Raw genomic sequence first — 54,426 nt, forward strand, 5'->3', positions numbered from 1 at the left:
CCACCGGGCCACCCCCGGCCACCGGACAGCCAGGCCGGAACCGGACACACCACGCCCAACCAGACCCCAACCAGACAGCCCATCCCGCACAGGCCGGGACCGAACGGGCGTCGACGGACCTCCGGGGCGAACAGCCGACCTTCTGGCGCTCTGAGGGGCCACTTTCCCCGAAAGTGTCGCCTCGTGGTCGCGCAGGGGCACGGTGATCGACTTCATGTGCGGTATGTGGCGGGTGTCGTAGGTGATGGATACCGCCGTTTGCGGCATCTGGAGTGGATCAACGCAGAGCGCCAGCCACTTGGCCGGGGGTCGTGGTGCGGGTGGTGTCCGTATTGCGGGTGGCGGCACGCGCACGGTCAACCCTCACCCACCGTCACATCCCGTGGCGGACCAGACCATCCGCACCCCGCTCTGCTCTGCAGCCACATACGCAACACCACAGAACGTGAGCTGCGTATCCGGCTGCAGAGCAAAGCGAGGACGGGGACAGACCTCGCCGGTGAGCGCAGGCAAGACGGCGTCCTCGGATGCTGGGCCGACTGTCGATGCCGGCCCGCTGGTACAGGCACGGCACTCAGTGGAATAGGGCGGATCTCGGTCGGGATGTGGCCGGACACGTCGGTCACCGTGGATGCCGGTTGGTGGCGTGCCATCATGTCGGGTCATGGAGATCTGGCACAACCCGTCCTGCTCGAAGTGCGCCACCGCCCGGGCGACCCTCGACGAGGCGCGGGTGCCCTACCGGCTGCGGGCGTACCTGGCGGAGCCGCCGAGCGCGGGGGAGTTGACCGAGGTGCTGCGCAGGCTGGACGCCCGGGCGTGGGACATCTGCCGCACCGGCGAGCCGGCCGCGGCGGCCCTCGGCATGGCCGACTGGCCCCGCGACGACGACGCCGAGCCGCGCTGGATCGCCGCGATGGTCGCGCACCCGGAGCTGATCCAGCGCCCGATCCTGCTGCTCGAGGACGGCAGCGCACTGGTCGGTCGTACCCCGGAGGCGCTGGACGAAGCGGTGCGCCGCGCGGACCAGTGAGCCGGCGGGTCAGTCAGGGGGATGGCCGCGTCGCCTGCGCGTGCCGCTCGCGCAGTCGGTCCCGGATCTCCTCTGGGGTGTACGCCCGGCGCCGTCGTTCCGCCCGGGCCACGACCACGCCGGTCGCCGCGACGCCGGCGAGGCCGGCCAGTCCGAGTAGCTTCCACCACCGTATCCGTTGCCGCATCGGCCTAGGGTAGTCCGTTATGAGCATTAGCCTCGATGAGGCGGTGGAGCTGACCCGGACCGGGGACGTGTGGGTGTTCCGCGGGCGCAGCGTGCCGGACCGCGCCATCCAGTTCACCACCAACAGCCCGGTCAACCACGTGGGCATGGCGGTGGTCCTGGACGACCTGCCGCCGCTGATGTGGCACGCCGAGCTGGGCCGTTCGCTGCCGGACCGGTGGACCGGCACCCACCAGCGCGGCGTGCAGCTGCACGACCTGCGGGACGCGGTCTGCGTCTGGGCCAACCGGTACGGTCAGCGGGCCTGGCTGCGCCAGCTCGAACCGCCGGCCGACACCGCGATGGAGGAGGCGGTGCTGCGCACCGTGGCGCGTCTCGACGGCACTCCGTTCCCGTCCACCGCCCAGCTCGCCTGGCGGTGGGCGCGGGGTCGGGTGCCCGACCTGCGCTTTCGCCGGCCGTCCATTCTGGAGGGTGGGGGTGTGCCGGTGCGCGACCGGGCGCTGGAGACCGCGTACTGCGCCGAGGTGGTGGCGGTGACCTACGAGGCGATGGGGCTGCTGCCCGCCGGTCGCCGGCCCAACTGGTACGACCCGGGTCGGTTCTGGAGCGGCGACGACCTCGATCTCACCGGAGGCGCGCAGCTCGGCGCCGAGATCGAGGTACGCATCCCGCCGCGCTGACCAGGTTTGCCGGAGCCGCCGCGCGGTAATGGAGAGCCCCCGTGACGGCTTCCACGCATCTCGCCGCGTTGACCGACTTCTTCGACCGGTACGGCGTGGCGCTGACCACCGGCGACCTGGCCGCCATCGCCGGCTGCTACGCGCTGCCCGGGTTGGTGGTCGCCGACACGTACAGCTTCTCGTTCACCTCCCCGGCCTCGGTGGCCCTCAGCTTCGTCGGCGCGGCCGCCGACTACCGGGAGCGGGAACTGGTCGCGGCCAATGCCGAGATTGAGGACGTGCAGCAGGTCTCCGCGCTGCTGACCGAGGTGGCGGTGCGGTGGGAGTTCCTGGACAGCCGGGGGCGGGCGGTGCCCGGTGAGCGCTACCGCTACCTGCTGCGGGCCACCGACGGCGGGCCGGCCATCTGCACCGTCATCCGTACCGCCTGACGCCGCGCCGGCGGGGTGCCGCCCGTGGCTTAGCCGCCGACGCGCCGCTGGTCCACGATGCCGACCACTGGACCGACGGCCCGCCGCCGCGGTTGCCGGCAGCGGGCCAGCCTCGGGGCGCCGCCGGTGGCGCGTCGCCGCGTGATGCGGCTCGGTGAGGCGGTCTATGATGGACGGCTGGCGGAACCTCGACGTAGGACCGGGCCGAGCCGACTGGTCTTCCAGCAATGGGTCCGGACCGCCTGGCCGACATGCGGTGTGGTCCGGTGCGTACGCCTCGTGGTGGCGGGCCGATCGCCGGGCGGTGGTCATCCGTTCTTCGCGTCCCGGTGGCCCGGACGGGCGAAACCTGGCGGCCCGCTGCCACCCGCCGCTCATGGCTGGTTACGCTGGCGTTCGGCTTCGGCGAGGGGGGACGTGATGAACGCCGGACGTGGCCAATCGTCCGACGGGCCGTCGGCGCCCAGGCTGCTCATGTCGGTGCCGTGGATTGTGGTGCTGCTCGGCGTCGGCCTGCTCACCACCCTGCTCGTGATCGCCCTGCTCGCGGCGCGGGGTCCGGAGCGCCGGGTGGTCCCGACGGCCGCTGCGCCGCCGATCTACCTGCCGACGCACGGCGTGGAGAGCCCCTCCGCCGCACCGGACGACCCGGCCGCGCCGCTGGTCACCGCCGAACCCACCGCCGGGCCGACGGCGTCGCCCAGCCCGTCGCGGCCGGCCGGCCCGACCCGGCCCGTCAGCCCGTCGCGGGCCGCGCCGGAGCTGGCCGCGCCCGCGCCGCTCGTGGCCGATGGCGGGGTCACCGCCCGGTACGAGGCCACCGGCAGCGACCGGCGGGGGTTCTCCGCCCGGCTGATTGTCGCGAACGGGTCCGGTGTGGGTCAGGACTGGACGGTGAAGCTGTCCTTCGCCGGCAACGTGAAGAGCGTCCAGGCCTCGTCCGCCTCCGGGGTCTCGGCCAGTTCCCGCGGCGGCGGGGTGTTCGTCCTGGCCGGCACCGGGGCGCTGGAGCCGGGGCAGAGCGTCACCGTGCGACTGGAGTTCAACCGGACGGGCACGGGTGACCGGCCGGAACGGTGCACGGTCAACGGCGCGGACTGCACCATCGGCTGAACCGGTCGTCCGTGGCCAGGGCGACGGGCCGGGCACTGTTGCGCCGGCTGCTGAGCCCGCTCGCCACGGCACCGTCGATCCTGGCCGGTCCTACGCCCGGCACGCTGATCGTGGGAACGGGCACGTTTCGCAAGACGGCTGCTTTGTTGCGACTTGGTTTGCAAGGTATTGCAGAACGTTTCGGCAAGGGCTAGCGTGCGGGCGAATCAGCGACCAGAGAAAGGCCGTCGATGAAACCCCCGCCGATATCCCCCAAGGCGCTGCTCGCCCTGGTGTCCTCCCTCGTGCTCACGCTCGTCGGCGTGCCGGTCGCCGTTCACCAGCTGAGCGCCGACGGCAGCGACCGCGCTGCCGTCCCCGACGTCCTCGCCGCCGCCAACGCCCCACAGTGGAGCCAGGAACCGTCCGCCGAAACGCTGCTCAAGGCCGGCAGCAACAGCGCCCGGGCCGAACAGTTCTACTTCGTCCTGCCGGACCGCTTCGCCAACGGGGACAAGCGCAACGACACCGGCGGGCTGACCGGCGACCGGCTCACCACCGGCCTGGACCCGAAGGACAAGGGCTTCTACCACGGCGGCGATCTCAAGGGGCTCATCGACAAGCTGGACTACATCCAGGGCCTGGGCACCACGGCCATCTGGCTGGCCCCGATCTTCAAGAACCGGCCCGTGCAGGGCACCGGTGCGGACGTCTCCGCCGGCTACCACGGCTACTGGATCACCGACTTCACCCAGGTCGACCCGCACTTCGGCACGAACGAGGAGCTGACGAGGCTGGTCGATCTCGCCCACCGGCGGGGCATCCAGGTCTACCTCGACATCATCGTCAACCACACTGCGGACGTCATCAGGTACGCCGAGAACAGGTACGGCTACGTCGACAAGCAGACCGCGCCGTACCGGGACGCGCAGGGGCGGGCCTTCGAGGACCGCAACTACGCCGACGGCACCCGGGACTTCCCGCAGGTCAACGAGAAGTCCTTCCCGTACACCCCGACCTTCGCCAGCGCGGCCGACGCGAAGGTCAAGGTTCCGGCGTGGCTGAACGACCCCACCATGTACCACAACCGGGGTGACTCCACCTTCGCCGGCGAGAACAGCGAGTACGGCGACTTCTTCGGCCTCGACGACCTCTGGACCGAGCGGCCCGAGGTGGTGCGGGGGATGACGGACATCTACGCGCAGTGGATCACCCGCGCCGGCGTTGACGGCTTCCGCCTCGACACGGTCAAGCACAGCAACCTCGACTTCTGGCCGCAGTTCAGCCGCGGCATCCAGCGGGCCGCGGAGAAGGCCGGCAAGGCGGAATTCTTCATGTTCGGCGAGGTCTACAGCGCCGACCAGGAGATCGAGTCGACGTACGTGCGCCAGGGCGGCCTGCCGGCCACCCTGGACTTCTCCTTCCAGGAGGCCGCGCGCGGCTACACCGCCGCCGGCGGCTCGGCCAAGGCGCTCGCCGACCTGTACACCCGGGACGACCTCTACGCCGCCCGGGACACCGACGCCAACCGGCTGACCACCTTCCTCGGCAACCACGACATGGGCCGGATCGGTTCCTTCATCGCCGCCGCGGGCGGGGACGACGCCAGCCAGCTGCGCCGCGACCAGCTCGCCCACCAGCTGATGTTCCTCACCCGCGGCCAGCCCGTCGTCTACTCCGGCGACGAGCAGGGCTTCACCGGCCCCGGCGGGGACAAGGACGCCCGGCACGACATGTTCGCCAGCCAGGTGCCGGACTACCTCGACGACGACCTGATCGGCACCACCCGTACCCACGCCGGCGACCAGTACGACACGGGCCACCCGCTGTACCGGACCATCGCCGAACTGGGCCGGCTGCGGCAGGCCCACCCGGCGCTGCGCGACGGCATCCAGGTCACCCGGTACGCGGCCGACGGCCCCGGCGCCTTCGCCTTCTCCCGGATCCTGCCCACCGACCGCACCGAGTACGTCGTCGCGGTGAACAACGCCGCGAGCGCGCAGACTGTCACCGTGGACACCTGGTCGGCCGGTGCCACCTTCACCGGCGTCTACGGCGGTGCCGCCACTGCGACGGCCGGCGCCGACGGCAAGCTGAGTGTCACCGTGCCGGCCATGTCCGCCGTGGTGCTCCGGGCCGACCGGGCGATCCCGCTGGCCGGGGCAGCCCCGGCGGTCACCGTCACCGAGCCCGGCGACGCCCCGGTCGCCACCCGGGCCGCCGTCACCGCACAGGTCACCGGCGACCCCCTCGCGACCGTCACCTTCGCCGCCCGGGTGCCCGGCGGCAAGTGGACCCTGCTGGGCAGCGCGCACAAGGCGCCGTACACCGTCCACCACGACCTGACCGGCCTGCCGGGAGGCACGAAGGTCGAGTACAAGGCCGTGGTCCGCGACGGCAAGGGCCGCGTCGCCAGCACCCGGTCCACCGGCGTCGTCGGCACTCCCGCGCAGAGCGCGTCGCGGGACTGGGCGGTGGTGCACTACCAGCGCCCGGCCGGCGGATACGCCGACTGGGGCCTGTACACCTGGGGCGACATCGACCCGGCGTACCAGACCGAGTGGCCCAAGGGGCAGCCGTTCGCCGGTGAGGACTCCTTCGGCCGGTTCGCCTGGGTCAAGCTGAAGCCGGGCGCCAGGTCGGTCGGCTTCCTCGTGGTCGACAAGAACGGGACCAAGGACGTCGAACAGGACCGCAGCATCGACGTGACGCAGACCGGCGAGATCTGGGTCAAGCAGGGTGATCCGACGGTGTACCCGACCCGGCAGGCCGCCACCGGCGAGCCCGACCCGCCGATCGACCAGGGCACCGCGGTCATCCACTGGCGCAAGGCGGACGGCAACTACGACGGTTGGGGCCTGCACCTCTGGGACGGCGCGGCTACCCCGACCGACTGGGGCAACCCGCTGAAGCCGGAGAAGATCGACTCCTTCGGCGCGATCTTCCGGGTGCCGCTGGCCGCCGGGGCCACCGGGTTGAGCTACATCGTGCACAAGGGCGACGAGAAGGACCAGCCCGAGGACCAGCGGCTCGACTTCACCACCGCCGGGCGCGAGGTCTGGCTGCTGGCCGGCATCAAGGGCCGGCTGCTCCCGTCGACCGCCACGGGCGTCGCTCAGGACCTAGACATCACCAAGCAGAAGGCGCAGTGGATCGACCGGTCCACCGTCGCCTGGCAGACCGGGCCCACCGACGGCAAGCGGTACGCCCTGGTCGCCGCCCCGGCCGGTGGGCTGAGCATCAGCGACGGCGAGCTGGCCGGCACGTACACCACGCTGCCGTTGCGGGCGGAGCGCAACGGGCTCACCGAGGCCCAGCGCGCGGCCTGGCCGCATCTGTGGTCCTACCGCACCTTCAGCCTGGACCGGGCCGACCTGGCCAAGGTGCCGGCGGCGCTGCGCGGGCAGCTCGTGGTGACCGAGCGGGACGCCGAGGGCAAGCTGCTCGGCGCCACCGGGGTGCAGATCCCGGGCGCGCTCGACGATGTCTACCGGCCCGCCACGCAGGCGAAGCTCGGCCCGACGTTCACCGGCAAGGTGCCCACCCTGGCCGTCTGGGCGCCCACCGCGCGCACCGTCGCGTTGCAGCTATTCGACTCGCCGACGGCCGAGCCGAAGACGGTGTCGATGAGCCGCGACGACCGCACCGGCGTCTGGTCGGTGCGCGGGACGAAGGACTGGACCGGGAAGTACTACCGCTACCGGGTGGAGGCCTGGCAGCCGGCGGCGCAGAAGCTGGTCACGGCGTCGGTGACCGACCCCTACTCGGTGGCCCTCGCGCCGGACTCGACCCACAGCCTGCTCGTCGATCTGGCCGATCCGGCGCTGGCCCCGGCCGGCTGGGCGACGCTGGGCAAGCCGGCCGCGGTCCCGTCGGCGAAGGCGCAGATCCAGGAGGTGTCGGTCCGCGACTTCTCCATCGCCGACACCACCGTGCCGGCCGAGCGGCGAGGCACCTACCTCGCCTTCACCGACCCGAAGACCGCCGGCATGAAGCACCTCGCCGGGCTCGCCGAGGCCGGGGTGAACTACCTGCACCTGCTGCCGGCGTTCGACTTCGCCACCATCCCCGAGAAGCGGGCCGACCAGCGGCAGCCCGGCTGCGACCTGGCGGCGCTGCCGCCGGACTCGGACGAGCAGCAGAAGTGCGTGTCGGCCGTCGCCGACTCCGACGGCTACAACTGGGGGTACGACCCGCTGCACTACACGGTTCCGGAGGGCGGCTACGCCGTCGACCCAGCCGGGGCACAGCGGACCACCGAGTTCCGGCAGATGGTCGCCGGGATCAACCGGGCCGGCCTGCGGGTGGTGATGGACGTCGTCTACAACCACACCTCGGCCGCCGGTACCGACCCGAAGTCGGTGCTCGACCAGGTGGTGCCGGGCTACTACCAGCGGTTGCTGGAGGACGGGACGGTCGCGAACTCGACCTGCTGCGCCAACACCGCCCCGGAGCACGCCATGATGGGCAAGCTGGTGGTGGACTCCCTGGTCACCTGGGCCCGGCAGTACAAGGTGGACGGTTTCCGGTTCGACCTGATGGGTCACCACCCGAAGGCGAACATTCTGGCCGTGCGCGCCGCGCTGGACCAGCTCACGCTGGCCAGGGACGGCGTGGAGGGGAAGAAGATCCTGCTGTACGGCGAGGGCTGGAACTTCGGCGAGGTCGCCAACGACGCCCGGTTCGTGCAGGCCACCCAGGCCAACATGGCGGGCACCGGGATCGGCACCTTCAACGACCGGCTCCGGGACGGGGTACGCGGCGGCGGCCCGTTCGACGGCAACCCGCGGATCCAGGGCTTCGCCTCCGGCCTCTGGTCCGACCCGAACGGTGACGACGTCAACGGCTCGGCGGCGGAACAGCGGGCCCGGCTGCTGCACCAGCATGACCTGATCAAGGTGGGCCTGACCGGCAACCTGCGCGGCTACCGGTTCACCGACTCGTCCGGACGGCAGGTCACCGGCGCCCAGGTCGACTACAACGGCTCACCGGCCGGCTACACCGCTGCGCCGGGTGAGGCGGTCACGTACGTCGACGCGCACGACAACGAGATCCTGTACGACGCGCTGGCGTACAAGCTGCCGCAGGGGACCTCGGCCACGGACCGGGCCCGGATGCAGGTGCTCGCCCTGAGCACCGTGGTGATGGGGCAGGGGACGGGCTTCGTGACGGCCGGCTCGGAGCGGCTGCGCTCCAAGTCGCTGGACCGCAACTCGTACAACTCCGGTGACTGGTTCAACCAGATCCGGTGGGACTGCGCCCAGGGCAACGGGTTCGGCGCGGGCCTCCCGCCGGCGGCGGACAACCGGGACAAGTGGCCGTACGCCAAGCCATTGCTGGCCGACCCGAAGCTGGTGCCGGACTGCGCGGCGATCGACCTGGCCGACGCCCGGTACGCCGAGCTGCTCCGGATCCGCCGGTCGTCGCCGGTGTTCGGGCTGACCACCGCCGACCAGGTGCAGCAGCGGATCGCCTTCCCGCTCTCCGGCACCCGGGAGGCCCCGGGGGTGCTCACCATGACCCTGGACGCTCGCGGCCTGGGCGGCGCGTGGAAGTCCGTCACCGTGGTCTTCAACGCCACGCCGGCGGCGGCGACGCAGACGGTGACCGGCCTGCGCGGGGCGGACGTGGCGCTGCACCCGGTGCTGCGTACCTCGGCCGACCCGGTGCTCCGCACGGCCTCGTTCGACCGGACGACCGGCACGTTCACCGTGCCGGCGCGGAGCGTGGCGGTCTTCGTGCAGAGCTGACCCGACGGATCCGGCCCCCTGCCACCGAGGTGGCAGGGGGCCGGATCGCTGTGTGGGATAGGTTTCGCCGGCCGCCGGTCAGTTGAAGCAGTCCTTGACGGTGCCGCCGCAGTTGGTGGGGTCGTTGTTGGTGATGGTGGTCTTTTCGTCGAGCTTGACCTTGCCGTTGTTGTTGAAGACGCCGCCGGCGACGCGGTGGGTCTTGGCGGAGTCGGTGGCGGTGTTCTTGGTGATGCGGGTCTTGGTCAGGGTGACCTTGCCCTCGTTGTTGAAGATGCCGCCGCCGTTGAGGGCGGTGTTGCCCTTGATCTCGGTGTCCCGGACGGTGAGGGTGGCGTTGTCTTCCTTGTTCTTGTCCTTGTCGGACTCCTCCTGGAAGCCTTCCTTGATCTCGACGTCGGGGTCGCCGTTGAAGATGCCGCCGCCGAAGCGTCCGGCGGAGTTGTCGAGGATGGCGCTGTCGGCGATGGTGGCCGTGGCCTCCTGCTCCTTCTCTTCCTTCTGCTCCTTCTGGTCCTTCTGCTCGCCGTACGGGGCTTCCTTCTTCTTCTTTTCCCCGCCGGTGTTGTAGACGCCGCCGCCGTCCTTGTCGGCGTGGTTCTTCTCGATGAGGACCTTCTGCAGGTCGAGGTCGGTGTTGCGGGCGTAGATGCCGCCGCCGTTCTCGCAGGCGGTGTTGTTCTTGATGCTCGTCAGGGTGATCTTGACGAACCCGCCGGAGCTGAACAGGCCACCGCCGTTCTTGCCGGCCCGGTTGTTGTGGATCTCGGTCTTGCTGGGTTCCTTGCCCTGGAAGCGGCCGATGATCTCCACCGTGCCGGCCTCGTCGCGGCCCTTGACCCAGTAGTCCTTGTCCTTGTCCTTGTCCTTGTCCTTGTCCTTGTCCTTGCCCTCGCCGTTGGCGATGCCGCCGCCGTTCTCGCCGGCGGTGTTGTTGTTGATGCGGGAGTCCCTGATCTTGAGGACGCCGACGTTGAAGATGCCGCCGCCGTTCTTCTGGGCGTGGTTGTTCTCGACCTCGCTTTCGTCGAGGTCGACCCGGCCGAAGTTGGCGATGGCGCCGCCGTTGCCCTCGGCGTTGTTGCGGGTCAGCTCCACCTTCTCCAGGTGCGCGCTACCGCCCCGCTCGACCAGGATGGCGCCACCATCGGCCTCGCCCTCCTTCTTTTCCTGCCCCGGGATCGACGGCGCCGCCTGCGAATCCGATCCGCCCGGCGAGCCTGATCCCGGCGTCATCGGCGCGGCACCGTACTTGAACTCGGCGGCGTTGCCGTCCTTGACGGTGAGGTCCTTGAGGGTCAGTTCGCCGCCGTCGGCGACCCGGAACAGCCGGAAGGCGTCCTCGGACCTCCGCTTGATGGTGGCGTCGTTGCCCTTGATGGTGATGTCCTGCCGGATCGTGGGCAGGGCCGTGCCGGACTTCTTGTCGGCGAAGGACAACTCGTAGACGCAGTCCTTGGCCAGCTTCAACGTGCCACCGTGATCCCGGTTGGCCAGGTCGATGGCCTCGACCAGCTTCTCGTTACGGCAGGGCACCTCCCGCACCCGCCGCCCGTGCTCGTCCCGCTCCTCACCGCGCTCGCCCCGCTGCTTGCCGTCCCGGCCGTTCTCGTCCGCCCGGTTCTGCTCCTCGTGGGCTTCCTTCTCGCCACCCTTGCCGGCGTCGCTCGCGTTCTGCGGCGCGGCCGCGTGGTTCTCCGCGACGCGCTGCGCGTCGTCGGACTTGTCGTCACGAGCGGCGAGGCCACCCAGCGCCGCCAGCCCGACGACGCCGGTCAGCCCGGCCACGCCGGTGGCGACCCAGATCGCCCGCCGCCTGCTCGTGGGCGGGGTCGATGGGGCCCCGCCGTCGGAAGTCGTTACGTCGTTGGACATCAGAGCCTTCCGCCCTTTCGGTTACACAAAGGGGTCGCACCGCCCCCTGGCAGGGCGACCAGCTACAAACCGGTTGTAGCCTCTGATCCACACCGTATGAGAAGGATCCTCACGAGGCGGACGTATCTGAAAAAACCCCACATTCGCCTCATGGCAGGCGGGGGACACCGTTCGGCATGTGCCGGTGACGAGGGTGCCGAGCAGCGCAAACAGCGGCGGGCCCCACCACCGGCGGCACAACGACGGAAACGTCGCAGCCGCCGGCGGTGGGGCCCGCCGTCAGGGTCGTCCGGCCGGGATCAGCCCGGCAGGCGCGGACCGGCCTCGCGCTGCTCGGCCAGCCACGTCTCCACCTCGTCCGAGCGGCGCGGCAGCCCGGCCGAGAGGTTCACCGCGCCGTCGGCGGTGACCAGGATGTCGTCCTCGATCCGCACGCCGATGCCGCGCAGCTCCTCGGGGACCAGTTCGTCCTCCGGCTGGAAGTACAGCCCCGGCTCGACGGTGAGCACGTAGCCCTCGCCGAGCGCGCCGTCCCGGTAGCTCTCCTTCCGGGCGTTTGCGCAGTCGTGGACGTCGATGCCGAGCATATGGCTGGTGCCGTGCAGGGTCCAGCGGCGGTAGACCGTCGAGGACGGGTCCATCGCCTCGTCCACGCTCACCGGCAGCAGGCCGAGGTCCTTCAGCGCCTCGGCCAGGACCCGCATGGCGGTCAGGTGCACGTCCCGGAACGCCACGCCCGGCTTGATCACCTCGATGCCGGCCTGCTGGGCGGCGTAGACCGCGTCGTAGACCTGGCGCTGGAGCGGGGTGAACCGGCCGTTGACCGGCAGCACCCGGGTCACGTCCGCGGTGTAGAGGTTGCGGTTCTCCACGCCCATGTCCATCAGCAGCAGCTCGCCCGGCCGGGTGGCGCCGTGGTTGTGCACCCAGTGCAGGATCGTGGCGTGCTCGCCGGCGCCGACGATCGAGCCGTACCCGACGTCGTTGCCGTCGTGCCGGGCGCGCAGCGCGAAGATGCCCTCCAGCAGCCGCTCCGAGGCACCCCGGTCGGCCGGCAGCGCCCGGGCCACGTCCTCGAAGCCGCGCACGGTGGCGTCGCACGCCTCCTGCAGCTGCGCGATCTCCCACTCGTCCTTGACCAGCTTCAGCTCCGAGATGGCGATCGCCAGCTCCCGGTCGCGGCCCGGCTGCCCCTCGACCCGGGCCCCGTCGTACGGCCGCACCGCCGCGTCCACCCGGGTGTCGAAGCCGCGCAGCACCCGGGTACGCCCCGGCGCCAGGTCGGCCAGGGCCGCGTCCAGCTCGGTCAGGTCGGCGGTGGGCAGGCCCAGCTCGGTCGACCTCTCGTGCAGCGTGGGCCGACGGCCCACCCAGAGCTCGCCGTTGCGGCTGCGGAAGAACTCGTCGGTCGCCCGCGACGACCGGGGCCGCATGTACAGGGTGGCGTCGCCGTTCGGGCGCAGCACCAGCACGCTGTCCGGTTCGAGGTCGCCGGTCAGGTACGCGAAGTCGCTGCCCGCCCGGAACGGGTGGTCGGTGTCGTTGGCGCGTACCTTCTCGTTGCCGGTGGGGATGACCAGCGTCTCGCCGGGGAAGGCCGCGGCGAGCGCGGCCCTCCGCTTGGCGTAGTTGGGCACCTCGGGGCGGGGGCCGACCGGTAGTTCGCTGTCCCGCCAGCCCTGCCGCATGAACGCCAGGAACGCCTCCGGGAAGTCCGGGTCGTGTGATTCGGTGCCGTCCGCCGGCTTACCCTGCTGGGCCCGCTCCTCGGCCATGATCCGCCTCCTCCGCCTCGTCGCTGGTCCAGACGGTACCGCGCGCACGGGAGCGGGGAGAGCCTGCGGTGCCGGGACGGCCGCTCCGGGCGCGTGGAAAGATGGCCATCATGTGCGGACTCCTGGCCTTCTTCAGCGCGCGCGGTGACGCCGCCGCCCACCGCGACCACATCGCAAGCGCACTGGAGTGCCTGCACCACCGCGGCCCGGACGAGACCGGGGTCGAGGTGGTGGGCGACGCCTCCGGCCGCTACGCGGACGGTGTGTTCGCGCACAAGCGCCTGGCGATCATCGACGTGGCCCTGAGCCACGAGCCGCTGCCGTACGCGAACGGTCGTTACCTGCTCACCTTCAACGGTGAGATCTACAACTACATCGAGCTGCGGGACGAGCTGATCCGGGACTTCGGCGCCCAGTTCGCCACCAACGGCGACGGTGAGGTGATCGTCGCCGGCTACCACTACTGGGGCGAGCAGGTGCTCACGAAGTTGCGCGGCATGTTCGCCTTCGTGATCTGGGACCGGCAGGAGCGGCGGGCATTCGGCGCCCGGGACTACTTCGGCATCAAGCCGCTGCACTACCTGGAGACCCAGGACGGGCTCTACCTCGCCTCCGAGAAGAAGGCGCTGCTGCCGTTCGCGCAGTCGGCGTACCAGGGCGACGCCGGGATCGACACGGCCAACCTGAGCCACTACCTGACCCTGCAGTACGTGCCGGAGCCGGGCACCCTGCACAAGGGGATCAGCCGGATCGGGTCGGGGGAGTACCTGACCTGGACGCCGGGCGGCCGGATCGAGGTGCGCCGGTGGTACCGGCCGGTGTTCCGGCCGGCTCCGGTGGCCGACGAGCAGAAGCTCTACCACGAGATCCGGGAGACGCTGCGGGAGAGCGTCCGGATGCACATGCGCTCGGACGTGCCGGTCGGCTCCTTCCTCTCCAGCGGCATCGACTCCACCGCGGTGGTCGCCCTGGCCCGGGAGTTCAACCCGAACATCCTCACCTTCACCGTCGGGTACGACGTGCCCGGCTACTCCGAGATCGACGTCGCCCAGGACTCGGCCCGGCACCTCGACGTGACTACCATCCCGACCAAGATCGGGCCGCAGGACATGATGGAGGCGCTGCCCAGGATCGTCTGGCACCTGGACGACCCGGTGGCCGACCCGGCGCTGGTGCCGCTCTACTTCGTGGCAAAGAAGGCCGCCGAGCACGTCACCGTGGTGCTCTCCGGCGAGGGCGCGGACGAGTTCTTCGGCGGGTACACCATCTACCGCGAGCCGCTGTCGCTCAGCACGGTGAACGGCCTGCCGGGCGGGGTGCAGAAGGGCCTGCGGGCGGTGTCGAAGGCGATCCCGCAGGGCGTCAAGGGCAAGAGCTTCCTGGAGCGCGGCACCACCCCGATCGAGCATCGCTACTACGGCAACGCCCGGATGTTCACCGAGGAGGAGAAGCAGCACCTGCTGCGTCGCTACGACCCCTCGGTCCGCTACACCGACGTCACCGCGCCGATCTACGCCGAGTGCACCGAGCTGGACGACGTCACCAAGATGCAGTACGTCGACCTCTACACCTGGCTGCGCGGGGACATCCTGGTCAAGGCCGACCGGATCTCGATGGCGCACTCGCTGGAGGTGCGGGTGCCCTTCCTGGACCGGGAGGTGTTCAACGTGGCGGCCGGCATCCCGGTCGACCTGAAGCTCCCGCCCCGCTCCGAGGCCACCAAGTACGCCATGCGCCAGGCGCTGCAGGGTGTCGTCCCGCCGGCCATCGTCAACCGCAAGAAGCTCGGCTTCCCGACCCCGACCCGGGTCTGGCTGCGCGGCGAGATGTACGAGTGGGCACGGCACGTGCTGGCCACCTCCGGCGCCGGCGACCTGATCGACCTGTCGTACGCGATGCGGCTGCTGGATGAGCACAAGCGGGAGGAAGCGGACCACTCCCGCAAGGTGTGGACCGTGCTGATCTTCTGCATCTGGCACGCCATCTTCGTGGCCAAGACCCTCGACCCGGGCATCCAGCGCAACCAGTCGGCCCTGCTCACCAAGCCCGTCGTCGGCAGCATGGTCCGCTGATCCAGTTGGGAAGGAAGGGCCCCCGGGGAAAACCGGGGGCCCTTCCTCACTGCGCGGTTCGGGTCACCGGCCGGTGCAGGTGACGGTGGGCAGGGTGTTGGTGCCGGCGGTGTTGGCGGTGAAGCCGAACGTGGTGGTGCCCTCCGGCGCGATGGTGCCGTTGTAGGGGGCGTTGGTGACCGTCACCGCCGCCCCGCTCGTGTTCAGGGTGCCGTTCCACAACTGGGTGATGGCCTGACCGTTGGCCCAGGTCCAGTTCGCCGTCCAGCCGCCGTACGTCCGGGAGCTGTGGTTCATGATCATGACCTCGCCCTGGAAGCCGCCCGGCCAGGCGTTGACCACCCGGTAGACCGCCATGCAGTCGCCGCCCGGTGGCATGGTCGGGCTGGTGGTGGGCGTCGGTGACGGGCCGGTCGGTGTCGGCGTCGGCGTGGTGGGGGTGGGTGACGGCGTGCCGCCCGAACCGATCCCGGTCACCTCGCCGTTGCCGCCGTCGAAGGTCACGTCGGAGCAGCCGAAGAAGTTCTCCTGGCTGTCCGAGCGGACCCAGCGGGAGTAGATGATGTGCCGGCCACTCTTGTTCGCCGGCAGGGTGCCGGTGAAGTAGTAGTGCCCGTCGTTGGTGCCCACCGAGCCCCGCTGCGGTGGGTTGGTGACCGTCAGGAACGGCTCCTCCAGGTCGCTCCAGGCCAGCGGCCGGGTCGGGCTCCAACTGTCCCTGGTCACATAGAAGTAGAAGGTGCCCGGGTGGTGGGCCCAGTTGCTGTAGCGGAACTCCGTCGTCCGTCCGGCGGTCAGGTGGGTGATCGGCCAGTCGTTGCGCGCCTGGTCGTAACCGCTGAAGTTGGGGTTGCCACCGCTGCATAGCCTGCCGTCGGGGATGAATCCGACGGTCCGGCCGCCAGCGTCGGAGCGCAGCACGCTGAACCAGTTGTAGAGCGAGTTCGCCCCGTTCTCGGCGATCGCGGCCCCGCAGGCGGGGTTGTTGGGCCTGATCTCACCGGTCTGGGTGAGGCCGTCCTTCCAGCACAGGTAGGCCCGGCCGCCCGGGGTCATCGCCGCGCCGTGCGCGGCGGCCGGGTCGGAACCGGTGGCCAGGGCGAAGGCGCCCAGGGCCAGGGTGGCGGCCGCGGTGAGCAGCGCGGCCGTACGGGATCGGTGCACGGGTTCTCCTGACTCGCGGGGCGGGACCGCACCGGTCCGCCCCGCTGCGACGAGCGGATGTGACGATCGCGGTGCCACGCCCGGCGGTCGGAGTGCGGCCGGGGCCGTCGGGAGGCGTACACCGCTTGCGGTCCGTGCCACGGACCGGTGTGCCCTCGCGTCGGCTCGACCCGGCGGCCGGCGGCGCGGCAGCCCCCGCGCCACTCCGGCAGGCGCAATCCCATCACGTCCGGGTACCGCAGGCAATAGTCGAATCTCGATGCGATCGGTCGCCGCCGGTACGGTCTCGGTGTCGTCCCCGCGCGCCGCGCCCGGGCGATGCGCCAGGATCGGGGTACGACGGTTTGGAAGGAGCCAGGATGGGCTACGCGGTGGTGCTCGGCGAGGCGCTGGTCGACCTGCTCGAGACCAGGTACGACGGCGAACCCGGCTACCGGCAGGCGATCGGCGGCGGGCCGCTCAACGTGGCCGTGGCAGTGGCCCGGCTCGGCGGTGACGTCGAATTCGTCGGGTCGTTCGGCGACGACGCGCTCGCGGAGCGGATCCGCATCTTCCTGGACGCGGCCGGCGTCGGGCTGGCCGGGGCGGTCACCGTACCGGCGCCGACGGCGTTGGCGGTGGCCACCTACGCCGGCCCGGAACCGGACTTCCGCTTCTACGGGGAGCCCCGCTCGTACGCCCTGCTCACCCCCGACGACCTGGACGTGGCCCTGGTCGAGGGCGCCGACGTGCTCTACTGCGGCTCGATCGTGCTGCTCCACCCGCCGGTGCTGGCCGCCGCCCGGCGGGCCTGGGCGATCGCCGGGGCGCTGCGGGTGTTCGACCCGAACGTCCGTCCCCGGCTGCTGGACGGTCACGGCGCGCTGGACGCTCTGCGCGAGGTGGTCGCCGAGTTCGCCGCGAGCGCACACCTGGTAAAGCTGAGCAGCGCCGACGCCGCCCTGCTCTACCCGCACGAGCCGGTGGAGGGGGTCGTCGCGTACCTGCGGGAGTTGGGCGCGGCCACCGTGGTGGTCACCCTGGGCGCGGACGGTGCCCTGCTCGCTGCCGGCGACGACGTGGTGCGCATCCCCGCCCCGAAGGTCCAGGCGGTGGACGCGACCGGTGCCGGGGACTCGGTGATGGGTGCACTCATCGCCGAGTTGCTCGCCGCCGGCGAGCCGGTGGACCCGGTCGGCTGGCAGGATCGGGTCGCCTTCGCCCTGCGCGTCGCCGGGCTGGTCTGCGAGTCTCCCGGTGGCGCCGTCGCCATGCCCGCCCGCGAGGCCGTGCTCGCCCGCTTCTCCGCCTGACGGTCGGGGTCAGCGGGCGCGGGCGAGGGTGTGCACGGCGAGCAGGGAGAGCGCGGCGGTGACGGCCAGGACGGCGGCCATCGGTGTCGCGCTGCCCTCGCCGCCCAGCCCCACCAGCGGCGCGGCGAGCGCACCCACCACCGACTGGATGCCGCCCAGCAGCGCGGCGGCGGTGCCGGCGTGCCGGGCGTGCGCGTCCAGCGCCAGCGCCGTGCTGTTCGGCGTCACCATGCCCAGCGAGCCGGCGAAGATCAGCAGGGGCACCGCGACCAGGGCCAGGCTGCCGGCGAGTGCCCCGGTCAGCACGCCGACGGCGGCGACCGCGCTGACCAGCAGGGTGGTGACCAGCAGCCGGCGCGGGTCGTACCGGTCGAGCAGCCGGGCGTTGACCTGGCCGGTGGTGACCAGGGCGAGCGCGTTCAGCCCGAAGACGAGGCTGAACGCGGTCCCCGACACGCCGAAGACGTCCTGGAACACGAACGACGACCCGGAGATGTACGCGAAGAGCCCGGCGAAGGCGAGGCCCTGGGTCAGCGCGTATCCCAGGTAGACCCGGTCGGCGGCCAGCGACCGCATGGTCCGGGCGGTGGCGGCCAGGCCGCCGGTGCTGCGCCGGTCGGCGGGCAGGGTCTCCGGCAGTCGCAGCGCGACCGCGACGGCGAGCAGCAGCCCGATCGCCGCCAGCGTGAGGAAGACCGCGCGCCAGGACCCGTAGCGCAGGACCAGGCTGACCAACTTGATTAGGAATCGTCGGTGATCCTAGGTTAACGGCGTGGACTGTGGCGTTTCGCCTTTGGGCTGGTTTGGGGGAGATTCCGGTGACGTGGGCCGGTCGTGATCGCGGGTTCTCCTGGATCGATGTCGAGGCGATGCGCCGGTGAGCGGGAAGCTGCCGCTGGCCGAGGGCGAGACCTCCCACACCGCTTGCGCCCGTGCTTTGCTCCGATCAGGCGTGGACGAGGAGAGCGGTGAGGTTCTGTCGCAGGCCGTGCTTGCGCAACGGATCGGCTGGTGTGCCGATCTGGTGGCGGGCATGGTCTCCGGCCTGTTGGCTGAGCACTGGAACACCGCGGATGTGGACGTGTTGGCCTCCGGACACGACGCGGATGGTCGGAAACTTCCGTCGAACGCGTGGATGGCGCTGCGGCGTCTGGGCTGGACCGCCACCACGGCCGAGGGTGTGAGGGTCAATGACCGGATCGTGCGCATGGCGCAGGAGCAGGCGGGGCGTGTTCTTCGCTCGGCGTCGTGGCGTGCTGGCCTGAGCGCTGGGGTGCTGGCGACGTGGCCGGCCGATCCGCGTAAACGCACCCCGCAGGAGTGGGAGCAGGTACGCAAGGCGGTTCCGGGCGGGGAGCATGTGCCGTCGAGCGTCATCAAGTCCCGCACGCGGCAGGCTGCCGGCTTCCTTGCCGCGCACGGCCGTCTGCCGGTGGATGTGTTCGAGCTTGAAGGCGTCCCAAGGGTCCCGCGGATGTTGCTGCTGGCCGCGTGTGACCGGCAGCAGGCCACGATCGAACGCAGCGACACCGCCGCGGGCAGGGTGTTGCTGCGCTTGCAGCTTCCCTCACGTCCGGATCCGCGAGCCTATGCAGATTGGACGTGGGTGGCCTGTCCGATCGTCCTGCCGCCCACGGTTCCCGCCTCGGCGGTGCTGCACCTGCCCACCCTCCGGGTCACCGGCCGGCAGGTGCGCGCCGATGTGGCATACAGCCAGGCCGTTCCGAAGGCCCGGCGTACCGGTCACTCGGTGGCGCTGGGTGTGGACTGGGGGCTGAACACCCTGTTATCCGCTGGAGCCCTGCGACTGCACGAGGACGGCCGGATCACCGCGTTGGGAGCGGGTGGCCAGTTCCGGGCCGGCGGGGTCCTCGCGAAACAGCACCGCCTACGGCGCCTGTCAGAACGGTTGCACGCCAAAGCTGACCACTACCAGCGGCTCGCCGGCGTCGACTCAAGGCATCAACTCTTCGGCAAGCACGAGGTGCTGCGCGACGAGATCCGCCACGTCTGCGCCCGCCGCCGGAACCTGAACGTCGCGCTCGCGTGGGCCGCCGCCCGCTGGGCCGTGGACCAGGCCATCGCCTCCCGGGCGACCGTCGTCTACGTCGAAGACCTGCGGTCGTTGGAAGCCCGGGGCATGGGCGCCACCCTGAACACGCGGCTGTCGCAGCAGGTGCGCGGGCAGATCGTCGACCGGATGCGGCACCTCGCCGCCGAGGCGGGTATCGCCGTGGTCACCACGCCTGCCCGCAACACCTCCAGGCACTGCCCCCAGTGCTTGACCCCGCTGCAGCATCGCAAGGCCCCCGACAAGCCCACGATGGCGGGTTGGAAGTGGGCCATCTGCCCCCACCAGTCCTGCCGGTGGCAAGGCGACCGCGACCAAGGTGCCTGGCGGCGCATCGCCGCCCGCGGCCTCACCCACCAGGCCAAGACCGCCATCGACAAGACCAGCGGGCACATGGTCATCCGCGCCGTGGTCGACAAACTCGAAGTCTCCGCGGTCATCACGAAGACCCGCCGGTGGGACCGGTCGAAGACCGGCCCCACCCGGCACAAGCCACCACGCCCCGCGCCCAGGCGACGCAGGGCACCCTCCCCCACCCGACCTCACGGCCGGGCGGGCAAGCGTCCGGAGGGACACGCACCAACGGACCGGAAGCTGCCCCGCGCAGCCCACCGGCACCAGGACGTGAACACGATCAGCACACCCACCACCGGCCACCAGCCACGCGGAGCCGCCCTGGGCGCAGGATTCCACTTCCACGCCCACGCCTCCCCACCACGGTGGGAAACGATCCCGGAAACTCAATCCGACTCAGGATCACTAAGCTGATTAGAGACGCTGCCCACGCTGGGCGCGGCCACCGGTGCCACGCCGAAGATCAGGGTGAGCCGGGAGAAGTACTTCGCCGCGGCCCGGCCGGCGTAGAGGTCGCGGACCACCGCCCGGGCGACCACCACCCCCATCCCGCCGGCCATGCCCTGGGCGAGGCGCGCGGCGGCCAGCGCGGGGGCGTTCGGCGCCGCCGCGCAGACCAGCGCCAGCAGCGCGTACGCGGTGACGCCGACCAGGACCGGACGCCGCCGCCCCCAGCGGTCGCTGAGCGGGCCGGTGACCAGTTGGCCGAGGGCGAGACCGATCAGGCAGGTGGTCAGCGAGAGCTGGATCTGGGCCTGGTCGGTGCCGAGTTCGCGGGTCATTGCCGGGAAGGCCGGCAGGTACATGTCCAGCGAGAGCGGGCCGATCGCGGTGAGGGTGCCGAGCAGCACGAGCAGCGCCGTCCCGCCGGCGCGCGGGCCCACCACGACGGTGGCCGGTGGGGGAGTCGTCTGCGCGGTCTGGCTCAACGCGGGTCCCCCAGGGTCGATGATCGTCGACTAACCTTAGCTCTGTACGCAGAACTATTGCGCTGTGAAGTAGGTGACTAGTGCCGACCGAGGAGACCGTCGTCCGGCTGGGCGCCCTCGTGGGGGAGCTGCACCGGCTGCTGCGCCGCAGCGCCGCCGGCCGGGCCAACCGGGAGGTCCTGCCCGAGGCCCAGGTGGAGCTGCTCCTGCTGGTCCGCGCCGAGCCCGGCATCAGCGGCAAGGAGGCGGCCCGACGGCTCGGCACGGCGCCGAACACCGTGAGCACCCTGGTCCGCGACCTCGCCGACGCGGGGCTGCTGACGCGGGACCGCGACCCGGCCGATCGCCGGGTGGTCCGCCTCCGGCTCACCGACGCCGCCCAGGCCCGAATGGTGGATCACGCGGCGCACCGCAGCGCGCTGCTCACCGAGGCCCTGGCCGGCCTGGACCCCGCCGCCCGGGACGCGGTCCTGGGCGCCGTCCCGCACCTCGACGCCCTGCTCACCCGCCTGCGCCGGCCCCGCTCCGCCGATCAGTCCGCCCCGGCGGCCGCCGGCGACAGGAGCGTGCTCGAACCATGACGTAGTGGCCACCTGCTGGTGGCGAGGCCACGCCTCCTGGATCGTGCGCGATCTTGCCGGCCGCTGCGCGACTTGCGAGCCGGCGTCAGGCGGTGCCGTCGAGCTCGGCGTAGCCGCGGCGGGCGGCGATCAGACCGGGACGCGCGCCGAAGGGCGACTCTGCGGCCACCCGCTCGGGCGGGGCGTTGCCGGTGTGACCGGCCCGGATCAGCCAGGCCTGCTGGACCAACTGGGCGTGCTGGGCCCGGACGAACTCCGGGTCGACCGGCGTGCCGTGCCCGGGCACCACGATCGTGTCGGGGGTGGTCATCCGCAGCAGCTCGGCCACCGCGTCCGGCCATTGCAGCGGGTACGACTCCTCGAAGGCCGGCGGCCCGCTCTGCTCCACCAGGTCGCCGGCAACTAGCACGTCCGCGTCCGGCACGTGCACCACCAGATCGGCGTCGGTGTGCCCGTGGCCCGGGTGGCGCAGCAGCACCCGCCGGCCGCCGACGTCGAGCATTGTCTCGGTAAGGACCGGGTGCGTCGGGGCCAGCAGCTCGGTCCCGGCCAGCTCGGCGGCGAGCGCCGGCTGCTCGTCGCGCATCTCCTCGTACGCCGCCCGGCGCAGCTCGTCGGGGCGGTCGCGCAGCGCGGCGGCGGCCAGCTCGTGCGCGTACACCGGGCGGGGCGGGTCGGCGGCCAGGGTGGTGTTGCCGAAGCAGTGGTCGAAGTGGTGGTGGGTGTTGACGACGGTCCACGGGTGCGGGGTGACCGCCCGGGCCGCCTCGGCCAGCTCCCGGGCCTGCCCGACGGTGGAGAGGGTGTCCACCAGCAGCGCCGCGCCGTCGCCCACCACCAGCGTCACGTTGACCTGCAGCAGCGGCTCACGCAGCAGGTGGACGCCGTCGGCGACCTCGACGAACCGGACGGTCATGACGCCTGCGAGGCGCGCTCCAGGAAGCGCTGCCGATCGACCAGCATCCGCTCGACCCGGCCGTCGGCCACGATCTCGTCGCCGTCGGCGACGGTCACCTCGAACAGCAGGCGCCGGCCGTCGACCTTGGCCAGCCGGGCCCAGGCGGTCACCGTCCGCCCGACCGGGGTCGGCGCCCGGTGGTCCAGTTCGACGCGGAGCCCGACCGTGGTCCGCCCGGTCGGCATCCGAGTCGCGGTGGCCGCCACGCTCGCCGCCTCGACGAGGGCGAGCACCCGCGGCGTGCCGAGCACCGGCACGTCACCGGAGCCCATCGCCTGCGCGGTGTCGGCGTCCGTGACGGTCAGCTCGACCCGGGCGGCAAGGCCCGGCGCGAAGGGCGTCTCCGGCTGCTCCTGCATGCCCCGAGCCTAGACGAGCCGGGGCCGGGACGCCCGGTGTCGCCGTCGTCGGTGCGTCGACCGGCGGGTGGTCGGCGTCAGTCGATCCGTAGCCCGCCGTTAACCTTGACCGCGATGGCCGTCGTGACAGACCCCCAGCCCCCCGCCCGGACCGGCACCACCTCCTCGCCCGACGGCGGACGCCGTCGGGTGGTGGCGATGACGATCTGGGGGGTCGCCTTCGTGGCCGCCTGGCTCGGCATCGGCCTGCCCACCGATCCCGCGTACGCCTTCCTCTGGATCTGGGCGGGCACCATCGCCTGGCACTCCGCCCGGCCGTGGCGCAGCCACCTGCGCTTCGCGCGGGACTGGATCCCGGTGGTGCTGCTGCTGGCGGTGTACAACCTCTCCCGGGGCTTCGCCGACAACGGCGCGACCCCGCACGCCATGGAGTTGATCGTCGCCGACCGGTTCATGCTCGGCTGGGCCACCGGCGGCGAGGTTCCCACCGTCTGGCTCCAGCAGCACCTCTACCGGCCCGAGGTGCACTGGTGGGACGTGGCGGTCAGCTGGGTCTACTTCTCGCACTTCGTGGCGACGTTCGCCGCCGCCGCGGTGCTCTGGATGCGCGACCGCTCGCGCTGGGCGGCGTACATGCGGCGCTGGGGTTTCCTCTGCGCGGCCGGGCTGGCCACCTACTTCCTCTACCCGGCCGCCCCGCCGTGGTGGGCCGCGCAGAACGGCCTGCTCACCGAGGTCGCACGGATCTCCACCCGGGGCTGGAAGGAGATCGGCATGCACGGCGCGGGCAATCTGCTCAACGCCGGGCAGATCGCCTCCAACCCGGTGGCCGCCATGCCCTCGCTGCACACCGCGTTCGCCCTCTTCGTGGTGCTGTTCTTCCTGGGCTCGGTGCGGAAGCGCTGGTGGCCGCTGCTGCTCGCGTACCCGCTGGCGATGACCTTCACCCTGGTCTACAGCGGCGAGCACTACGTGATCGACGTGCTGGTCGGCTGGGCGTACGTCGGGCTGACCTTTCTGGTGGTCGGCCTGGCCGAACGCTGGTGGGCGGCCCGCCGGGCGCGGCGCGCGGCCGCGCTACCCGCCGCGGGTCCGCAGTCGGCCGTGCCGGCCCCGGCCGCCCCGGTCGAGGCCGAGCCGGCCGTCGCCGACCCGGTGCCGGCCGAGCGCTGACGCGCGCCGGCCGAGGGCTGATCCTGTTCAGTGGCGCCGGCTGCGGTCGGCGTGCCGGGCGGCGTGCGCCCGCGCGGTCAGCTCGGCCGCCAGGTCCCACGCCTCGGCCAGGTCCCGGTCGGGCGCGGCCGCGCCCGACCCGCCGGCGGTGTCGGCGTGCACGGTGGCCAGCCGCAGCCGCCGCTGCGCCGGCCCCTGGGTCACCCGCACGCTCTGGATCCGGGCGTACGGCACCAGCGTCAACTGGCGGGTGAGCAGCCCGGAGCGGGCCACGAACACCCGCTCGTCGAGGCCGGCGCCGACCGCCGTACGGGTCAGCGGGCGCAGCCAGCGCGCCCGCCGTGGCGGCGGCGTCGACGGCAAGGCGCCCAGCCGTACGCCGGACAGCACCTCGGCGACGATCAGTTCCCCGGTTCGCGCGTCGCCGACCGGCAGCAGCCGGTCCGGCCGGTTCCGGTCGTCCGGCTCGGCGGCCGAGTAGCCGGCCACCTCCAGCCGCAGCCGCAGCCAGCCCTTCATCCGCCAGAGCAGCGGCCAGGTCACCCGGACGGTCTGCACCCGGTGCAGCGGGACGGTCTGCACCCGCGTCTCCAGCAGGCCGTTGTGGACGCGCAGCGTGTCGTCGTCCCGGTCGAGCCGGAACGACCAGTCGTCGAGCACCCGGCGCACCGGTTGCAGCACCACACCCGCCATCGCGGTGATGGTGCTGGCCACCGCGATGAACGACCACGACCCCTCGGAGAGGAACTGCGCCACCACGAATGCCACGCCGAACGGGAGCAGGAACGCCTGCGGGGTGAGCAGCTGGCTGACCAGCAGGTCCTGGTTGCGTACGGCGTGCAGCCGCCGGCCGGCCGGGGCCGCTGGCGGCGGCGCGCCGTACGCGGGCGGGACGACCTCGGGCGCGCGGCCGGCGACGGCGAGCAGCCGCTGCCGCAGCGCGACCGCCTCGGCGACCCCCAGGTACGCCAGCGGCGCCTCGGTCTTGCCCCCGCCGACCACCTCCAGCCGCAGCTCGGCCAGCCCGGTGAGCTGCGCCAACAGCGGCCGGACGACCTCGACGGCCTGCAACCGCTCCAACGGGATCGCCCGGGTACGCCGCCAGATCAGGCCCTCGTGCACCCGCAGCTCGCGGCCCACCACGTGGTAGCCGGTGTTCCACCAACTGACCACGGCCAGCACGGTGGCGCCGGCGGCGAAGATCGTCACCAGCACGGCGAACCAGCCGAAGCCGACCCGGGACAGCGTCGACCAGGAGAGCCCGGCGATGACCACGACCAGGGACTTCGCGCCGTGCAGCACCGGGCTCAGCGGGTGCAGCCGCTGCCGCGGCTCCGCACCCCCCGGTGCGGGCGAGGTGGGGTGCCCCGGCCAGCCGGGACCGGGTCCGGGTGGCGGCCACGGGCCGGGCCCGCCCGGCCAGCCGGCCACCGACGGCCCGGGCTGCCCGTGGCCGGGTGGGCCGTAGCCGGGCTGGCCGTGGCCGGGTGGGCCGTGGCCGGGTGCGCCTTGGCCGGGTGGGGGCGGCGCGGGCTGTCCGTATGCCGGGGGGAACGGTGACGGGGCTGGGGCAGCGGGTCGGTCGTCACCGGCGGCCCGGTGCGGTGGCGGGGTGCCGGTCTCCGGGCCGGGGGGCGGAGTGCCGGGCTCAGGGCCGGTCGGGGGCGGGTCAGGCTCGGGTGCGGCCGGGCCGTGGCTCACAGCCCCTCCGCCCGGTCCTCGCCCAGCGCGGTCAGCCGGTCCCGCAGTCGGGACGCCTCCGCCGGCCGCAGGCCGGGCACCCGGGCGTCGCTCGCCGCCGCGGCCGTGTGCAGTTGCACCGTGGCCAGGTCGAACGCCCGCTCCAGCGGGCCCGCGGTCACGTCGACGAACTGCATCCGGGAGTACGGCACGATGGACAGCCGCCGGACCAGCAGCCCGTGCCGGACCAGCAGGTCGTTCTCCCGCTCGGCGTACCCCCAGGCGTGCACCGCCCGGACGATGGTGACCGTCCGCCAGGCGGTCAGCAGGACCGCGACGCCGAGGGCGGCGACGGGCAGCCAGTGGCCGGTGACCGCCCAGGCCACGCCGAGCACCACCAGCGCCACGGCGAACCCGATGCCGAGCCGGATCAGCTCCACCCAGATCAGGTCGCGGGAGATCGGCTGCCACCGGACCGTGTCCGGCCAGGGCTCCAGCGGGCCGGGCGGGGCCGGCTGGCGGCCGGCGAGGTCGTCACCGTTCACCGCGGTGATCCGCTGCGCTCGCTCACGCCGCCTCGCTTCGCTCGACGGCGGCGGGGCGCCACGCTGCTGAGCTGAATGGTTCGCTCGCTCACGGTTCGAGCGTAGGCGATTCCGGGACCGGCACCACCTCGCGCAGGAAGCCGCGCGCGTCGAGGAACGCCCCGAGGGACTCCCGGTGGTCGGGACAGGCCAGCCAGGTCTTGCGCCGATCGGCGTCGTGCAGGCGGGGATTGTTCCAGCGCAGGGCCCAGACGGCGAGGGCGCGACACCCCCGCGCCGAGCAGATCAGTGCTTCGTCGACGGGAGTGGGAGTGGTCACCGGGGCGAGTCTAGGCCCGCACGCCCGGGAAGCTTAGCGCCGGGCGGCCACGGGGGGAGCCGCCCGGCGACGGGGTGAATCGTACACACGCTGGACCCCTTGTTGTCCACCCGTGTTCAGCGTTTTCCGTGCGGAGGGACGGCGCGGCGAAAATCGTCCCTCTCCCACCCTCGGCTCTCAGCCTGGCATGACAGTCTTGGTACGCACGACACCGCGACGACGATCAAGCTGTGGAGGACCGGTGGCCCAGCCGACCACGCCCGACGCCCCGATTCCGACCGAGGCCGTGCCGGGCGCGCCGCCGCCGGCGATCACCACCCCGGCCCAGGACGCCACCCTGCTGGAGCGGGCGCTGTTCGAGATCAAGCGGGTGATCGTCGGCCAGGACCGGATGGTCGAGCGGATGTTCGTGGCCCTGCTGGCACGGGGGCACTGCCTGCTGGAGGGGGTGCCCGGCGTGGCCAAGACCCTCGCCGTGGAGACCCTGGCCAAGGTGGTCGGCGGGTCGTTCGCCCGGGTGCAGTTCACCCCGGACCTGGTGCCGGCCGACATCATGGGCACCCGGATCTACCGGCAGTCGAGCGAGAAGTTCGACGTCGAACTGGGCCCGGTCTTCGTGAACTTCCTGCTCGCCGACGAGATCAACCGAGCCCCGGCGAAGGTCCAGTCGGCGCTGCTGGAGGTGATGAGCGAGCGCCAGGTGTCCATCGGCGGCGAGACCCATCGGGTGCCCGACCCGTTCCTGGTGATGGCGACCCAGAACCCGATCGAGCAGGAGGGTGTCTACCCGCTGCCGGAGGCGCAACGGGACCGCTTCCTCATGAAGATCGTGGTCGGCTATCCGACCGACGCCGAGGAGCGGGAGATCGTCTACCGGATGGGGGTGGCCCCGCCCGAGCCGGCCCGGGTCTTCGACACCCCGGACCTGATCGCCCTCCAGCACAAGGCCGACCAGGTCTTCGTGCACAACGCGCTGGTCGACTACGCGGTCCGGCTGGTGCTCGCCACCCGCGCCCCCGCCGAGCACGGCATGCCGGACGTGGCGCAGCTCATCCAGTACGGCGCCAGCCCGCGCGCCTCGCTCGGCCTGGTCCGGGCCACCCGGGCGCTGGCCCTGCTGCGCGGCCGGGACTACGCGCTGCCGCAGGACGTGCAGGACATCGCCCCGGACATCCTGCGTCACCGGCTGGTGCTCAGCTACGACGCGCTCGCCGACGACGTGCCGGCCGACCACATCGTGCACCGGGTGATGTCGACCATCCCGCTGCCGTCGGTCGCGCCCCGGCAGCAGGCCACGCCGCCACCAGCCGTGCCGCCCGGCGCCGGCTGGCCCGGGCAGCGGCCGTGACGCCACCCACCCGGCTGCCGGCCACCGGCGACCGCTCCGGCGCCGTCCTCGCCCGGCTGCAGCTGATGGTCACCCGCAAGCTCGACGGGCTGCTCCAGGGCGACTACGCCGGGCTGCTGCCCGGACCGGGCAGCGAGGCGGGGGAGTCCCGCGAGTACCGCCCCGGCGACGACGTACGCCGGATGGACTGGCCGGTCACCGCGCGGACCACGACGCCGCACGTCCGGCGTACGGTGGCCGACCGGGAGCTGGAGACCTGGCTGGCGGTGGACCTCTCGGCCAGCCTGGACTTCGGCACGGGGCAGTGGCTCAAGCGGGACGTGGTGGTGGCCGCCGCGGCGGCCCTGGTCCACCTGACCGTCCGTGGCGGCAACCGGATCGGTGCGGTGGTCGGCACCGGAGCCGCACTGCCCGCGCAGACCGGCCGGTGGCGGAGCGGTCCGCCGGCCACCGGAGCCGGTACCCTGCGGCGGCTGCCCGCCCGGGCCGGCCGCAAGGAGGCGCAGGGGCTGCTCCGGGCCATCGCCGGGACGGAGATCCGGCCGGGGCGAAGCGACCTCGGCGCGCTGATCGACATGCTCAACCGGCCGCCCCGGCGGCGGGGTGTGGCGGTGGTCATCTCCGACTTCCTCGCACCGCCGCAGCAGTGGGGCCGGCCGCTCCGTAAGCTGCGGGTCCGGCACGACGTGCTGGCGATCGAGGTGGTCGACCCGCGCGAGCTGGAGCTGCCCGACGTGGGGGTACTGCCGGTGGTCGACCCGGAGACAGGGGAGCTGCACGAGGTGCAGACCGCCGACCCGAGCCTGCGTCGCCGGTACGCCGACGCGGCGGCCGCCCAGCGCGGGGCCGTCGCCACCGAGCTGCGCGTCGCCGGCGCGGCCCATTTGCGACTGCGTACCGATCGAGACTGGCTGCTGGACATGGTGCGGTTCGTGGCCGCGCAGCGGCACGCCCGGACCCGAGGGACGACCCGATGATCCGTTTTCTGCAACCGTGGTGGCTGCTGGCCGTGCTGCCGGTGCTCGCCCTGGCCGCGGCGTACGTCTGGCGGCAGCTGCACCGCCGGGCGTACGCGATGCGGTTCACCAACGTCGACCTGCTGCGTACCCTCGCGCCCAAGGGGCTGGGCTGGCGGCGGCACGTGGCGGCCACCGCCTTCCTGCTCTGCCTGCTGGTGCTGTCCACCGCGCTGGCCCGGCCGGCCCTCGACACGAAGGAGCCGCTGGAGCGGGCCACCGTGATGCTGGCCATCGACGTGTCGCTGTCCATGCAGGCCGACGACGTCGCCCCGAACCGGCTGGAGGCCGCCCAGGAGGCGGCCAAGCAGTTCGTCGGGGAGCTGCCGGAGAGCTACAACCTCGGGCTGGTCTCCTTCGCCAAGTCGGCGAACGTGCTGGTCCCGCCGACCAAGGACCGGGCCGCGGTGACCACCGCCATCGACGGGCTGGTGCTGGCCGAGGCGACCGCCACCGGCGAGGCCGTCTTCACCTGCCTGGAGGCGATCCGCTCGGTGCCCGCCGACGGCGCGGCCGGTATCCCGCCGGCCCGGATCGTGCTGCTCTCCGACGGTTACCGCACCTCGGGCCGGTCGGTGGAGGAGGCCGCCGCGGCGGCGCAGGCGGCCAACGTGCCGGTCTCCACCATCGCGTTCGGCACCGACTCGGGCCAGGTGGACATCGGTGGCCAGCTGCAGCGGGTGCCGGTGGACCGGGCGGCGCTGTCGCAGCTCGCGGAGACCACCCAGGGCTACTTCTACGAGGCCGCCTCGGTGAGCGAGTTGAAGCAGGTCTATCAGGACATGGGCAGCTCGATCGGGTTCCGCACCGAGCCGCGGGAGATCACCCAGTGGTACGCGGGGATGGCGCTGCTCCTCGCCCTCTGCGCGGGTGCGCTGAGCCTGCTCTGGTCGTCCCGCCTGATCTGAGGCGCGACGGCCGGTGGGACGGCAGCGACGGCCGGCCGGGGTGCGCCCCGGCCGGCGCGGTCAGCGACCGCCGGCCAGGACGAAGAGGACGGCCACCCAGACGGCGGCGAGGGTGAAGCCCAGCGGGGCGACGTAACGGCTCATGGGACTGCTCCGTGGCGACGGGACGGTCCGGGCGGCAGGGTCCGGACCGCAGGGGTGGCTCAGGACGTACGCACACGAAGTCGTGACCGGGTTGCTCCGCCACCGGCGGGCCCGACGGGCCGCGGCAGGATCACCCCCGGCCGACGGCCGAGGAGACGGGCGGTGCACCGGGGCGGGAAGCGGGGTCAGCTACGCCGACTGAGTCGCGGCTCAGCGGGACTGACGATCGGCCCGGCCACGACTGGAAGGATCGCTATCTCGCACAGCGATCACCTCCTCCGGTCGGCGGGGCACAAAGGTCACGGGCAATCCCACCCGCAAACGAGGATCATCGTACACCCGGCGGCCCGGCGCCCCGCACTCGGCCGACCGGTTCGCCCGCGCCGCCCGGTCGACGAGCGCCGTCGCGGGCCGACGAGTGTGTCCTCGGCCGGAGCGCACCAGCACCGCCAGGACCAGCGCGAGCAGCGGCAGCCAGCACAGCCGTGCGGCCAGCCAGCCGGGACCGTCGGGCGGGGTGTGCAGCCCGGGCAGCGGCCCGGCGAACCGGGCGGCCAGCACGCTGACCCCGACCAGGACCGGCTGGTGGCAGAGGTAGACGCGCATGGCGTGCCGGTTCACCCCGCGGACCAGGCGCGCCGGCGCGGGCCGGTCGAGCAGCCGGCGCAGCGCCGGTCGGGCCAGCAGTCCGGCACCGACCTGCGCCGCGGCCAGGGCGACGGCGAGCAGCGAGGGCGGGCTCAGGTTCGACCGGCCGGCACCAGGCACCCCGACCGCGCTGACCGGGTAGCGGAGGGCGAGCAGCGCGACCAGCGCGACGGCCCCGACGACGACCACCGTCCCGGCCGCACGGCGCCCCGCGAGCCGCCCCTCGGCGTGTGCCAGCCCGAGCAGGTAGGGCACCGACCACGCGGCGAGCACGGCGACCGGCAGCAGCCAGGGGCGCGCCGCCGGCAGGCGTCCGGCGAGATCCACGCCGGCGACCACGGCCGCGGCGGGCGCCGCGCAGCGCACCGGTCCCCACCGCCGTACGGCGGCGGCCAGTGGCGCGGTGAGCGCCGAGAGGGCGGCCAGGGGGAGCAGGAACCACAGTGGACTGGCGGTCAGCGTCACCGCGACGCTGAGGACGTCGTCCGGGGTGCCCAACACGATCGCGACCAACAGCCCGGCCGCGCCCACGCCGAGCAGGGCCAGAGCGGGCCGGACCAGGCGGCCCAGCCGGCGGAGCAGCCATCGCGCGGGGCTGGCGGGCGAGCCGGCCAGCGAGCGGCCGGCGGCGTGACCGGCGGCGAAGAAGAACAGGCCCAGCGTCTGGAACAGCCAGCTGGCCGGGGCCAGCGCCGGCATGGTGGCCAGCGGGCTGGCCTGATGCACCGTCCCGTCGGGTGCCAGCACCAGGGCGGTGACCAGCCAGTGCCCCAGCACCACCGCGCCGATGGCGTACGCCCGCAGCGCGTCCACGACGCGGTCCCTCATCGCGCGACCCCCGGCCGGACCTCGCCATCCAGCACCACCGCGGCGACCGCCGGCAGCGTCGCCGTGCCGGGCGCCAGGTAGCCGTCGTGCCCGGCGACGCCGTCGACCGGCAGCGGTCGGGCGCCGAAGGCAGGGTCACCGGGCCGGATGCCGTGCCCCAGGCCGGGCAGCCGTACCTGCGGCACCCGGCGGATCCAGTCGGTCGACGCCTCGGCCGCCCACACCCGGACGCCACCGAGCCGGCCCGCCCGGTCCACGCCGGTGCCGATGCCCCCGAGCGTCACCAGATCGGTGACCTGCGCCGGAGCGCGCCGCGCGGCCCGCCCGACCACCAGCGACCCGTAACTGTGCCCGATCAGGGTGATCGCCGCGTCCGGCCGGCGGGCGCCCAGGGTGCGCAGCGTGCTGAGCAGCGCCGCCGCGCCGCGGTCGGCGCTGGCGGTCCCGGCCGCGGTCAGTATGCCGTCCGGCGCGTCGTAGCCCAGCCAGGCCAGCACCGCGACCCGGGCCGCCGGGTCGGCCGCCCGCAGCTCCCGGTACAGGTCGCGGGCCTGCCGGGCCGGGGCGCGCCGGGCCACCCCGCCGAGCCCGCGGTCGAAATCCCGCAGCGTGCTGCCCACCCCGGGCACCAGCACCGCGATCCGGTCCGCCGTGGACAGGTCGCCCAGCACCTCCACGGCGAGCCCGTCGCCGCGCGGGTCGAAGACGAGGAACCGCCGACCGTCCGCGGCCCACCGGTCGTACGGCGGGCCGCCCGCGCGCAACTGCGCAGCCACCGTCGGGTACGCCTCGACGTACGCCGTTGGTGCGGTCGGGCCGGGACGGCCCGGTGCCAGCAGGCCGAGGCCGAGCAGCGCGGTCGCCGCCACCCGGGCGGGTCGGGTCCAGTGCATCGTGAGGCTCCCTCCGGAAGTGGTCCGGCGGAAGCGTGCGGTGCGGACGGGGTGGAGATCGTCACCCTGCGGGCTGGTTCCCGGCGTGCTACCCGGGAGCTATTCGCCGGCGGCCACCAGACCCGTCTCGTAGGCGAGGACCACGGCCTGGGCGCGGTCGCGGAGCTGGAGCTTCGCCAGGATCCGCCCGATGTGGGTCTTCACGGTCTGCTCGGCGACCACCAGGTCCGCGGCGATCTCCGTGTTGGAACGGCCCCGGGCGATCAGCCGAAGCACGTCGGTCTCCCGGGGAGTCAGCGCGGCCAGGTCGGTGGGGCGGGGTTGGCGCCGGCCGGGGCGGGCGGCGAACTCCGCGATCAGCCGGCGGGTCACCGACGGGGCGAGCAGCGCGTCGCCGGCCGCCACCACCCGGACGGCGTGCACCAGGTCGGCGGCGGGGGCGTCCTTGAGCAGGAAGCCGCTCGCCCCGGCGCGCAGCGCCTCATAGACGTAGTCGTCCAGGTCGAAGGTGGTCAGGATGAGCACCCGGGGGCGGTCGGTCCGGCGGTCGCCGAGGAGTTGGCGGGTGGCGGCCAGCCCGTCCAGCACCGGCATCCGCACGTCCATCAGCACCACGTCCGGGTCCAACCGGCGGGCCGCCTCGACGGCCGCCGCGCCGTCCGCGGCGTCCCCGACGACGAGCAGGTCCGGCTGGGCGGCCAGCAGCGCGCCGAAGCCCTGCCGGACCATCGCCTGGTCGTCCGCGATCAGCACCCGGATCATCCGGCACCATCCTCCCCGTCGTACGGCAGCTGCGCGGCCACGGCGTAGCCGCCGCCGTCGACCGGCCCGGCGGCGAACGTACCGCCCAGCGAGAGGGCCCGTTCCCGCATCCCGGTCAGCCCGTGCCCGGCACCCCGCTCGACCCGGGTCGACGCTCCCGTGCCGGCGGTGTTCTCGACGCGTACCGCCAGGGCGCGGGGACCGGGGCGGACGGTGACCCGCACCGCGGCGCCGGCGGCGTGCCGGGCGGCGTTCGCCAGCCCCTCCTGCACGATCCGGTACGCGGCCAGCCCGACCGGCGTGGGCGTCCCGGCGGTCGGCGCGAAAGCCTCCAGGGTGACCGCGAGGCCGGCCCGCCGGGCGGCCTCCACCATGGCCGGCAGGTCCGCCAGGCCGGGCTGGGGCGTGGTCTCCGGGCCCGCGGCCTCGCTGCGCAGCACGCCCAGCAGCCGGCGCATGTCGGTGAGCGCCTCCCGGGCCGACCCGGCGACGGCGGCGAACTCGGCCCGGGCCGGCTCCGGCAAATCGCCGAGGCGGTAGGGGGCGGTCTCCGCCTGCACGGCGATCATCGACATGTGGTGGGCCACCACGTCGTGCAGCTCCCGGGCGATCCGGGTGCGCTCCTCCAGCACCGCCCGACGCTCCTTCTCCCGCTCGCTGAGCTCGGTCTGCGCGGCCAGGGCCCGGCGGGACAGCCGGTTGCCGCGGACGAGGTGGCCGAGCACCAGCAGGGCCAGGAGCAGCAGCATTACGCCAGCCCAGTTGTTGGAGCCGACCAGCGTAACCACCGGCACCATCGTGATAACGCCGACCCAGAGCAGCACCGGCCGGTCGACCCGGGCCGCCACCACCGCCAGCACGAGCAGCGACCCGAGCACCAGGACCGGGTTCCACGGCCAGGCCTGGCCCGGCGGCGCGTTGAACGTGCAGATGAGCAGCGCCACGATGGTGAGCCGCCAGGCGAACAGCGGACGCCGGGGCAACGCGAGCAGCGGGGCGACGGTCAGCCCCGCGAACAGGATCGCCACCACCCCGGGCAGGTGCCGGCCGGTCTCCTCGGCCAGGGTGGCGGCGAACAGGACCACCACCGCGAGCAGGCCGACGGGCCGCGCGTACCGGGCCAGCCGGGGCCAGCGCGCCAGGGGTGGCCGGGCGGGCGGGAAGTCCGGCCCCACGACGGTCCGCCGCAGCGCCTGCCAGGCGGCCCGGACCGGGTGCTTCTCCACCAGCGGAACCCTACGGTGCGGTGCGGTCACCGTCGTCCCACCAGGGGGTGAGCCGCCCCGTCGTACCCCGGTGTGACCTGGCCGCGTTAGCGCTTACCTGCCGGTAACCCCTAGGCTCGCCAGCGGTTGAGAGATCAGTTGAGCAGAGGGGGAACGGTGGCCCGTACCGTGCTGGTGACCGGCGGAAACCGGGGGATCGGTCTGGCTATCGCGCAGGCCTTCGCCAAGCAGGGCGACCGGGTGGCGGTGACCCACCGCAGCGGGGACGCCCCCGCGGGCCTGTTCGGCGTGAAGTGCGACGTCACCGACGCCGAGTCGGTGGACGCCGCGTTCACCGCCGTCGAGGCCGAGCTCGGTCCGGTCGAGGTGCTGGTCGCCAACGCCGGCATCACCGACGACACGCTGATCATGCGGATGTCCGAGGAGCAGTTCACCCGGGTGCTCGACACCAACCTGACCGGCGCGTTCCGCTGCGCCAAGCGGGCCTCGACGAAGATGCTCCGGGCCAAGTGGGGTCGGATGATCTTCATCTCCTCCGTGGTCGGCCTGTACGGCGGTGTCGGGCAGGTCAACTACGCGGCCAGCAAGGCCGGCCTGGTCGGCGTGGCCCGCTCGATCACCCGCGAGCTGGGCAGCCGCAACATCACCGCGAACGTGGTGGCGCCCGGCTTCATCGACACCGACATGACCGCGGCGCTGCCCGAGGAGCGGCGCACCGAGTACCGCAAGGCCATCCCGGCCGGCCGCTTCGCCGAGCCGGACGAGGTCGCCGGCGTGGTCACCTGGCTCGCCTCGGACGCGGCCGGGTACATCTCCGGCGCCGTCATCCCGGTCGACGGCGGCCTGGGCATGGGTCACTGAGCAGAGCACGGAGGAAATCAATGTCCGGACTTCTGGCCGGTAAGCGGCTGCTGGTCACCGGCGTCATCACCGACGCCTCGATCGCCTTCTCGGTGGCGAAGCTCGCCCAGGAGAACGGCGCCCAGGTCGTGCTCACCGGCTACGGCCGGCTCTCCCTGGTCGAGCGGATCGCCAAGCGGCTGCCCGAACCGGCCCCGGTTATCGAGCTGGACGTGACCAACGCCGAGCACCTGGCCGGCCTCGCGGACCAGGTGCGCGAGCACGTCGACGGCCTGGACGGGGTGGTGCACTCGATCGGCTTCGCCCCGCAGAGCTGCCTCGGCGGTGGTTTCCTCGACGCGCCGTGGGAGGACGTGGCCACCGCCGTGCACGTCTCGACCTACTCGTACAAGTCCCTCGCCATGGCGGCGCTGCCGCTGATGTCGGCGGGCGGCGCGGTGGTCGGCCTCACCTTCGACGCCACCAAGGCCTGGCCGGTGTACGACTGGATGGGCGTGGCCAAGGCCGGGCTCGAGTCCGCCTCCCGCTACCTGGCGCTGCACCTGGGCAAGCGGGGCATCCGCAGCAACCTGGTCGCCGCCGGCCCGCTGCGCACCATCGCCGCCAAGTCCATCCCCGGCTTCGAGCAGTTCGAGGACGCCTGGGCCGAGCGCGCGCCGCTGGGCTGGAACCTCACCGACCAGGAGCCGGCCGCCCGGGCCTGCCTGGCGCTGCTGTCGGACTGGTTCCCGGCCACCACCGGCGAGATCGTCCACGTCGACGGCGGCTACCACGCGATCGGCTCCTGAGCCGCCGAGAGGGGCCCCTTGCTGACGCCTCCGGCGCAGCAAGGGGCCCCTCTCCACATCCGCACCCAGGGGGCGTCGCATCCCCGTCATCCTGGGCGGGAGAGAATGAGCCCATGGCGTACGACGCGTTGGTGCTGGTCTCCTTCGGCGGCCCCGAGCGGCCCGAGGACGTGCTGCCCTTCCTGCAGAACGTCACCCGGGGGCGGGGCGTGCCACCGGAGCGGCTCGCCGAGGTCGCCGAGCACTACCTGCACTTCGGCGGGGTCTCCCCGATCAACCAGCAGTGCCGGGACCTGCTCGCGGCGATCCGCGCGGACTTCGCCGCCAACGGCGTCGACCTGCCGGTCTACTGGGGCAACCGCAACTGGGACCCGATGCTCGCCGACACCGTGGCGCGGATGCGCGACGACGGCGTGCAGCGGGCCCTCGCCTTCGTCACCAGCGCCTACGGTGGCTACTCCTCGTGCCGGCAGTACCAGGAGGACATCGCCGCCGCCCGGGCCACGGTCGGCCCGGACGCCCCGCTGATCGAGAAGCTGCGCCAGTTCTGGGACCACCCCGGCTTCGTCGAGCCGCACGCCGACGCGGTGCGGGCGGCACTGGCGCAGCTCGACCCGGCCAAGCGGGACAGCACCCGAGTGGTGTTCACCGCGCACTCCATCCCGGTCTCGGCGGCCGCCACCGCCGGCCCGCACGGCGGCCGGTACACCGCCCAGCTCGCGGAGACCGCCCGGCTGGTGCACGCCGCCGCGGCGCCGGACCTGCCGTACGACCTGGTCTGGCAGAGCCGCTCCGGGCCGCCGCAGGTGCCGTGGCTGGAGCCGGACGTCAACGACCACCTGGCCGACCTCGCCGAGCAGGGCGTGACCGGCGTGGTGATCAGCCCGATCGGGTTCGTCTCCGACCACCTGGAGGTGGTCTGGGACCTGGACACCGAGGCGCTGGAGACGGCCAAGCAGCTCGGCCTCGACTTCGTCCGGGCCGGCACCCCGGGCACCGACCCGCGCTTCGTGGCGATGGTCCGCGAGCTGGTGCTGGAACGCACCGCCCCGGCCGGCGAACGGCTCGTCCGCCGCCTCGGCGAGCTGCCCATCTGGGACACCTGCCCGGCGTTGTGCTGCGTGCCCCCGGCCCGCCGCCCCTGAGCCCGACCAACCTCCGACACCCCTGGGACGACACATGCATGACCGCAAGCCGGTGCAGAGCTGGCTCACCGACATGGACGGCGTGCTGGTGCACGAGGGCCAGCCGGTGCCCGGTGCGCCCGAGTTCATCAAGAAGCTGCGTGCCTCCGGCAAGCCGTTCCTGGTGCTGACCAACAACTCGATCTACACCCCACGGGACCTGCAGGCCCGGCTGGCCCGGATGGGACTCGACGTGCCGGAGGAGGCGATCTGGTCGTCCGCCCTGGCCACCGCCCAGTTCCTGGCCGACCAGCGCCCGGGCGGCACCGCGTACGTGATCGGCGAGGCCGGGCTGACCACGGCCCTGCACGCGGTGGGGTACGTGCTCAGCGACTTCGCCCCGGACTACGTGGTGCTCGGGGAGACCCGCACCTACAGCTTCGAGGCGATCACCAAGGCGATCCGGCTGATCAACGACGGGGCCCGGTTCATCTGCACCAACCCGGACGCGACCGGCCCGTCGATCGAGGGCGCGCTGCCGGCCGCCGGCTCGGTGGCCGCGATGATCTCCAAGGCGACCGGGGTGGAGCCGTACTTCGTCGGCAAGCCCAACCCGATGATGATGCGCTCGGCGTTGAACACCATCGACGCGCACTCGGAGAGCACCGCGATGATCGGCGACCGGATGGACACCGACGTCCTCTGCGGCCTGGAGGCCGGGCTGGAGACGATCCTGGTGCTCACCGGGATCAGCTCGCGGGCCGAGGCGGAACGCTACCCGTACCGGCCGTCCCGGATCGTCGACTCGATCGCCGACCTGATCGACGAGGTCTAGACGGCGGAGGGCCGCCGGACAGACGGCCCGCGATCAGGGACGCAACGGGGCGTTGCAGGCGGCCACCAGCGCCTGCCGGCAGGCGGTGGTCAGCGGGCGCAGCGCGGCGTCCCGCTGCTGCGCCTCGTAGGTGTTGACCGCTCCGCCCGGGGCGCTCTCCCCGGCCAGGGCCAGCACCCGGTCCAGCACCGCGGCGCGGGCGAACAGCCGGCGGGCCCGCGGGTCGAACCCGGGGGGCAGGTCGGTCGTACCGTCGGGGCGGCGCAGCGCCGCGAGGGCGCCGGCCAGCTCGGGCCGCCACTGGGCCACATCCAGCCGGGTGAGCGCGGCGGTCGTCTCGGCGAGCGCGACCGCCAGCTCGGCCTCGGCCTCGGCCGCGCCGGGCACCGCGAGGGACGCCTTCGGCGCGTCCGCCGGCAGCGGGTACACCCGCCACAGCACCGTCTCCCAGGTCATCCCGGAACCGGAGGTGTGGCTGCGCACCTCCGGGACCAGCCCGAGCCCGCTGGCCACCACCGCCTCGCCGGCGAGCAGCGCCGCGCCGGCGAAGTCGCCCGGGCCGGGCAGCCCGCGCGGGTCGCCCGGGGCGGGCAGCACCAGGCGGATCTCGTCCGGGGAGAGCTTCGCCAAGCTGGGCAGTGCCTCCCGCAGGGACACGTCGGTCCAGGTGCCGGGGGCGTCGGCGACCAGGTGCTCCTCGTCTCCGGCGATCGCCTCGGCGACCTCGTCGAACGGCACCAGGCCGGCCCGCCAGGCGCGTACCCAGGCAACCAACCGGCTCGACCGGCGCGGAGCCAGGGTGGCCGCGCCCGTTGCGGGGGAGGACATGCCGAAAGGGTACGTGTTCCCCGCCGCCCCTGTCTCGGCTGCCGCTCCGGCGGCGTGACCTGCCCCCAACTGCCCGCTTCGCCCGGTTCTTGGCCGGCGCCGGCCGTCGACCAGCGGCCGCGGCGGCGCGTCGGCGGGCGACACGCCGGGCCGCCGATTAGCGTGATCGACATGGCGGGGCGATACGGCGAGGACGTGCTGGCGGGGGACTGGCGGCGGCGGAAGGTCACCCCGGAGGTGGACGCCGAACCGGACCTGGTCGTCGAGGACGCCGACTCGGGGTTCTGCGGCGTGGTCGTCGGCTTCGAGTCCGGCGCGGTGGTGCTGGAGGACCGGCACGGCCGGCGACGCAACTTCCCACTGCTCCCGGCCGCGTTCCTGCTCGACGGCCAGCCCGTCACCCTGCGCCGCCCGGTACGCGCCCCGGTGCCCGCCGCCCGGCGGCGGACCGCCTCCGGCTCGATCGCGCTCGACAACGTGCGGGCCCAGGTCGCCAAAGCCAGCCGGATCTGGGTCGAGGGCGTGCACGACGCGGCGCTGGTCGAGCGGATCTGGGGCGACGACCTGCGGATCGAGGGCGTGGTGGTGGAGCCCCTGGACGGCATCGACGCCCTCGCCGCCGAGGTACGCGCCTTCGACCCCGGTCCGGGCCGCCGGCTCGGCGTGCTCGTCGACCACCTCGTGCCGGGCTCCAAGGAGAGCCGGATCGTGGCGGCGGTGACCTCGCCGCACGTGCTGGTCACCGGCCACCCGTACGTGGACGTGTGGCAGGCGGTGAAGCCGACGGCGCTGGGCATCCCGGCCTGGCCGGTGGTGCCGCCGGGACGGCCCTGGAAGGAGGGGGTCTGCGCGGCCCTCGGGGTGGCCGAGCCGGCGGACATGTGGCGGCACATCCTGTCCCGGGTGGACAGCTTCGCGGACGTGGAGACGCCGTTGATCAACGCGATGGAGCGGTTGATCGATTTCGTCACCGACCCTGTGTAGTGGTTGCGCTTGAGGGCCGGGGGCGACCGTGCCCGGCTCCGGGCGGTCAGGCTTGATCCCTCCGCCGGGCACGGTCGCCCCCGGCCCCGTCGTGCGTCGGCTGCGTGGCTCGGTGCCGGCGGTCCGGAGATGGTGACCTCAGTGGTGCTACGAACTTGATGATGTGAACGGATCGGGGGTGAGTCGTTCACATCATCAAGTTCGTAGCGGCTGGATCCCTTTCTGCCAGATCGGCCGGCCTGCGGCGGCCGGGTCGGCCTGCGGCGGCCGGGTCGGCCTGCGGCGACCGGCGGGCCTGCGGCGACCGGCTGGCATGCAGCAACACGCGGGGTGGGTCGTGGGTCAGGGTTCCTGGTCGGGGGTGCGGGTGAAGACGAAGGTGGCGAGGTCGAGGGCGACCGGGCGGCCGGCCTCGTCGCGGATCACGGTGAGGATCTCGCCGTCCTGGGAGCCGGATCGGCCCCGCCAGCGGTCCGGGCCCTCGGCGGTGAACCGGAGGATCGGCCGGCCGACCGGGCCGGCCAGCAGGTCGCCGGCCGGGTCGGAGCGCAGCTCGTACTCGAGGCCCATCCACCACCAGCGGCCGGTCAGCTCGGCCAGGCCCGCCGCAGGCGCCGTGGCCGGCCGCCACGGGGCGGGCGGGGTCGGCTCGGCGTCCAGCACCAGGGTGAGCACCTCGCGGGCCAGGCCGACGACGTGGTGCCCGCGGCTGAGGCCGTACGCGTTGGCGAAGTCGACGACGGCGGTCCGGCCGGGCCTGTGCACGGCGAGGCCGGCGACGTACCCGGGCATCGAGCCGCCGTGCCCCACGTACACCCGGTCGCCGACCCGGTAGAGCTCCAGGCCGAGACCGTGGCCGCCGGTCCACGAGTCCAGGTCGCTGATCACCACGGGCGCGCACATCTCGGTGAGCGTGGCCGGCGCGAGCACGTCCGGGGCCGGGTCGGCCAGAAACGCCGCCCACCGGCCCAGGTCCGCCACCGTCGACCAGAGCTGGCCGGCCGGGGCCATCGCGTCGGTGTCGGTGCGGGGCTCCTCGCGCAGCGTGTCGTGCCAGGGGTGGACCACATAGCCCCGGGCGTACGGCTCGGTCGGGTGGTACGTGGTGCGCCGCATCCCCAGCGGTTCGAGGATCCGGTCGCGGAACAACTCGGCCCAGGGGGTCCCGGTGATCCGTTCCAGCACCCCGCCGAGCAGCCCGTACGCAAGGTTGGAGTAGTGGTAGACACGGTGCGGCGGGTGGGCGATCTTGTCCGGGGTCAGCCCCGCGAGCAGGGTGGCCAGGTCGGCGCCCGCGGTCCGCTCCCACCACTGCCCGTCCGGCTCGCGCTGCAGGCCACTGGCGTGCCCGAGCAGCTGGCGCAGGGTGAGCGCGCCCACCGGGGTGCCGGGCAGGTGCCGCTCCAGCGGGTCGTCCAGGGCCAGCCGGCCGGCGTCGCGCTGCTGCATGACCAGCACGGCCGTCATGGTCTTGCTGATCGAGCCGATTCGGTACTGCAGGTCCTCGTCCGGTCGGGGGTGCTCGCCGGCGACCGCGAGGTGGGCGAGCGCGCCGTCCCGGATCACCCCGAGGGCGAGCGACGGTCCGCGCCCCTCCGCCTGGGCCCGCGCGACGAGCGCGTACACCTGTCGGGCGGTCTCGGGCAGCAGAGCCATGGTGGTCCTCCTCGTCGCGATCGGCGGTGCCGAGCTTAGGAGTTGACTTCCTCCCCATGCCTGCCGGCGGGGGATTCCCGTGGCTGAGGCGTGTTCACGCCGCGAGCCCTGCGGGTGGTTGGCGCTTCGCAGACCGCCCAACGGCGAGGTCTCCACGCCCTGTGACCGCCAGCCCGGCGGCGAGTATGTTCTTGGGCGCGTTCACGTCGGCGTGGTCCTGGTGCCCGCAGGCAACGCATCGGAAGACCGCTTGGCTCTCGCGGGATTCCGGGGCGACATGCTTGCAGGCGTTGCAGGTTTGCGACGTGTACGCGGGGTTGACCTTCTCGATCTTGGCTCCGTGGTAGCGGGCGGCGTGTTCCAGCTTGAGCAGGAACCCGCCCCAACCCTTCGACAGGATGGCCCGGTTCAGGCCAGCCTTCTGACGCACGTTGCGACCGGGCTGCTCGACTGTGCCCCGTGCGCTGGCGGTCATGTTCTTGATCCGCAGTCGCTCGACGGCGACCAGGCCGTGGTCGCGCACAAGTTGTACGGCTTCCTGCGTGACGAAGTCGGCCCGCCGGTGCCGGATGCGGGCGTTGAGCCGGCCGATCTCGGCGCGTACGTTGTCGCGGCGGTTCGATCCGTGGTTACGGCCATGAACCCGTAGTGACCGGGACAGGCGCTGCTGCAATCGCCTGAGCCTTGCGGCCTCGCCCGGGGTGACGAAAGCGCGGTCATCCAGACCGCCGTCAGATGTGGCGATCGCGACGGCCACACCCCGGTCGACGCCGATCGGCGGTTTACCGTTCGGCGCGGCCTCGGCAAGGCCGTCCTCGACGCAGAACGAGATGTACCAGCGGTCACCGTCGCGGGAGACCGTGGCGTTGCGGACTGCGCCACCCAATGGTTGGGACCACCGGAAACGCACCGGCCCGAACTTCGGCAGCCGCTCCTCACCCCACCGCCGGTTGAGTCGCCGTACGGCAATGTGCTGCGGGTCGGGAAACCGGAACGACGGAGCGGTACGCGCCTTGGACCGCCACCGCACCTTCCACGTCCCGTGCGTTTTGCACGCCCGCTCCAGGTCCCGCAGGGTCTGCTGCAACGTGTGCGACGGCGCGTCGGCCAGCCACGTACAGTGCGGGTCCCTCTTCGCCTCAGCCATCTGCCGGGCTTGCTCGTTGTAGCCGACGAATGCGCCACGGCGGCGGTACTCACGGCGCTGCTCCAACGCGGTGTTCCACACCGTCCGGCAGATCGCGCCCACCGTCTCCGCGTAGGCAGCCTGCTCCGGCGTGAACGCGAGCAGGTAGCGGCGACCGGTCAGCACTCAACGACCCTTCTGCTGCGCGACATACTCGTCCACCGCAGCCAACGGAGCACCACCGGTGGTCGCCACAAAGTACGAGTTCGTCCACAAGGTGGGCAGCCGCGAACGCAGCGACGGGAACTCCTCCCGCAACACCCGAGACGTGCGCCCCTTGACCGCCTTGACCAACTTATGGACGCCGTACTGCGGGTCGACCTCCACCAGAAGATGCACCTGGTCGGGCATGACCTCCAACCCCACCAGCCACGCCCCCTTCTCCTCCACCACCTCACCGATTAGCTGCTTCAACCGCTCCTCGACCAGCCCGCCAAGCACCCGGCGCCGGTACTTCGAGCACCACACCACATGGAAGGCGCATTGGAAGACGACGTTGCTGTTCGACCGCAATGTCACGGACACAAGAACAATATACAGCCGCGTGCCATCTACTGTCCGCGCGGGGTTGACCGGCAATCCCCACCCCCCGGCTGAGGCCGGCGGTGTGCGCGCTACGCATCTCGATCATCTCGGTTCGTTATCGCGTGCGTGGACGTGTCACGATCGTGGGGTGGACGCCGTGTTGTGGATCGTGTTGGGTGTGGTGCTGGCGGTCGCCGAGATTTTCACGACGACGCTGTTCCTGATCATGTTCGCGGCCGGGGCGTTCGCCGCCGCCGGGGCGGCCGCGCTCGGTGCCCCGGTCGCGGTCCAGGCGCTGGTCTTCGCCGTGGTCTCCGCGCTCTGCGTGGCGGTGGTCCGGCCGGTGATCCGGCGGCACGCCCGCCCCTCGCTGGAGAGCGGCGGGCAGTCGTTCGGCATCGAGGCGCTCGAGGGGGCCACGGCGCTGGTGCTGGAGCCGGTGGACGCCGAGCGGGGTCTCGTCAAGATCGACGGTGAGCTGTGGAGCGCCCGGGCGTACGACGCGACGCGTAGCTACGCCGCTGGTGAGCGGGTGCAGGTGATAAAGGTCCGGGGCGCCATCGCCCTGGTCTGGCAGGACGACATTTCCACCCCGGGCGGGCTGCCCGAAGCGAAAAGGTGAGCGGTATGGAGTTTGCAGCGATCGTGTTGATCGCGGTTGCCGTGATCGTCGTGGTCACGTTGGTCAAGGCGGTGCGAATCGTGCCGCAGCAGCGCCAGGACGTGGTGGAACGCCTGGGCAGGTACAAGCGGACCTTGAACCCGGGCCTGAACCTGCTGGTGCCGTACATCGACGCCGTGCGTACCAAGGTCGACATGCGGGAGCAGGTGGTCAGCTTCCCGCCGCAGCCGGTGATCACCTCGGACAACCTCGTCGTCTCGATCGACACCGTGCTCTACTTCAAGGTGGTCGACTCGGTCCGCGCCACCTACGAGATCTCGAACTTCCTCCAGGCCATCGAGCAGCTCACCGTCACCACGCTGCGCAACGTGATCGGTTCGCTGGACCTGGAGCGGGCGCTGACCAGCCGGGAGGAGATCAACCGGCACCTGTCCGGCGTGCTCGACGAGACCACCGGCCGGTGGGGCATCAAGGTCACCCGGGTCGAGATCAAGGCGATCGAGCCGCCGCCGAGCATCCGTGACTCGATGGAGAAGCAGATGCGCGCCGAGCGGGACCGCCGCGCGGCGATCCTCAACGCCGAGGGTCTCAAGCAGTCGCAGATCCTCACCGCCGAGGGTGAGAAGCAGGCCGCGGTGCTGCGCGCCGACGGTGACCGGCAGGCCCGGATCCTCCAGGCGGAGGGCCAGGCCAAGGCGATCCGTACCGTCTTCGACGCGATCCACCAGGCCAACCCGAGCCAGAAGGTGCTCGCTTACCAGTACCTGCAGGCGCTGCCGCAGATCGCCAACGGTTCGGCCAACAAGGTCTGGATCGTTCCGGCCGAGCTGACCAAGGCGCTGGAGGGGATGGGTGGCGCGCTGGGCGGCCTGGCCAACATGGTCGGCGACGTGCCGTCGCCGGAGGCCAGCCGGGGCGCCGGCGAGGTGGAGCGGGAGGCCGCCGAGGCCGCGCAGGCCGCGGCCACCGCCGCGCAGGAGATCCACGACGAGGTACGCGTCGCCGAGGCGCAGGCCACCGGTGGCAAGGGCCCGCAGGGGCTGCCGGCCCCCGAGCCGGTCTCCCCGGAGAGCCTGCTCAACGACCCCTCGGACCAGCGCGAACGGGGCTGAGCCGGACTGTCGTCCGAGCCCGGACGGCAAAAGCGAGAAAGCCTCATACGGCGCCCCGGTGCCTGCCACGATCGGTCTGAGGACGGGTGGTGACCAGGAACCGGGGCGCCGTACGCGTTCCGCGCCGCCCGCGGGCGGAACGAGGTGAGGCATGAAGGATCCGGCGAACAGGCTGTTCTCCAAGGACCTCTTCTCCAAGGAGCTGTTCTCCAAGGACCAGTTCCCCGGCGCGCACGATCCCGCCGGACCGCTCGGCAGCCGGCGTACCGGGGGCGGGTTCGGGGTGCTGCCGTTCGTCTCCGAGCCGGGTCCGGCCGCCCCCGCCACCAACGCGAGCTGGGCCTGGTCGGTACGCCGGTTCGCCCGCGCGGCGGTCTGGCTGCTGCCCGCGTACGCGATCCTCTACGGCCTGGTGGCGATGGCTAGCGACGGCGGGGTGGGCAACGACCCTTACCCGGCCGACGGTAATCCGCTCTACCTGGTCGGCTGGGTGGCCGCGGTCTGGCTCGGGCTGCTCGCGCTGCTGGCGCTCACCGGCCTGCTCGCCGCCACCCGGTGCCGGCGGATCGCCGCGGCCGGGCTGCTGGTGAGCATCGCCGGCACGGTGTTGATGCTGCCCTTCGCCGGGATGGCCCAGGAGGCGCCCGTCTTCGGCACCACCGCACGCACCCTCGTCCTGTTCGGCGCCACCTGCTACAGCGTGGGCTGGTTCCTGACCGGGTGGTCGGTCGCCCGGTCCGGGATGTTCTCCTACGGGGACGGGATCATGCTGATGATCGCCGCCCCGCTGCTCGGCCTGGCCGGCTCGTTGATCGGCTCGTTGCAGACCTTCGGTGCGATCTTCGTGCTGGTCTCCGGGATCGGTATCGGCTACCGGTCCGGGCGCCTGGTGCCCGCCGCCATCGCCCGCGACGCCATCGCCGCCAGTGTCGTGGCCGCCCCCACCAATCCCACCACCCCCACCACCCCCGAAGGCCCCCTCCCCACCTGACCGCCCCGGCCCAGCCGCCGCCGATCATGAGGGTTGGCGGCGGCCGGGGAGATCGACATCGCCGGTAACCTCATGATCACGGGGCCGGGGTGGCTGGGAGGTCGCCGTGAGGTAACTGACAGTTGCCTGGCGGGGTGGTCGGATAGCGGTGTTTGCGGCAATCCTGGTGGCCATGCCGTCTCCCCGGTCGCCGCTGTCGCGCCTGTTCACCGTGCTCCTCGCCGGCGTCCTCGCCGGGCTCGTCCTCGCGGTCGCCGCCCTGCCCGGCAATCTGATCGGCGGGTTGGTCACCAAGTCGGTGCTGGGCGCGTACGCGCAGCTGCCCGACGCGCTGCGTACCCCCGCGCAGCCGCAGCGCTCCTACCTCTACGCCAACGACGGCAAGACGCTGATCACCACGTTCTACGACGTCAACCGGACGGACGTGCCGCTGGCGGAGATCGCTCCGGTGATGCGCCAGGCGATCGTGGCCGCCGAGGACCGCCGCTTCTACCAGCACGGTGGCGCCGATCTGCGTGGCATGGTCCGCGCCTTGGTCGCCAACGTGAAGGGCGGCGGAACCGAGCAGGGCGGCTCCACGCTGACCATGCAGTACGTCCGCAACGTGCTCAAGACCGACCCCACCCGCACGGCCGAGGAGCGGCAGGCGGCCACCGAGCAGACCGTCGGGCGCAAGATCCAGGAGATCCGGTACGCGTCGGCGCTGGAGAAGACCCTCAGCAAGGACGAGATCCTCAACCGCTACCTCAACATCGCCTACTTCGGCTCCGGCGCGTACGGCGTTGCCGCGGCCAGCCAGCGCTACTTCGGCAAGGCACCCGCCGACCTGACCTTGGGCGAGGCGGCCCTGCTCGCCGGCCTGGTCCAGTCGCCCGACGAGTACAGCCCGATCGACGGGAACAAGGACAAGGCGCTCCAGCGCCGGGCGTACGTGCTCGACTCGATGGTGGCGACCCACGCGATCAGCGCGCAGCAGGCCGCCGCGGCCAAGGCGGAGCCGCTTACCCTGCACCCGACCGCCCAGCCCAACGGCTGCACCGCGGTCTCCCAGGGCCACGACGACTGGGGCTTCTTCTGCGACTACCTGCGCCAGTGGTGGCTGACCCAGCCGGCCTTCGGCAACACCGTCAAGGAGCGCGAGCAGGCGTTGCGCCGCGGCGGGTACACGGTCATCACCACGCTTGACCCGAAGATCCAGGCGACCGCGCAGCAGCGGGCCACCGCCGTCTACGGGTACGACAACAAGCGTGCCCTGCCGATCGCGGCGGTCGAGCCCGGCACCGGCCGGGTGCTCGCCATGGCGGTCAACCGGCACTACAGCCTGGCCGACAACCCGGCCGGGCAGGCCAACCACCCGAACACCGTCAACCCGCTGATCTCCGGTGGCGCCAGCGTCGACGGCTACCAGGCGGGGTCGACGTTCAAGCTGTTCACCATGCTCGCCGCGCTGGAGGCCGGCAAGCCGCTCGCCACCGGCTTCGACGCGCCGGCCAAGCTGCCCACCCGCTACGGCTCCGACGCGGAGGGCAACTGCGACGGCAAGTGGTGCCCGGCCAACGCCAACCCGCAGTGGATGGACGGCTACCGGATGATGTGGGACGGCTTCGGCCGCTCCGTGAACACGTACTTCGTCTGGCTGGCCGAGCAGGTCGGCGAGGACAAGGTGGTGGAGATGGCGCAGCGGCTCGGCATCACCTTCCGGGCCGAGTCCGACGCCGCCTTCGCCAGGGACAACGCGGCCAACTGGGGCGCGTTCACCCTGGGCGTCGCCGCCACCACTCCGCTCGACCTGGCCAACGCGTACGCCACCGTGGCCTCCGAGGGGACGTACTGCTCCCCGCTGCCGGTCGTCTCGGTGACCGCGGCCAACGGCGAGAAGGTCGACGTCGGCCAGCCGTCCTGTCGGAAGGTCCTGGACACCGACATCGCCCGGGCCGCCACCGACGCGGCCCGCTGCCCGGTCGGCCAGCAGTCCGCGTACGGGCAGTGCAACGGCGGCACCGCCACCTCGGTGGACGGGATCGTCGGCCGGCCGGTCGCCGGCAAGACCGGTAGTTCCGAGCAGAACGCCACCGAGACCTTCGTCGGGTTCACCCCGCAGGTGGCCGTCGCGGGCATCGCGGCCAACCCCGACGACTCGACCGATCTGGTCGGCTCGGCGGTCCAGGCGAAGGTGATCGACGCGGTCGCCCGGGTGATCCGGACGGCGGTGAACGGCAAGCCGGTGAAGGACTTCACCGCGCCGAGCCAGGAGCTGGCCGGCGACCCGCAGCGCCCCCGGCCGCAGCCGAGCCCGCAGCCGCAGCAGCGACAGCAGCAGGACCAGGGCATCCCGCAGGACCTCCTGCGCTGGCTCCAGGGCCGCGGCCGCGGCTGAGCGGTCAGGACGGGGCCCCGGCTCCGCCGGAGGCGTTGACCGGGAGCCCCTCCTTACCGCTCAGCCCGCTTGGCGGGGCCGACGCGGAACATGCCGGTCATCTCGTCGTGGACGGCGTAGCCGAAGCGGCGGTAGAGGCTGACCGACTCCCCGGTGGCGAACAGGCCGACGAAGGTGCGGGACGAGGCCCGGCCGGCGATCCACTCCTCCAGCCGGCCGAGGATCGCCGCGCCCACCCCGCGCCGCTGCCGTTCCGGCACCACGGCGAGGTCCTGCAGGTAGTAGTAGATCGCGCCGTCGCCGATCAGCCGGCCGACCCCGATCACCCGGTCGCCCTCGACCGCCACCACCCCGTGCAGCGAGGCGGCCAGCGAGGCCGGGATGGCCGCCGGGTCGTACGCCTCGATCCAGCCGACGGCGGTGGTGACGGCGACGAACTCCTCGACCGTGGGCAGCCGGTCGACCAGGTGGTACTCCACCTTCGGAATCTAGCCCGGTCAGCAGCGGAGCAGGGGCGACACCATCCGGTCCAGCACCGCCGCGACCTCGTCCGGGTCGCCGTCGCCGTCGACCACCACGAACGACCCGAACTCGGGCAGTGCCCGGTAGGCGGCGTCCAGCGCGCGCAGGTGGCCCTGCTCCTCGGTGTCGATGCCACGGGCCATGACCCGCCGCCGGGCGACCTCCGGCGCGGTCGCCAGGAAGCAGACCACCGTCGGTCGCGGAAAGATCCGGTACACCGCCCGGACCGCCCGCCGCCCCCGGTCGCCGCGGGCCGCCATGATCACATACTGGCACCAGGTCCACCGGTCCAGCACCGCCGTCCGCCCGGTCAGCCGGCTGACCAGCACCGTGCGGGCCATCGCGACCGCGCGGACCGCCGCCTCCAGCGCCGGATAGAGGGTACGGCCGAACAGCGCCACCCCGTCCGGGCGGCCCAGCGTCCGGGCGAGCCGGTTCCACAGCGGCCGCCCGCCCGCGTTCTCGAAGTAGGCCGCCGGCACGCCTCGGGCGGTCAGCCGGCGGGCGAGCGCTCGGGCCTGGGTGCTCTTGCCGGAGCCGTCGATCCCGACCAGGGCGATCATCACGGAACGGGCCACGGGTCGGCACGGTAGCCGCCGGGCGCAACTTCGGTCGGAAAAAAATCCGCGCGGGGTGTCGGATCCCATCCGGCGGCGCCGACCCACCCGTGAGCGCGCCCGCCGGGCGCCACCGAGCAGGAGGACACCATGCGCAAGCTCGTCTACTGGGTGCACCAGTCCGTCGACGGCTTCATCGAGGGACCGAACGGCGAATTCGACTGGCCGGTCATGGCACCGGAGCTCTCGGCGTACTCCCTCGAACTGTGCGACCGGGCTGACGCCTTTCTCTACGGCCGCAAGGTGTGGGGGTTGATGTCCTGGTACTGGCCGCGCGCGGAGCAGATTTCCCAGGATCCGCACAACCTGCGCTTCGCCCCAATCTGGCGGCGTACCCCGAAGATCGTCATCTCGCGGAGCCTGGAGAGCGCCGAGTACGACGCCCGGGTGATCGGCCGCGACCTCGCCACCGAGATCGCCGAGCTGAAGGCCCCACCCGGCAAGGACCTGCTGCTCACCGGAGGCTCCGCTGCCGCGGCCGCGCTGACCGGCCTGGGCCTCATCGACGAGTACCAGGTGGTCGTGCACCCGGTGGTGCTCGGCGGCGGCACCCCGGTCTTCCCCGACAAGGACCGGCTCGACCTGCGGCTGATCGAGACTCGGGGCTTCGACGGCCGGTCGGTGCTGCTGCGCTACGTGCGGGCGTGAGGTGGGTGGGGCGGCCGCGGGCCGCCCACCACCCGAGAACGGCTGGCGGCAGCTGCCCGGTACCCGGGGCCCGCGCGCCGGCCAGGCACAATCGTCCGGTGCCCGTCCACGAGATCACCGACCCCGACGACGACCGGATCGCCGACTACCGCGCGCTGACCGACGTGGAGCTGCGGACCCGCTGGGAGCCCCCGCACGGCCTGTTCATCGCCGAGGGGGAGCTGGTGCTGCGGCGGGCGCTGCGGGCCGGCTACCCGGCCCGGTCGTACCTGGTCGACGCCAAGCGGGTCGACCAGCTCGCCGACCTCGACACCGGCGACACCCCCGTCTACGCGGCCACCCCGGAGGTGCTGCAGCGCGCCACCGGCTTCCACGTGCACCGGGGGGTGCTCGCCTCGTTCCACCGCAAGCCGCTGCCCGCCGCCGCCGAGGTGCTGGCCGACGCCCGCCGGGTGGTGATCCTGGAGGACGTCAACAACCACACCAACCTCGGGGCGATCTTCCGGGCCGTGGCCGCGCTCGGCGTGGACGCCGTGCTGCTCTCCCCGACCTGCGCCGACCCGCTCTACCGGCGCAGCGTCCGGGTCAGCATGGGTGAGGTCTTCGCCATCCCGTACGCAAAGCTGGAGCCCTGGCCGGACGGCCTCGCCCAGGTCCGGGCGGCGGGTTTCACGGTGCTGGCGATGACGCCCGCGCCGGACGCGGTGCCGATTCAGCGGCTGGACGCCGGCCAGCGGACCCGGGCGGCGTTGCTGATGGGCGCCGAGGGCGCCGGGCTGACCCGGGCCGCCATGGCCGCCAGCGACGTGCGGGTGGTGATCCCGATGCGGCGCGGGGTGGACTCGCTCAACGTCGCCGCAGCCACCGCAGTGGCCTGCTGGGAACTGGGCCGTGATGACCCGCTGTGACCCGGGGCCGGCCGGGTGCCGCCCGCCCCCAGGGGGACCTGCCCTTTTCGGCTGGTCATGGTCGCCCTGGGCCCCCGCGACACGGCCGGCGGCCGGGCAGACAACCGGTACTCGAGATCGGCGGTGACGCAGGGTAGCGTGTCGCCCGTGTTCCCTACCGTCCGTGAAGTCCTCGCCCTGGTGCCGGTACGCCACGGCGCCCCGCGCCTGGTCGCGGGCGACGCGGGCCTGGACCGGCCGGTCCGCTGGGTGCACGTGGCCGAGGTGCCGGACATCGCCACCCTGCTCGGTGGTGGGGAACTCGTGCTCACCACCGGCATCGGGCTGCCCGCGGACGACGCGGGACTGCGCGCGTTCATCGGTGATCTGGCCGACGTCGGGGTCTCCGGGCTCGTGGTCGAGCTCGGTCGCCGCTACATCAGCGGGGTGCCCCGGGTGATGGCAGCCGCCGCCGAGCGGCGCGGGCTGCCCCTGGTCGAGCTGCGCCGGGCCACCCCGTTCGTCCGGATCACCGAGGCGGTGCACGCGCTGATCGTGGACGCCCAGCTCACCGAGCTGCGGGCCACCGAGGAGATCCATCAGCGGTTCACCGAACTCTCGGTGGAGGGCGCCGGCCCGGAAGAGGTGGTGCGGCAGGCCGCCGAGCTGTCCGGGTGCCCGGTGGTGCTGGAGAACCTCTCCCGACGGGTGCTCGCGTACGACCCGGCGGGGGAGAGCGCCGAGCTGCTGCTCGACGGCTGGGAGCAGCACTCGCGGCGGATCCGTCCCGCCGGGCGGACCGCATACGACCCGGACAGCGGGTGGCTGGTCACCACCGTGGGGGCCCGGGGCGAGGACTGGGGGCGGCTGCTGCTGCGCTGGCCGGCCGGCGGCGAGCTGACCACCGACGGCCCCGACCGGCTGGTGGCGACCGACGACGCGCCGCCGGTCGACGGGACCGACGCCGGGCGGCCGGACGGCCCGCAGCGTGAGGACGCGCCCGGGACGGACCCGGCGCCCGCCGACGTGATCCCCGGGTCCGGTGCCGCACCGGTGGCGGGGTGGCCTGCACCGGCGGGCCGGGACGTCGCCCCGGTCGGGCCGGGGACCCCGCCCACCCGGCTCACCATCCTCGTCGAGCGGGCCGCCTCCACCCTCGCCCTCGGCCGGCTGATCCGGCGGGACGCCGAGGGGCTGGAACGGCAGATCCACCGGACCCTGCTCACCGCGTTGATCGACCACTCCCGTCCGGTCGACGAGGTCGCGCTGCGGGCCAAGGCGCTCGGCGTGACGCTGGACCGCCGCCACCTGGTCGGCGTCGTGGTGCGGTACCGGACCGACGACGCAGCGGAGGCCGGTGAGCCGGGCCCGGACGCCGGCCTGGCCCGGCTGCGCGACCTCGCCGAGTCGGTCGGCCAGGCCCTCCGGGAAGCCAAGCTCACCGCCCTGACCAGTGCCGTCGACGACCAGGCGGTGGGCGTGCTGCTCGCCCTCGCCGACCCGGCCGCCGAGGAGAAGGCGCTCGCCGCGTTCGCCGCCGCGCTCCGCCGGGTACGCCTCGACGCCACCCCGGCCCGCCCGCCGGGCCCCCGGCCCGCCCCGCGCCCGGTGGACGCGGCCGCCCGTCCCGTCGCCGTCGGCGCGTCCCGCGGTGGCGACGGCTCGCCCCGGTCGACCCCGGTCCCGCCGCGGGTGGCCGGTCCGGCACCCGTGATCATCGCCGCCGGATCGGGTGTGGCCAGCCTGCGGGAGGCGGGCCGCTCGCTGGTCGAGGGGCGGCAGATCGCTGACGCGGCCCGGCGCGACCGGCGGGACCTGCCGATCTTCCGGCTGCCGCACGTCGGCCTGGCCGGCCTGCTGCACCTGCTGCGGGACGAGCCGCGCCTGCAGACCTTCGTGGAACGGGAACTCGGCGCGCTGCTTGCGTACGACGCCCGGCATCCCAGGGAGCAGTTGCTCGGCACCCTGCGGGCGTACCTGGAACAGGGCCGGAACAAGTCGGCGGCGGCCGCTGCGGCGCACCTGTCCCGGCCGGCGTTCTACGAGCGGCTGGCCCGGATCGGCCGGATCCTCGACGTCGACCTCGACTCGGTCGAGGCGTGCCTCTCCCTCCACGTCGCCCTGCTGGCCCTAGACGCCGTCCGCACCCCCTAACCCCTGCCACCCGGGGAGGTGTTGATCATGAGGTTGGCGGCGGCGGATCGGACAAACCGTCCAGCCAACCTCATGATCAACGCCGACGGGCGGCGCGCGGGTGAGGTCGGGGTCAGGCGAGGGTGGTCAGGGCCTTGGCGTAGGCGGGGGGGACGAAGGTGGGGCCGGCCGGGGTGAAGACGTCCGAGGTGGCCGCGGTCGACCAGGCGGTGTCGGGCACCGCCGCCACCAGGGCCCGTACCACCGGGGCATCGCGCCACTGGTCCTGCTCGGCGAGCAGGCCGAGCGCCACCACCGACTCCTCGACCTCCCCGACGCACTCGAACGGCTTGTGCCCGTCCACGCCGAGCAGCTCGCGGTAGCCGGGGATCTGCGCCTCGTCGGCGAGCAGGTCGCCGCCGAAGATCTTCGTGAGCCGCTCCCGGGGCATGAACGGCGCCATGGCCAGGAAGACGAACCGGCACTTCGGGCAGTTCCGGCACCAGCGTTCGCTCGCGTCGCGCAGCTTGAACGCGGCGTTGCAGCTGGTCACCACGGCGTCGTACCGGTCGATCTCGGCGAAGAGCCGGGCGATGTGCAGCTCCGACAGCGACCGCAGCAGCGAGAAATACGGCTCGGAGAGCCCGGCGTACTCGGCGAGGGCCGCCCGCAGCAACCCCTCCGCCTCGACGCCCTTGGACCACTGGTGGTTGATCTCGTGCCCCTGCCAGACCAGGTTCGGGTCGGACGCCGAGCGCTCGTTGGACATCACCACCGGACCGAGACCGTGCAGCACGGCGGTGGCGACCGCGATCAGCGAGTTGATCGCGGTGACCGGGATGTGCCCGTTGCGCGCGCCGGCCGCGTTGAGGTCGAACAGCACCGGGTCGATCCGCCGCCGGGCAGCCAGCGGCACCAGATCGGACGCCTCGTTGACCGAGACGATGACGTGGTTGGGGTTGACCGAGAAGGGCACCGGGTCGAAGCCGGCCCGGCGCAGCGCCTCCAGGCTGACGATGGAGTCCTTGCCGCCGCCGACCGCGCAGAGCGGGCGCCGGTCCGAGTCGTCGTACACCCGAGGTGGGGTGACATCGCCGGCCGGCACCTCCGGGCGCAGCTCCAGCACGTGCGGGAGTTGGTTGCGGTACGCGTACTCGGCGAGGCCCTTGGTGTAGACGGCGGTGACCAGCTCGACGGCCGCCGCACCCAGCGGCGCCGGCAGCACCAGCCGGTGCGGTGCGGCGGCCTTGTAGTAGCTGACCCCGGCGACGATGTGCAGCAGGTCCAGGACCCGGTTGACGGTGGCGGCGGTCTCGTCCGACACCGGCTCGGCCGGCAGCGGAAAGGTGATCACCTCGGTGAACCGCTGCTCGCCCTCCGGGCCGGTGAGAGCGTAGTCGAACAACGCCTCGCCGGTGGCGAAGTCGATCGAGTAGGACGGGAAGGTAAAGGCGTCCATCCGCCGGAGCTGCTCGTTCTCGTTGGGCACACGCCATACTACAGCGTGTCTCAGTAGTCCGTTGGGTCATGAGACACCGCCCTTCTCGGGCGTCCCTGCCGTCGCGAATGTTCGTGGCGGTAGGGTTCCTCCGTCATCGAGGCTGGTTTCACCGGCGCGTGGGCGCCGGCCAGAGC

The 54,426-nt window shown here is 72.8% G+C and carries 46 protein-coding genes and 2 pseudogenes; 26 read left to right on the forward strand and 22 right to left on the reverse strand.

What is annotated here, in order from left to right; translation table 11 throughout:
• Window positions 1-664: 664 nt before the first annotated feature.
• Entirely contained in the window at window positions 665-1,033 is a 369-nt protein-coding gene (locus A6A27_RS31215; protein ID WP_073838234.1) for an ArsC/Spx/MgsR family protein, read from the forward strand.
• A gap of 13 nt (window positions 1,034-1,046) precedes the next feature.
• Here A6A27_RS31215 and A6A27_RS45300 read toward each other — a convergent pair whose 3' ends face one another.
• Window positions 1,047-1,220, reverse strand: coding sequence for a hypothetical protein (locus A6A27_RS45300; protein ID WP_198940523.1), 174 nt, complete (start codon window positions 1,218-1,220; stop codon window positions 1,047-1,049).
• A gap of 19 nt (window positions 1,221-1,239) precedes the next feature.
• On the opposite strand from A6A27_RS45300, the gene A6A27_RS31220 reads away from it, so the two are divergent.
• From A6A27_RS31220 to pulA, 5 genes are all read left to right on the forward strand, one after another.
• Window positions 1,240-1,902 carry a hypothetical protein gene (locus A6A27_RS31220; RefSeq protein WP_073838235.1) on the forward strand — a complete coding sequence of 221 codons (663 nt, stop codon included), beginning with the start codon at window positions 1,240-1,242 and terminating at the stop codon, window positions 1,900-1,902.
• Window positions 1,903-1,943: 41 nt separating this feature from the next.
• A complete protein-coding gene (locus A6A27_RS31225; RefSeq protein ID WP_073838236.1) occupies window positions 1,944-2,333 on the forward strand; it encodes a hypothetical protein in 390 nt (129 codons plus the stop codon).
• 420 nt (window positions 2,334-2,753) lie between these two features.
• Entirely contained in the window at window positions 2,754-3,446 is a 693-nt protein-coding gene (locus tag A6A27_RS31230) for a cellulose binding domain-containing protein (RefSeq protein WP_073838237.1), read from the forward strand.
• A gap of 11 nt (window positions 3,447-3,457) precedes the next feature.
• On the forward strand, window positions 3,458-3,640 hold the full coding sequence (locus A6A27_RS43620) for a hypothetical protein (RefSeq protein ID WP_143194266.1): 183 nt from the start codon (window positions 3,458-3,460) through the stop codon (window positions 3,638-3,640).
• A gap of 36 nt (window positions 3,641-3,676) precedes the next feature.
• Window positions 3,677-9,175, forward strand: coding sequence for a pullulanase-type alpha-1,6-glucosidase (gene pulA, locus A6A27_RS31235; RefSeq protein WP_073838238.1), 5,499 nt, complete (start codon window positions 3,677-3,679; stop codon window positions 9,173-9,175).
• 78 nt (window positions 9,176-9,253) lie between these two features.
• On the opposite strand, the gene A6A27_RS31240 is transcribed toward pulA, so the two are convergent.
• Together A6A27_RS31240 and A6A27_RS31245 are read right to left on the reverse strand one after the other, a co-directional pair.
• Complete coding sequence (locus tag A6A27_RS31240; protein WP_073838239.1) at window positions 9,254-11,050, reverse strand: hypothetical protein; 1,797 nt, start codon at window positions 11,048-11,050, stop codon at window positions 9,254-9,256.
• 299 nt (window positions 11,051-11,349) lie between these two features.
• Window positions 11,350-12,825, reverse strand: a complete 1,476-nt coding sequence (locus A6A27_RS31245; RefSeq protein ID WP_073838240.1) for an aminopeptidase P family protein — start codon at window positions 12,823-12,825, stop codon at window positions 11,350-11,352.
• A gap of 110 nt (window positions 12,826-12,935) precedes the next feature.
• On the opposite strand from A6A27_RS31245, the gene asnB reads away from it, so the two are divergent.
• Entirely contained in the window at window positions 12,936-14,897 is a 1,962-nt protein-coding gene (gene asnB / locus A6A27_RS31250) for an asparagine synthase (glutamine-hydrolyzing) (RefSeq protein WP_073838273.1), read from the forward strand.
• A 63-nt stretch (window positions 14,898-14,960) separates the two neighbouring features.
• On the opposite strand, the gene A6A27_RS31255 is transcribed toward asnB, so the two are convergent.
• Window positions 14,961-16,061 (reverse strand): lytic polysaccharide monooxygenase auxiliary activity family 9 protein, encoded by a 1,101-nt coding sequence (locus tag A6A27_RS31255; protein WP_073838241.1) that lies wholly within the window; start codon window positions 16,059-16,061, stop codon window positions 14,961-14,963.
• A gap of 359 nt (window positions 16,062-16,420) precedes the next feature.
• Between A6A27_RS31255 and A6A27_RS31260 the strand changes: the two genes are divergently transcribed.
• Window positions 16,421-17,353: a carbohydrate kinase family protein gene (locus tag A6A27_RS31260; protein ID WP_073838242.1), complete on the forward strand. Its 933-nt coding sequence runs from the start codon at window positions 16,421-16,423 to the stop codon at window positions 17,351-17,353.
• Window positions 17,354-17,362: 9 nt separating this feature from the next.
• Here A6A27_RS31260 and A6A27_RS31265 read toward each other — a convergent pair.
• A pseudogene (locus A6A27_RS31265) lies at window positions 17,363-18,082 on the reverse strand (MFS transporter); the annotation flags it as partial.
• A 148-nt stretch (window positions 18,083-18,230) separates the two neighbouring features.
• Between A6A27_RS31265 and A6A27_RS31270 the strand changes: the two are divergent.
• Window positions 18,231-20,192: a zinc ribbon domain-containing protein gene (locus A6A27_RS31270; protein ID WP_073838243.1), complete on the forward strand. Its 1,962-nt coding sequence runs from the start codon at window positions 18,231-18,233 to the stop codon at window positions 20,190-20,192.
• Window positions 20,193-20,197: 5 nt separating this feature from the next.
• Here the strand turns inward: A6A27_RS31270 and A6A27_RS31275 are convergent.
• Window positions 20,198-20,707 (reverse strand): annotated as a pseudogene (locus A6A27_RS31275) (MFS transporter); the annotation flags it as partial.
• 80 nt (window positions 20,708-20,787) lie between these two features.
• Between A6A27_RS31275 and A6A27_RS31280 the strand changes: the two are divergent.
• Window positions 20,788-21,288: a MarR family winged helix-turn-helix transcriptional regulator gene (locus A6A27_RS31280; protein ID WP_073838244.1), complete on the forward strand. Its 501-nt coding sequence runs from the start codon at window positions 20,788-20,790 to the stop codon at window positions 21,286-21,288.
• Between the two features lie 85 nt (window positions 21,289-21,373).
• Here the strand turns inward: A6A27_RS31280 and A6A27_RS31285 are convergent, their stop codons facing one another.
• Window positions 21,374-22,204 carry an MBL fold metallo-hydrolase gene (locus A6A27_RS31285; protein WP_073838245.1) on the reverse strand — a complete coding sequence of 277 codons (831 nt, stop codon included), beginning with the start codon at window positions 22,202-22,204 and terminating at the stop codon, window positions 21,374-21,376.
• Window positions 22,201-22,605 carry a thioesterase family protein gene (locus tag A6A27_RS31290; RefSeq protein ID WP_073838246.1) on the reverse strand — a complete coding sequence of 135 codons (405 nt, stop codon included), beginning with the start codon at window positions 22,603-22,605 and terminating at the stop codon, window positions 22,201-22,203. The genes A6A27_RS31285 and A6A27_RS31290 overlap by 4 nt, the downstream gene beginning before the upstream one ends.
• A gap of 114 nt (window positions 22,606-22,719) precedes the next feature.
• Between A6A27_RS31290 and A6A27_RS31295 the strand changes: the two genes are divergently transcribed.
• Complete coding sequence (locus tag A6A27_RS31295; RefSeq protein ID WP_073838247.1) at window positions 22,720-23,778, forward strand: phosphatase PAP2 family protein; 1,059 nt, start codon at window positions 22,720-22,722, stop codon at window positions 23,776-23,778.
• Window positions 23,779-23,805: 27 nt separating this feature from the next.
• Here the strand turns inward: A6A27_RS31295 and A6A27_RS31300 are convergent, their stop codons facing one another.
• From A6A27_RS31300 to A6A27_RS31310, 3 genes are all read right to left on the reverse strand, one after another.
• On the reverse strand, window positions 23,806-25,080 hold the full coding sequence (locus A6A27_RS31300; protein ID WP_443190018.1) for a PH domain-containing protein: 1,275 nt from the start codon (window positions 25,078-25,080) through the stop codon (window positions 23,806-23,808).
• A 395-nt stretch (window positions 25,081-25,475) separates the two neighbouring features.
• Window positions 25,476-26,003, reverse strand: coding sequence for a PH domain-containing protein (locus A6A27_RS31305; protein ID WP_073838248.1), 528 nt, complete (start codon window positions 26,001-26,003; stop codon window positions 25,476-25,478).
• Between the two features lie 88 nt (window positions 26,004-26,091).
• The gene (locus A6A27_RS31310) at window positions 26,092-26,322 is read right to left on the reverse strand and encodes a hypothetical protein (RefSeq protein WP_073838249.1); all 231 of its coding nucleotides are present in this window, start codon (window positions 26,320-26,322) and stop codon (window positions 26,092-26,094) included.
• A gap of 241 nt (window positions 26,323-26,563) precedes the next feature.
• Between A6A27_RS31310 and A6A27_RS31315 the strand changes: the two genes are divergently transcribed.
• From A6A27_RS31315 to A6A27_RS31325, 3 genes are read left to right on the forward strand one after another with little or no spacing between them, the layout of a single operon-like run.
• A complete protein-coding gene (locus tag A6A27_RS31315; protein WP_073838250.1) occupies window positions 26,564-27,670 on the forward strand; it encodes an AAA family ATPase in 1,107 nt (368 codons plus the stop codon).
• Entirely contained in the window at window positions 27,649-28,647 is a 999-nt protein-coding gene (locus tag A6A27_RS31320; RefSeq protein ID WP_073838275.1) for a DUF58 domain-containing protein, read from the forward strand. Before A6A27_RS31315 ends, A6A27_RS31320 begins: the two co-directional genes overlap by 22 nt.
• A complete protein-coding gene (locus A6A27_RS31325; RefSeq protein WP_073838251.1) occupies window positions 28,644-29,594 on the forward strand; it encodes a VWA domain-containing protein in 951 nt (316 codons plus the stop codon). Before A6A27_RS31320 ends, A6A27_RS31325 begins: the two co-directional genes overlap by 4 nt.
• A 354-nt stretch (window positions 29,595-29,948) precedes the next feature.
• Here the strand turns inward: A6A27_RS31325 and A6A27_RS31335 are convergent, their stop codons facing one another.
• The 4 genes from A6A27_RS31335 to A6A27_RS31350 form a co-directional block, all read right to left on the reverse strand.
• On the reverse strand, window positions 29,949-31,214 hold the full coding sequence (locus A6A27_RS31335; protein ID WP_083673013.1) for an acyltransferase family protein: 1,266 nt from the start codon (window positions 31,212-31,214) through the stop codon (window positions 29,949-29,951).
• Window positions 31,211-32,107 carry an alpha/beta hydrolase gene (locus A6A27_RS31340; protein WP_073838254.1) on the reverse strand — a complete coding sequence of 299 codons (897 nt, stop codon included), beginning with the start codon at window positions 32,105-32,107 and terminating at the stop codon, window positions 31,211-31,213. Before A6A27_RS31340 ends, A6A27_RS31335 begins: the two co-directional genes overlap by 4 nt.
• A 99-nt stretch (window positions 32,108-32,206) precedes the next feature.
• Complete coding sequence (locus A6A27_RS31345) at window positions 32,207-32,869, reverse strand: response regulator (RefSeq protein WP_073838255.1); 663 nt, start codon at window positions 32,867-32,869, stop codon at window positions 32,207-32,209.
• Complete coding sequence (locus A6A27_RS31350; RefSeq protein WP_073838256.1) at window positions 32,866-34,095, reverse strand: sensor histidine kinase; 1,230 nt, start codon at window positions 34,093-34,095, stop codon at window positions 32,866-32,868. Before A6A27_RS31350 ends, A6A27_RS31345 begins: the two co-directional genes overlap by 4 nt.
• A gap of 156 nt (window positions 34,096-34,251) precedes the next feature.
• Between A6A27_RS31350 and fabG the strand changes: the two genes are divergently transcribed.
• The 4 genes from fabG (at window position 34,252) to A6A27_RS31370 (ending at window position 37,703) form a co-directional block, all read left to right on the forward strand.
• On the forward strand, window positions 34,252-34,956 hold the full coding sequence (fabG, locus tag A6A27_RS31355; RefSeq protein WP_073838257.1) for a beta-ketoacyl-ACP reductase: 705 nt from the start codon (window positions 34,252-34,254) through the stop codon (window positions 34,954-34,956).
• Between the two features lie 20 nt (window positions 34,957-34,976).
• Window positions 34,977-35,744, forward strand: a complete 768-nt coding sequence (gene fabI, locus A6A27_RS31360) for an enoyl-ACP reductase FabI (protein WP_073838258.1) — start codon at window positions 34,977-34,979, stop codon at window positions 35,742-35,744.
• A 113-nt stretch (window positions 35,745-35,857) separates the two neighbouring features.
• Window positions 35,858-36,889: a ferrochelatase gene (locus A6A27_RS31365; protein ID WP_073838259.1), complete on the forward strand. Its 1,032-nt coding sequence runs from the start codon at window positions 35,858-35,860 to the stop codon at window positions 36,887-36,889.
• Between the two features lie 34 nt (window positions 36,890-36,923).
• Complete coding sequence (locus tag A6A27_RS31370; protein ID WP_073838260.1) at window positions 36,924-37,703, forward strand: HAD-IIA family hydrolase; 780 nt, start codon at window positions 36,924-36,926, stop codon at window positions 37,701-37,703.
• Window positions 37,704-37,736: 33 nt separating this feature from the next.
• Here A6A27_RS31370 and A6A27_RS31375 read toward each other — a convergent pair whose 3' ends face one another.
• A complete protein-coding gene (locus A6A27_RS31375) occupies window positions 37,737-38,531 on the reverse strand; it encodes a hypothetical protein (protein WP_073838261.1) in 795 nt (264 codons plus the stop codon).
• 171 nt (window positions 38,532-38,702) lie between these two features.
• On the opposite strand from A6A27_RS31375, the gene A6A27_RS31380 reads away from it, so the two are divergent.
• A complete protein-coding gene (locus A6A27_RS31380; RefSeq protein WP_073838276.1) occupies window positions 38,703-39,515 on the forward strand; it encodes a DUF3097 domain-containing protein in 813 nt (270 codons plus the stop codon).
• A 342-nt stretch (window positions 39,516-39,857) separates the two neighbouring features.
• On the opposite strand, the gene A6A27_RS31385 is transcribed toward A6A27_RS31380, so the two are convergent.
• The 3 genes from A6A27_RS31385 to tnpA form a co-directional block, all read right to left on the reverse strand.
• Window positions 39,858-41,171, reverse strand: coding sequence for a serine hydrolase domain-containing protein (locus A6A27_RS31385; protein WP_073838262.1), 1,314 nt, complete (start codon window positions 41,169-41,171; stop codon window positions 39,858-39,860).
• Window positions 41,172-41,265: 94 nt separating this feature from the next.
• Window positions 41,266-42,483 (reverse strand): RNA-guided endonuclease InsQ/TnpB family protein, encoded by a 1,218-nt coding sequence (locus A6A27_RS31390; protein ID WP_073838263.1) that lies wholly within the window; start codon window positions 42,481-42,483, stop codon window positions 41,266-41,268.
• The gene (gene tnpA / locus A6A27_RS31395) at window positions 42,484-42,882 is read right to left on the reverse strand and encodes an IS200/IS605 family transposase (RefSeq protein WP_073838264.1); all 399 of its coding nucleotides are present in this window, start codon (window positions 42,880-42,882) and stop codon (window positions 42,484-42,486) included.
• A 148-nt stretch (window positions 42,883-43,030) separates the two neighbouring features.
• Here tnpA and A6A27_RS31400 point away from each other — a divergent pair, with 148 nt between their 5' ends.
• The 4 genes from A6A27_RS31400 to A6A27_RS31415 all read left to right on the forward strand — a co-directional run bounded on the left by A6A27_RS31400 (window position 43,031) and on the right by A6A27_RS31415 (window position 47,984).
• Window positions 43,031-43,504: an NfeD family protein gene (locus A6A27_RS31400; RefSeq protein WP_073838265.1), complete on the forward strand. Its 474-nt coding sequence runs from the start codon at window positions 43,031-43,033 to the stop codon at window positions 43,502-43,504.
• Window positions 43,505-43,509: 5 nt separating this feature from the next.
• A complete protein-coding gene (locus A6A27_RS31405; RefSeq protein WP_073838266.1) occupies window positions 43,510-44,616 on the forward strand; it encodes an SPFH domain-containing protein in 1,107 nt (368 codons plus the stop codon).
• A gap of 151 nt (window positions 44,617-44,767) precedes the next feature.
• On the forward strand, window positions 44,768-45,607 hold the full coding sequence (locus A6A27_RS31410; RefSeq protein WP_073838267.1) for a hypothetical protein: 840 nt from the start codon (window positions 44,768-44,770) through the stop codon (window positions 45,605-45,607).
• Between the two features lie 172 nt (window positions 45,608-45,779).
• Window positions 45,780-47,984, forward strand: a complete 2,205-nt coding sequence (locus tag A6A27_RS31415) for a transglycosylase domain-containing protein (RefSeq protein ID WP_083673016.1) — start codon at window positions 45,780-45,782, stop codon at window positions 47,982-47,984.
• A 53-nt stretch (window positions 47,985-48,037) separates the two neighbouring features.
• Here the strand turns inward: A6A27_RS31415 and A6A27_RS31420 are convergent, their stop codons facing one another.
• Window positions 48,038-48,463 (reverse strand): GNAT family N-acetyltransferase, encoded by a 426-nt coding sequence (locus A6A27_RS31420; protein WP_073838269.1) that lies wholly within the window; start codon window positions 48,461-48,463, stop codon window positions 48,038-48,040.
• A gap of 18 nt (window positions 48,464-48,481) precedes the next feature.
• Entirely contained in the window at window positions 48,482-49,084 is a 603-nt protein-coding gene (locus A6A27_RS31425; protein ID WP_073838270.1) for a dTMP kinase, read from the reverse strand.
• A gap of 129 nt (window positions 49,085-49,213) precedes the next feature.
• Between A6A27_RS31425 and A6A27_RS31430 the strand changes: the two genes are divergently transcribed.
• The 3 genes from A6A27_RS31430 to A6A27_RS46400 all read left to right on the forward strand — a co-directional run bounded on the left by A6A27_RS31430 (window position 49,214) and on the right by A6A27_RS46400 (window position 52,812).
• Window positions 49,214-49,771, forward strand: a complete 558-nt coding sequence (locus A6A27_RS31430; RefSeq protein WP_073838271.1) for a dihydrofolate reductase family protein — start codon at window positions 49,214-49,216, stop codon at window positions 49,769-49,771.
• Window positions 49,772-49,869: 98 nt separating this feature from the next.
• Window positions 49,870-50,679 carry a TrmH family RNA methyltransferase gene (locus A6A27_RS31435; protein ID WP_143194267.1) on the forward strand — a complete coding sequence of 270 codons (810 nt, stop codon included), beginning with the start codon at window positions 49,870-49,872 and terminating at the stop codon, window positions 50,677-50,679.
• Between the two features lie 147 nt (window positions 50,680-50,826).
• The gene (locus tag A6A27_RS46400) at window positions 50,827-52,812 is read left to right on the forward strand and encodes a PucR family transcriptional regulator (protein ID WP_241825534.1); all 1,986 of its coding nucleotides are present in this window, start codon (window positions 50,827-50,829) and stop codon (window positions 52,810-52,812) included.
• 112 nt (window positions 52,813-52,924) lie between these two features.
• Here the strand turns inward: A6A27_RS46400 and A6A27_RS31450 are convergent, their stop codons facing one another.
• Window positions 52,925-54,250 (reverse strand): hypothetical protein, encoded by a 1,326-nt coding sequence (locus tag A6A27_RS31450; RefSeq protein ID WP_073838277.1) that lies wholly within the window; start codon window positions 54,248-54,250, stop codon window positions 52,925-52,927.
• Window positions 54,251-54,426 lie beyond the last annotated feature (176 nt).

The sequence above is a fragment of the Micromonospora sp. CB01531 genome (assembly GCF_001905095.1).
Classification (GTDB): domain Bacteria; phylum Actinomycetota; class Actinomycetes; order Mycobacteriales; family Micromonosporaceae; genus Micromonospora.

What these genes read in the sequence shown, in the direction of transcription:
- A6A27_RS31380 (WP_073838276.1), top strand. Translation starts at nt 38,703, where the DNA reads ATGGCGGGGCGATACGGCGAGGACGTGCTGGCGGGGGACTGGCGGCGG.
- A6A27_RS31375 (WP_073838261.1), bottom strand. Translation starts at nt 38,531, where the DNA reads ATGTCCTCCCCCGCAACGGGCGCGGCCACCCTGGCTCCGCGCCGGTCG.
- A6A27_RS31285 (WP_073838245.1), bottom strand. Translation starts at nt 22,204, where the DNA reads ATGACCGTCCGGTTCGTCGAGGTCGCCGACGGCGTCCACCTGCTGCGT.
- A6A27_RS31220 (WP_073838235.1), top strand. Translation starts at nt 1,240, where the DNA reads ATGAGCATTAGCCTCGATGAGGCGGTGGAGCTGACCCGGACCGGGGAC.
- A6A27_RS31215 (WP_073838234.1), top strand. Translation starts at nt 665, where the DNA reads ATGGAGATCTGGCACAACCCGTCCTGCTCGAAGTGCGCCACCGCCCGG.
- A6A27_RS31430 (WP_073838271.1), top strand. Translation starts at nt 49,214, where the DNA reads ATGCGCAAGCTCGTCTACTGGGTGCACCAGTCCGTCGACGGCTTCATC.
- pulA (WP_073838238.1), top strand. Translation starts at nt 3,677, where the DNA reads ATGAAACCCCCGCCGATATCCCCCAAGGCGCTGCTCGCCCTGGTGTCC.
- A6A27_RS31410 (WP_073838267.1), top strand. Translation starts at nt 44,768, where the DNA reads ATGAAGGATCCGGCGAACAGGCTGTTCTCCAAGGACCTCTTCTCCAAG.
- A6A27_RS31335 (WP_083673013.1), bottom strand. Translation starts at nt 31,214, where the DNA reads ATGAGGGACCGCGTCGTGGACGCGCTGCGGGCGTACGCCATCGGCGCG.
- fabI (WP_073838258.1), top strand. Translation starts at nt 34,977, where the DNA reads ATGTCCGGACTTCTGGCCGGTAAGCGGCTGCTGGTCACCGGCGTCATC.
- A6A27_RS31260 (WP_073838242.1), top strand. Translation starts at nt 16,421, where the DNA reads ATGGGCTACGCGGTGGTGCTCGGCGAGGCGCTGGTCGACCTGCTCGAG.
- A6A27_RS31230 (WP_073838237.1), top strand. Translation starts at nt 2,754, where the DNA reads ATGAACGCCGGACGTGGCCAATCGTCCGACGGGCCGTCGGCGCCCAGG.
- A6A27_RS31385 (WP_073838262.1), bottom strand. Translation starts at nt 41,171, where the DNA reads ATGGCTCTGCTGCCCGAGACCGCCCGACAGGTGTACGCGCTCGTCGCG.
- A6A27_RS31240 (WP_073838239.1), bottom strand. Translation starts at nt 11,050, where the DNA reads ATGTCCAACGACGTAACGACTTCCGACGGCGGGGCCCCATCGACCCCG.
- A6A27_RS31290 (WP_073838246.1), bottom strand. Translation starts at nt 22,605, where the DNA reads ATGCAGGAGCAGCCGGAGACGCCCTTCGCGCCGGGCCTTGCCGCCCGG.
- A6A27_RS31415 (WP_083673016.1), top strand. Translation starts at nt 45,780, where the DNA reads ATGCCGTCTCCCCGGTCGCCGCTGTCGCGCCTGTTCACCGTGCTCCTC.
- A6A27_RS31450 (WP_073838277.1), bottom strand. Translation starts at nt 54,250, where the DNA reads ATGGACGCCTTTACCTTCCCGTCCTACTCGATCGACTTCGCCACCGGC.
- A6A27_RS31295 (WP_073838247.1), top strand. Translation starts at nt 22,720, where the DNA reads ATGGCCGTCGTGACAGACCCCCAGCCCCCCGCCCGGACCGGCACCACC.
- A6A27_RS31345 (WP_073838255.1), bottom strand. Translation starts at nt 32,869, where the DNA reads ATGATCCGGGTGCTGATCGCGGACGACCAGGCGATGGTCCGGCAGGGC.
- A6A27_RS31370 (WP_073838260.1), top strand. Translation starts at nt 36,924, where the DNA reads ATGCATGACCGCAAGCCGGTGCAGAGCTGGCTCACCGACATGGACGGC.
- A6A27_RS31245 (WP_073838240.1), bottom strand. Translation starts at nt 12,825, where the DNA reads ATGGCCGAGGAGCGGGCCCAGCAGGGTAAGCCGGCGGACGGCACCGAA.
- A6A27_RS45300 (WP_198940523.1), bottom strand. Translation starts at nt 1,220, where the DNA reads ATGCGGCAACGGATACGGTGGTGGAAGCTACTCGGACTGGCCGGCCTC.
- A6A27_RS31405 (WP_073838266.1), top strand. Translation starts at nt 43,510, where the DNA reads ATGGAGTTTGCAGCGATCGTGTTGATCGCGGTTGCCGTGATCGTCGTG.
- A6A27_RS31325 (WP_073838251.1), top strand. Translation starts at nt 28,644, where the DNA reads ATGATCCGTTTTCTGCAACCGTGGTGGCTGCTGGCCGTGCTGCCGGTG.
- A6A27_RS31365 (WP_073838259.1), top strand. Translation starts at nt 35,858, where the DNA reads ATGGCGTACGACGCGTTGGTGCTGGTCTCCTTCGGCGGCCCCGAGCGG.
- asnB (WP_073838273.1), top strand. Translation starts at nt 12,936, where the DNA reads ATGTGCGGACTCCTGGCCTTCTTCAGCGCGCGCGGTGACGCCGCCGCC.
- A6A27_RS31340 (WP_073838254.1), bottom strand. Translation starts at nt 32,107, where the DNA reads ATGCACTGGACCCGACCCGCCCGGGTGGCGGCGACCGCGCTGCTCGGC.